The organism is Novosphingobium sp. (assembly GCF_049240505.1).
Classification (GTDB): domain Bacteria; phylum Pseudomonadota; class Alphaproteobacteria; order Sphingomonadales; family Sphingomonadaceae; genus Novosphingobium.
Genome location: NZ_JBMLSM010000005.1, coordinates 73329 through 130999, shown reverse-complemented (window position 1 = coordinate 130999; position 57671 = coordinate 73329). Strand labels below are relative to the sequence as shown.

Annotated in this window: 47 protein-coding genes (1 of these 47 only partly in view); 34 read left to right on the top strand and 13 right to left on the bottom strand. The window is 63.3% G+C overall.

What is annotated here, in order from left to right:
• Window positions 1–551, top strand: the 3' portion of a protein-coding gene (locus ACOVQ0_RS00785) for a twin-arginine translocation pathway signal protein (RefSeq protein ID WP_421878817.1). 58 nt of this gene lie to the left of the window's left edge; 551 of the gene's 609 nt are visible here — the last part of the coding sequence; its start codon lies beyond the left edge, outside the window; its stop codon occupies window positions 549–551.
• Window positions 552–719: 168 nt separating this feature from the next.
• On the opposite strand, the gene ACOVQ0_RS00780 is transcribed toward ACOVQ0_RS00785, so the two are convergent.
• A complete protein-coding gene (locus ACOVQ0_RS00780; protein ID WP_421878813.1) occupies window positions 720–1490 on the bottom strand; it encodes a M48 family metalloprotease in 771 nt (256 codons plus the stop codon).
• Between the two features lie 158 nt (window positions 1491–1648).
• Between ACOVQ0_RS00780 and ACOVQ0_RS00775 the strand changes: the two genes are divergently transcribed.
• The 3 genes from ACOVQ0_RS00775 to ybaL all read left to right on the top strand — a co-directional run bounded on the left by ACOVQ0_RS00775 (window position 1649) and on the right by ybaL (window position 4152).
• Window positions 1649–2062 carry a hypothetical protein gene (locus tag ACOVQ0_RS00775; protein WP_421878810.1) on the top strand — a complete coding sequence of 138 codons (414 nt, stop codon included), beginning with the start codon at window positions 1649–1651 and terminating at the stop codon, window positions 2060–2062.
• A 58-nt stretch (window positions 2063–2120) separates the two neighbouring features.
• The gene (locus ACOVQ0_RS00770; protein WP_421878808.1) at window positions 2121–2423 is read left to right on the top strand and encodes a hypothetical protein; all 303 of its coding nucleotides are present in this window, start codon (window positions 2121–2123) and stop codon (window positions 2421–2423) included.
• Between the two features lie 76 nt (window positions 2424–2499).
• Complete coding sequence (ybaL, locus tag ACOVQ0_RS00765) at window positions 2500–4152, top strand: YbaL family putative K(+) efflux transporter (protein WP_421878805.1); 1653 nt, start codon at window positions 2500–2502, stop codon at window positions 4150–4152.
• A 40-nt stretch (window positions 4153–4192) separates the two neighbouring features.
• Here the strand turns inward: ybaL and ACOVQ0_RS00760 are convergent, their stop codons facing one another.
• Both ACOVQ0_RS00760 and ACOVQ0_RS00755 read right to left on the bottom strand, forming a co-directional pair.
• Window positions 4193–6277: a TonB-dependent receptor plug domain-containing protein gene (locus tag ACOVQ0_RS00760; RefSeq protein ID WP_421878802.1), complete on the bottom strand. Its 2085-nt coding sequence runs from the start codon at window positions 6275–6277 to the stop codon at window positions 4193–4195.
• A 105-nt stretch (window positions 6278–6382) separates the two neighbouring features.
• Window positions 6383–7555: an aminotransferase gene (locus ACOVQ0_RS00755; protein ID WP_421878800.1), complete on the bottom strand. Its 1173-nt coding sequence runs from the start codon at window positions 7553–7555 to the stop codon at window positions 6383–6385.
• A gap of 79 nt (window positions 7556–7634) precedes the next feature.
• Between ACOVQ0_RS00755 and ACOVQ0_RS00750 the strand changes: the two genes are divergently transcribed.
• The 8 genes from ACOVQ0_RS00750 to ACOVQ0_RS00715 all read left to right on the top strand — a co-directional run bounded on the left by ACOVQ0_RS00750 (window position 7635) and on the right by ACOVQ0_RS00715 (window position 14209).
• The gene (locus ACOVQ0_RS00750; protein ID WP_421878796.1) at window positions 7635–8579 is read left to right on the top strand and encodes a rhodanese-related sulfurtransferase; all 945 of its coding nucleotides are present in this window, start codon (window positions 7635–7637) and stop codon (window positions 8577–8579) included.
• Window positions 8580–8779: 200 nt separating this feature from the next.
• A complete protein-coding gene (locus tag ACOVQ0_RS00745; protein ID WP_421878793.1) occupies window positions 8780–9298 on the top strand; it encodes a flavin reductase family protein in 519 nt (172 codons plus the stop codon).
• Between the two features lie 13 nt (window positions 9299–9311).
• The gene (locus ACOVQ0_RS00740; RefSeq protein WP_421878790.1) at window positions 9312–9941 is read left to right on the top strand and encodes a nuclear transport factor 2 family protein; all 630 of its coding nucleotides are present in this window, start codon (window positions 9312–9314) and stop codon (window positions 9939–9941) included.
• A 1-nt stretch (window position 9942) separates the two neighbouring features.
• Complete coding sequence (locus ACOVQ0_RS00735; protein WP_421878787.1) at window positions 9943–11019, top strand: alkene reductase; 1077 nt, start codon at window positions 9943–9945, stop codon at window positions 11017–11019.
• Window positions 11020–11158: 139 nt separating this feature from the next.
• Window positions 11159–11956 (top strand): SDR family NAD(P)-dependent oxidoreductase, encoded by a 798-nt coding sequence (locus ACOVQ0_RS00730; protein ID WP_421878784.1) that lies wholly within the window; start codon window positions 11159–11161, stop codon window positions 11954–11956.
• A gap of 7 nt (window positions 11957–11963) precedes the next feature.
• Complete coding sequence (locus ACOVQ0_RS00725) at window positions 11964–13136, top strand: acyl-CoA dehydrogenase family protein (RefSeq protein ID WP_421878781.1); 1173 nt, start codon at window positions 11964–11966, stop codon at window positions 13134–13136.
• A gap of 66 nt (window positions 13137–13202) precedes the next feature.
• Window positions 13203–13694, top strand: coding sequence for an Lrp/AsnC family transcriptional regulator (locus ACOVQ0_RS00720; protein ID WP_421878778.1), 492 nt, complete (start codon window positions 13203–13205; stop codon window positions 13692–13694).
• A gap of 14 nt (window positions 13695–13708) precedes the next feature.
• Window positions 13709–14209 carry an Lrp/AsnC family transcriptional regulator gene (locus ACOVQ0_RS00715; protein ID WP_421878774.1) on the top strand — a complete coding sequence of 167 codons (501 nt, stop codon included), beginning with the start codon at window positions 13709–13711 and terminating at the stop codon, window positions 14207–14209.
• Here the strand turns inward: ACOVQ0_RS00715 and ACOVQ0_RS00710 are convergent.
• Window positions 14206–14874: a GntR family transcriptional regulator gene (locus tag ACOVQ0_RS00710; RefSeq protein ID WP_421878771.1), complete on the bottom strand. Its 669-nt coding sequence runs from the start codon at window positions 14872–14874 to the stop codon at window positions 14206–14208. The two genes, ACOVQ0_RS00715 and ACOVQ0_RS00710, sit on opposite strands and share 4 nt — an antisense overlap.
• 177 nt (window positions 14875–15051) lie before the next feature.
• Between ACOVQ0_RS00710 and ACOVQ0_RS00705 the strand changes: the two genes are divergently transcribed.
• From ACOVQ0_RS00705 to ACOVQ0_RS00640, 14 genes are all read left to right on the top strand, one after another.
• On the top strand, window positions 15052–16752 hold the full coding sequence (locus ACOVQ0_RS00705; RefSeq protein WP_421878768.1) for a CocE/NonD family hydrolase: 1701 nt from the start codon (window positions 15052–15054) through the stop codon (window positions 16750–16752).
• Window positions 16753–16814: 62 nt separating this feature from the next.
• Window positions 16815–19517 (top strand): TonB-dependent receptor plug domain-containing protein, encoded by a 2703-nt coding sequence (locus ACOVQ0_RS00700; RefSeq protein WP_421878765.1) that lies wholly within the window; start codon window positions 16815–16817, stop codon window positions 19515–19517.
• Complete coding sequence (locus ACOVQ0_RS00695; protein WP_421878762.1) at window positions 19517–20623, top strand: CapA family protein; 1107 nt, start codon at window positions 19517–19519, stop codon at window positions 20621–20623. Before ACOVQ0_RS00700 ends, ACOVQ0_RS00695 begins: the two co-directional genes overlap by 1 nt.
• Window positions 20620–21069, top strand: a complete 450-nt coding sequence (locus ACOVQ0_RS00690; protein WP_421878760.1) for a TRAP transporter small permease subunit — start codon at window positions 20620–20622, stop codon at window positions 21067–21069. The genes ACOVQ0_RS00695 and ACOVQ0_RS00690 overlap by 4 nt, the downstream gene beginning before the upstream one ends.
• The gene (locus tag ACOVQ0_RS00685) at window positions 21066–22376 is read left to right on the top strand and encodes a TRAP transporter large permease (RefSeq protein WP_421878756.1); all 1311 of its coding nucleotides are present in this window, start codon (window positions 21066–21068) and stop codon (window positions 22374–22376) included. The genes ACOVQ0_RS00690 and ACOVQ0_RS00685 overlap by 4 nt, the downstream gene beginning before the upstream one ends.
• Before the next feature lie 2 nt (window positions 22377–22378).
• Window positions 22379–23260, top strand: coding sequence for a hypothetical protein (locus ACOVQ0_RS00680; RefSeq protein WP_421878754.1), 882 nt, complete (start codon window positions 22379–22381; stop codon window positions 23258–23260).
• The gene (locus ACOVQ0_RS00675; RefSeq protein ID WP_421878752.1) at window positions 23257–25356 is read left to right on the top strand and encodes a CoA transferase; all 2100 of its coding nucleotides are present in this window, start codon (window positions 23257–23259) and stop codon (window positions 25354–25356) included. The genes ACOVQ0_RS00680 and ACOVQ0_RS00675 overlap by 4 nt, the downstream gene beginning before the upstream one ends.
• On the top strand, window positions 25353–26651 hold the full coding sequence (locus ACOVQ0_RS00670) for a 2-hydroxyacyl-CoA dehydratase subunit D (RefSeq protein ID WP_421878749.1): 1299 nt from the start codon (window positions 25353–25355) through the stop codon (window positions 26649–26651). Before ACOVQ0_RS00675 ends, ACOVQ0_RS00670 begins: the two co-directional genes overlap by 4 nt.
• The gene (dctP, locus tag ACOVQ0_RS00665; RefSeq protein ID WP_421878746.1) at window positions 26648–27712 is read left to right on the top strand and encodes a TRAP transporter substrate-binding protein DctP; all 1065 of its coding nucleotides are present in this window, start codon (window positions 26648–26650) and stop codon (window positions 27710–27712) included. The genes ACOVQ0_RS00670 and dctP overlap by 4 nt, the downstream gene beginning before the upstream one ends.
• The gene (locus ACOVQ0_RS00660) at window positions 27709–28632 is read left to right on the top strand and encodes a hypothetical protein (protein ID WP_421878743.1); all 924 of its coding nucleotides are present in this window, start codon (window positions 27709–27711) and stop codon (window positions 28630–28632) included. The genes dctP and ACOVQ0_RS00660 overlap by 4 nt, the downstream gene beginning before the upstream one ends.
• Entirely contained in the window at window positions 28629–29828 is a 1200-nt protein-coding gene (locus ACOVQ0_RS00655; protein ID WP_421878740.1) for a CaiB/BaiF CoA transferase family protein, read from the top strand. The genes ACOVQ0_RS00660 and ACOVQ0_RS00655 overlap by 4 nt, the downstream gene beginning before the upstream one ends.
• A gap of 132 nt (window positions 29829–29960) precedes the next feature.
• Window positions 29961–31082 carry a CapA family protein gene (locus ACOVQ0_RS00650; RefSeq protein ID WP_421878737.1) on the top strand — a complete coding sequence of 374 codons (1122 nt, stop codon included), beginning with the start codon at window positions 29961–29963 and terminating at the stop codon, window positions 31080–31082.
• A complete protein-coding gene (locus tag ACOVQ0_RS00645; RefSeq protein ID WP_421878733.1) occupies window positions 31079–32107 on the top strand; it encodes a hypothetical protein in 1029 nt (342 codons plus the stop codon). The genes ACOVQ0_RS00650 and ACOVQ0_RS00645 overlap by 4 nt, the downstream gene beginning before the upstream one ends.
• The gene (locus ACOVQ0_RS00640; protein WP_421878731.1) at window positions 32104–33474 is read left to right on the top strand and encodes an MmgE/PrpD family protein; all 1371 of its coding nucleotides are present in this window, start codon (window positions 32104–32106) and stop codon (window positions 33472–33474) included. The genes ACOVQ0_RS00645 and ACOVQ0_RS00640 overlap by 4 nt, the downstream gene beginning before the upstream one ends.
• Here ACOVQ0_RS00640 and ACOVQ0_RS00635 read toward each other — a convergent pair.
• From ACOVQ0_RS00635 to ACOVQ0_RS00615, 5 genes are all read right to left on the bottom strand, one after another.
• Window positions 33471–34244 (bottom strand): hypothetical protein, encoded by a 774-nt coding sequence (locus ACOVQ0_RS00635; RefSeq protein WP_421878728.1) that lies wholly within the window; start codon window positions 34242–34244, stop codon window positions 33471–33473. The genes ACOVQ0_RS00640 and ACOVQ0_RS00635 overlap by 4 nt on opposite strands.
• Window positions 34241–35743, bottom strand: coding sequence for a hypothetical protein (locus ACOVQ0_RS00630; protein WP_421878725.1), 1503 nt, complete (start codon window positions 35741–35743; stop codon window positions 34241–34243). Before ACOVQ0_RS00630 ends, ACOVQ0_RS00635 begins: the two co-directional genes overlap by 4 nt.
• A gap of 26 nt (window positions 35744–35769) precedes the next feature.
• On the bottom strand, window positions 35770–37989 hold the full coding sequence (locus ACOVQ0_RS00625) for a TonB-dependent receptor (RefSeq protein WP_421878722.1): 2220 nt from the start codon (window positions 37987–37989) through the stop codon (window positions 35770–35772).
• A gap of 73 nt (window positions 37990–38062) precedes the next feature.
• Complete coding sequence (locus ACOVQ0_RS00620; RefSeq protein WP_421878719.1) at window positions 38063–39253, bottom strand: multidrug effflux MFS transporter; 1191 nt, start codon at window positions 39251–39253, stop codon at window positions 38063–38065.
• Entirely contained in the window at window positions 39250–40554 is a 1305-nt protein-coding gene (locus tag ACOVQ0_RS00615; RefSeq protein WP_421878716.1) for an MFS transporter, read from the bottom strand. The genes ACOVQ0_RS00620 and ACOVQ0_RS00615 overlap by 4 nt, the downstream gene beginning before the upstream one ends.
• A 72-nt stretch (window positions 40555–40626) precedes the next feature.
• Here ACOVQ0_RS00615 and ACOVQ0_RS00610 point away from each other — a divergent pair, with 72 nt between their 5' ends.
• Complete coding sequence (locus tag ACOVQ0_RS00610) at window positions 40627–41805, top strand: cytochrome P450 (protein WP_421878713.1); 1179 nt, start codon at window positions 40627–40629, stop codon at window positions 41803–41805.
• Between the two features lie 52 nt (window positions 41806–41857).
• Window positions 41858–42886, top strand: a complete 1029-nt coding sequence (locus tag ACOVQ0_RS00605; RefSeq protein ID WP_421878710.1) for a LacI family DNA-binding transcriptional regulator — start codon at window positions 41858–41860, stop codon at window positions 42884–42886.
• Window positions 42887–42889: 3 nt separating this feature from the next.
• On the opposite strand, the gene ACOVQ0_RS00600 is transcribed toward ACOVQ0_RS00605, so the two are convergent.
• The 4 genes from ACOVQ0_RS00600 to ACOVQ0_RS00585 are packed head-to-tail and all read right to left on the bottom strand — an operon-like array spanning window position 42890 to window position 47357.
• Entirely contained in the window at window positions 42890–43663 is a 774-nt protein-coding gene (locus ACOVQ0_RS00600; RefSeq protein ID WP_421878707.1) for a DeoR/GlpR family DNA-binding transcription regulator, read from the bottom strand.
• Window positions 43664–43691: 28 nt separating this feature from the next.
• Window positions 43692–44765: an L-rhamnose/proton symporter RhaT gene (gene rhaT / locus ACOVQ0_RS00595; RefSeq protein ID WP_421878703.1), complete on the bottom strand. Its 1074-nt coding sequence runs from the start codon at window positions 44763–44765 to the stop codon at window positions 43692–43694.
• A gap of 19 nt (window positions 44766–44784) precedes the next feature.
• Window positions 44785–45930 (bottom strand): FMN-dependent L-lactate dehydrogenase LldD, encoded by a 1146-nt coding sequence (gene lldD, locus ACOVQ0_RS00590; RefSeq protein WP_421878700.1) that lies wholly within the window; start codon window positions 45928–45930, stop codon window positions 44785–44787.
• Window positions 45927–47357, bottom strand: coding sequence for an FGGY-family carbohydrate kinase (locus tag ACOVQ0_RS00585; protein WP_421878698.1), 1431 nt, complete (start codon window positions 47355–47357; stop codon window positions 45927–45929). Before ACOVQ0_RS00585 ends, lldD begins: the two co-directional genes overlap by 4 nt.
• 125 nt (window positions 47358–47482) lie before the next feature.
• Between ACOVQ0_RS00585 and ACOVQ0_RS00580 the strand changes: the two genes are divergently transcribed.
• The 6 genes from ACOVQ0_RS00580 to ACOVQ0_RS00555 all read left to right on the top strand — a co-directional run bounded on the left by ACOVQ0_RS00580 (window position 47483) and on the right by ACOVQ0_RS00555 (window position 57653).
• Entirely contained in the window at window positions 47483–49594 is a 2112-nt protein-coding gene (locus ACOVQ0_RS00580; protein WP_421878695.1) for a bifunctional rhamnulose-1-phosphate aldolase/short-chain dehydrogenase, read from the top strand.
• Window positions 49595–49616: 22 nt separating this feature from the next.
• On the top strand, window positions 49617–50540 hold the full coding sequence (locus ACOVQ0_RS00575) for an alpha/beta hydrolase (protein ID WP_421878692.1): 924 nt from the start codon (window positions 49617–49619) through the stop codon (window positions 50538–50540).
• Window positions 50537–51826: an L-rhamnose catabolism isomerase gene (gene rhaI, locus ACOVQ0_RS00570; protein ID WP_421878689.1), complete on the top strand. Its 1290-nt coding sequence runs from the start codon at window positions 50537–50539 to the stop codon at window positions 51824–51826. Before ACOVQ0_RS00575 ends, rhaI begins: the two co-directional genes overlap by 4 nt.
• Before the next feature lie 69 nt (window positions 51827–51895).
• The gene (locus tag ACOVQ0_RS00565) at window positions 51896–55291 is read left to right on the top strand and encodes a glycosyl hydrolase (protein WP_421878686.1); all 3396 of its coding nucleotides are present in this window, start codon (window positions 51896–51898) and stop codon (window positions 55289–55291) included.
• Window positions 55292–55323: 32 nt separating this feature from the next.
• Window positions 55324–56232 carry a LysR family transcriptional regulator gene (locus tag ACOVQ0_RS00560; protein WP_421878683.1) on the top strand — a complete coding sequence of 303 codons (909 nt, stop codon included), beginning with the start codon at window positions 55324–55326 and terminating at the stop codon, window positions 56230–56232.
• Window positions 56233–56324: 92 nt separating this feature from the next.
• Window positions 56325–57653, top strand: coding sequence for a family 1 glycosylhydrolase (locus tag ACOVQ0_RS00555; protein WP_421878680.1), 1329 nt, complete (start codon window positions 56325–56327; stop codon window positions 57651–57653).
• Window positions 57654–57671: the final 18 nt, after the last annotated feature.

The window sequence follows — 57671 nt, the reverse complement described above, 5'->3', positions numbered from 1 at the left end:
GGCCCGCTGGCGCCCAAACGGGCCAGCCCAAGTCGGCTCCGGCGCAGGTGTCATCGTTGGTGCCCGCCGAATTTGCCGTACCGACGCACGTGGAAGGAGTCGGGTTCAGGCTGGTGCCGCTCGGTCCCGCGCTCGTGAAGATTGATTTCGATGCCTATATGTCATCCATCGAGCATTTGCAGAAGACCTTTACCCGCAGCACCGCATGGCCGCACGCCGCGCTGTCTGCCGCCGATGCGATGCAGGACATGGAGAGCGAGCAAGCGCGGTTTCAGGCGCGCAAATCCTTTGCCTATGCTGTGCTGACGCCCGATGGCACGCGTGAGCGTGGCAGCGTCTATGTTTCACCCGGTCCGGTTGCAGGTTATGATGCGATGGTGCGTTTGTGGGTGACCAAGGCGGAATATGACGCCGGCTTCGATGCGGAACTTTATGCCTGGGTGCGGGCTTGGGTGGCGAAGGAATGGCCTTTTGCCAAAGTGACCTATCCGGGCCGCGCGATTGCGTGGGATGAATGGGATGCGATGGTGAAGGCGGCGAAGAGTGGATGACGGTGTGCGTGCCCATCCCGTTCGCATACTGCATCCTTATCATCGTCACCCCGGCGAAGGCCGGGGTCCATTTCTCCGCAAAAGCTGCAGCCTGATTGGCGAAATGGATCCTGAACCAAGTTCAGGATGACGGAAGGAGGATATGCGAGGGGACCGTAGGTTACCCCGTTACTTGATCTTTGCGCGCATCCGCTTTGCCCGCTGAGCTGGGTCGGGGTGCGTTTTCAGCAGGCCGATACCGCCACCACCACCGAGCGCTGCCAGTTTGTCCATCGCGGAAGGGCAGGCTGCTTGAGGATAGGCCTTGGCTGCCATGAAGGACAGTGCGTAATCGTCAGACGCGGTTTCTGCAGCCTGTGAATGCTGTGCGCTGATCACGTTCTGGATCAGCCCGCCAAGTTCGGAATTGGCAATCCTGCGCACGCCGCTGCTGGCGGTGCCCGCCACGCTGAGCGCGGCATCCTGTTGCAGCGCCAGCTTCAACCGTTTTTGCCCGTGGCCGAGCTTCACGTGCCCGATTTCATGGCCGATCACGCAACGCACTTCATCATCGGTGAGCTTGTCCATCAGCCCGGAATAGACCCGCACCGTGCCATCACCCATCGCAAAGGCGTTCACATCGCTGGCGATGTATGCCTTGATATCGAGATTCAGCCCGTCATAGCTGGTCAGCCCGGTGGTCAGCTTGGCCAAGCGCACGGCATAAGGGTTCTTGGCCGTGGCCAGCGTGTTCTGCCGGTCCATTTCATCGGACATTTGCGAGAAATAGGCGACGATCTGCTGATCAGAAACCGTGGCAGCCTGCGCCACTTTCTTTGCCGAACCCAGAATATCGCCAAAGCTTTGCGAATGGGCCGGTGCAAACAGCGCCAAGCTGGCCAATCCTGCTGCGGTGAGAAGCGAACAAAGGCTGGTCTTTGGTTTGATGTTCTTGCGCATGACGTGCCCTTTTGTCTTGCTGGCCCCATTGGCTTGCCGGATATCCACCGTTCAGCCTTCGGACAAGGCGTGCCAGGGCTTGTTCGCAAAGATCAAATCGGAAATGGCGTGAATTTGTTGCTGGCGGGAACCAAATCCGGCTTCGTGCGTGTAGATCAGTGATCCACACCGGGTTCCCCGCCAGTCTGGCCCGCAAACAGGGAGTGCAAGTGCCGCCCAGCCGCCCGCGCCTTTATCTGCCTCGCCTTGTTGTGCTTCGTCTGCTGACGCTGTTGCTGCTGGCAACGATTGGTGTGCAGGCAAGCGAACCGGTGCGGCCTTTGCAGCACAAGGCGGGTTCGGCATTCAGTGCAGCGACGGCTGACGTGGCCATCGTTGGTTCGCGGCGGGCGGTGGTGGATAAATTCGTCCCGGTGCCCATGCCGTTCGTGATGCACAGCGCGCCTGTTGTTGCGACCTTGGCGCTGCTGGTTGTCCTTCTGGTCCTGAACCGGCCATATTCGACCGGTCCACCGTGCCTTGCGCGGCGAAAACTTCGCCCTGCGCCAGCAAGAGCACCTCCTCTTCCCTGAATCGCCGCGCCGGTGCGCGCCATCGCGCGCCCGTTTTCCCCGATTCAGGAGCAATGTGATGACCACTATTGCCAAGGGCGATTCCGCCGCCGCAGTCCGCCGTGCCCATATCGAGGCGGCGCTTTCACGCTATCCGCATATCGAACCCGATACACTGGCCGATCTGCTCCACTGGTTCCGCAAGGAGGCCAGTGCCATCGATCTGCGCGTCGTGGCCGCCGACCCAAGGCTGGAGGCGCGCTATCAGGCGTTCAAGGCCGATCATCTCGACAGATTGCATGGCGCAAACCTGTTCTGGATCGCCGCAGCCGCGCTTTCGGCAGGAATGCTGGCGCTGTGGACATTCTGGGATGTGCTTTGATGTTTCAGCGGCCCGCTACGAATACCGCCCACGGCCCTGATGCCGTCGCGGCCACCATTATCGTTCAAGGAATACCATGCCCCACCACACTCCGCTGATCGGCACTATCGTTGCCGGTCTTGTCGTCGCTTTCATCATGGGCGCGCTGGCGCACCGGTTGCGGATATCGCCACTGGTCGGCTATCTCTTTGCCGGTGTGCTGATCGGCCCGTTCACGCCCGGCTTCGTGGCCGATTCCGGCCTTGCCAACGAACTGGCCGAACTGGGCGTGATCCTGCTGATGTTCGGCGTGGGTCTGCACTTTTCGCTGCGCGATCTGCTGGCGGTAAAGAACATCGCGGTGCCGGGCGCGGTGGTGCAGATCGCCGTGGCGACCGCATTGGGCGTGGGGCTTTCGTGGGCTATGGGCTGGTCGTTGGTGACCGGGCTGGTGTTCGGCCTGTCGCTTTCGGTGGCGAGCACGGTGGTGTTGCTCCGCGCTTTGCAGGGGCACAAGCTGGTCGAAACGGAGCAGGGCCGCATCGCGGTGGGCTGGCTGATCGTCGAAGATCTGGTGATGGTGATCGCCATCGTGCTGCTGCCGGTGCTGGCCGAGATCGGGCGAAGCGGCGAGGTGACCGGTAGTGCCATCGCCTATACGCTGGGCGAGGCGGGGCTGAAGGTCGTGGGCTTTGTGCTGGTGATGCTGGTGGCGGGCAAGCGGATCATTCCGGGTGTGCTGCACTGGGCCGCGCATTCGGGATCGCGCGAACTGTTCCGGCTTGCCGTGCTGGCCATCGCGCTGGGAGTGGCCTTTGGCGCGGCCTTCATGTTCGACGTCTCATTCGCGCTGGGGGCGTTCTTTGCGGGCATGATCCTGGGCGAAACACCATTGAGCCGCCGCGCCGCCGAAGAAACGCTACCGCTGCGTGATGCCTTTGCGGTGCTGTTCTTCGTATCGGTGGGGATGCTGTTCGATCCTGCCGTGGTGGTTGAACAGCCGCTGCCCTTGCTGGGCACGGTGCTGATCATCCTGTTCGGAAAATCGCTGGCAGCCTATCTTATCGTCAAGGCATTCGGCCATCCGCACCGCACGGCGATGGTCGTATCGGCCAGCCTTGCGCAGATCGGCGAGTTCTCGTTCATTCTGGCGGGCCTTGGCACAGGGCTTGGCCTGATCCCGCCCGAAGCGCGCGATCTGGTGCTGGGTGGCGCGATCATCTCCATCCTTGCCAACCCTATCATCTTCTCGTTCGCAGCCGGATCGATGGCAAAGGCGGGGCAGGTTGCCGCGCAGCGCGCCGCAGCAATGGAGGAACAGCGCGAGGCAGAGCGGCGCGAGCATCTGATCCTTGTCGGCTATGGCCGGGTGGGCAAGCTGGTTGCTGCGGGCACGCGCGAAGCCGGGCGCGCCATCGTGATCGTCGAGGATCAGGAGGACATCGCCCGCATCGCCCGCGCCGATGGCTTCCCCGTGGTTTCAGGCAATGCGGCCAGCATGGACACGCTGCGCGAGGCGGGCATTCTGGAAGCCAGCAAACTCGTTATCGCCATCCCCGAAGGGTTCGAGGCGGGCGGCGTGGTGGAAAACGCGCGCAGGCTGAATGCTGCGGTTTCCGTCATCGCCCGCGCGCATTCCGATGCCGAGGTGAAGCACCTGAAGGACCACGGCGCGCACAACGTGGTGATGGGCGAGCGCGAGATCGCTGGCCGGATGCTGTCGTTGCTGGCGGATATGCGGCGAGGCTGAAAATGGCGCGGAAGGGCAATTTAGCCCCTTCCGCGTCGGATCAGAACCTTGCCCTGCCGCTGATGAAGAAGCTGCGGCCCGGTTCGGGGAAGCCATCGGTCAGCACGTAGTTGGCGTCGAACAGGTTGCGCACGCCCGCGCCCAGTTCGATGCCATCGGTCAGGGTATAATCGAAGCGCAGGTTGGCCAGCACATAGCTGCCGGTTTCGTAGTAGACTGGTGTCGCCGCTGTGGTGGAGGTCATGCGGTCTGAAGCGATGTCGACGCTGGGCAGGATCGACAGGCCGCTGACCGGCTTCCAATTGGCATAGACGAAGGCTTTGTGTTCGGGCACGCCGGTCAGCGCGAAAACCGGGACGAGGGTGCCGGGGGCTGCGCCGGTGATATCGAACGTGCGATGCGTCCAGGTGTAGTTCGCGCCCAGTTCCAGCGCAGTGCCCACTTGCGCGGTGAAGGACGCCTCTGCGCCGTAGTATTTCGCATTGCCGAGGTTCTGGCGCTGGGTGGAATTTGCGGGGAATCCGGCGGGACGGACCGAGACGATGGCGTCCTGAATATCGCTGTAGAACAGCGCGCCTTCCAACTGGATCGCACCGAAGCGGCGGCTTGCGCCGAGTTCGTAGTTGGTTGCCCGCTCTGCCTTGAGGCCGGGGTTGGATGCGGCGGTGCCGAACTGCGTGCTGAACCGTTCGAAGATCGTGGGAAAGCGTGCGCGCGAGGAAATGCTGGCGTTTACCCGCGTGTCGGCATCCGGCGTCCACAGCAACTGGCCGTGCGCGTTGAATGCACCGGCATTGGCAATCGGGTAGCTGAAAATGCGCGCCGCGCCGCCGGTGGGAGGCGTGCCGTATTCCTCGGCGCGGCTGAGATCGCGCCAGTCGTAGCTTGCGCCCAGCGTCAGGCTCAACGCTGGGGTGAATGCAAAGCGGTTCTCGGCGGCGATGCTGTAGGTGTCCTCGACATTGGTCTGCGGCGGTTCGGTGGTGCCAGAGGGGAAGCCCTGCTGAAATTCGACATGGCTGTCGCGGCGATAGTGGGCGGCGACCGTCAAGCGATCGGCGCTGCTGACATCGACGCCGAGTTCGGCGGACCCGCCCCAGGCTTCGTCCTCGTAATAGGAATTGAAGGCGCGGCCCAGTGTCTGCGTGGTTTGCGTGCGGTCGTTGAAGGAACGCAGCAGGTTGTCGAACGTGTTGTAGTAGGCGCGCGTCTTCAGCGTGGCCCGATCACCTAGCGCGGTGGTGGACAGGAAATAGACGCTGGCGATATTCCAGTAGGGCCATGACCAGAAGCGTTGCGCCGAAAGCGCATCGGTGACGTGGAGCGGCGCGTTCTTTGCGCCTTCCTGCCGGGTGTAGCTGATCGTGTATTCATCGGTGGCGTTGGGGGTGAAGCCCGCCTTGACGTTCAGCCGCCAGTCCGCCGTCCGGGTGAACTCGCGCTCGCCCCCATCCTCAGCCGAGCCGGTGACAGGCGCGTAATCGCTGGAAAGATCCCAGCGGTCCTGAAAATTGCGGGTGAACGAGGCCTGCGCATACCACTTTTCATGCGCGGTGCCGATGCGGCCATAGACCGAATAGCCGGCATAGTTCGCGCCGCGATCGAGATTCAGCGTGCCACGCGCTTCGCCTTCCAGTGCGCGGGTGGGGCGCGACGTAACGAGATTGATCGCGCCGCCCATCGCGCCCGGCCCGTCGAGCACCGAAGCATAGCCCTTGGCGACCTGTACTTCGGCCACATCGGAGGTGAGGAAGCGCCCGAAATCGAGGCGGTTGTCGGCAGGCAGGTAGACGCGGATGCCGTCGATCGAGAGCGGAACCTGAAACCGGTCAAACCCGCGCACGAAGATCAGCCGTTCGTTGCGTGATCCACCGCTGTTCGATGCGGCCACGCCGGGCATCACGTTTACCGCTTCGTCGAGCGTTTGCCGGTTGAAGCGATAGATGGCCTCGGCGGTCAGCGTTTCGCCGCTGATCGCGATGCCTTCTGCCGGGACGGCGGTGACGATGATCTGCCCGAGCGTGAAGGCGCTGACGGTGTCTTTTGCTGTGTCAGCTTCTTCGGCATGGACCGCTTCGGGCATGGCAAGGGCGCTCGCCAGAGCGAGGATGGAAGTGGCGCGCATGAAACCCCCTGTCGTTCGAAGTCGCTGGTTGCGACTCTCTATATCTTGTCAAATATAGCTAGGGGCATGATTGGCAAGGGCCTTGATCGGCAACGGCTTGTGGTTTCAGGTGGTGATGCGATCCCGCCACCTTGCCAGCCGTTCCACGGCCTCGATCAGCATGGCTTCGGGTTTGCAGTGGCACAGGCGGGCGATGTGGGTGGGTGCGTTTGCCCCTTCCCACAGGGCCGAGAGGGGGATGGAAGCGACGCCAGCTTTGTTCACGGCGCGCATTGCAAACGTGCGGTCGTCCAGCGGGATGCCTGAGGCGGGGAGATCGACGCAGGTGAACCATGTGGCCGAGCTTGGCAGCAGGACAAAGCCTTCGCGCGTCAGGCCTTCAAGCAGGCAGGCGCGGGTTTCGGCCCAGCCGGCGGTGCAGCTTTGGGCGATGTCCGGTCGGTCCAAGGCTTCGGCCACGGCCCATTGCAGCATCGGCGGGGTGGTGAAGGTGAGGAACTGGTGCGCGCGGCCGACCACGGCGGCAACCTGCGGCGCGGCAACGATCCAGCCGACTTTCCAGCCGGTTGCGCCGAAAATCTTGCCCGCCGAGCCAATTTTCAACGCGCGGGTTTCCATTCCGGGCTGGGCCAGGAGCGAGGCGTGGCGCTGTCCATCGAAGCGGACATTTTCCCAAACCTCGTCGCAGATCGCGAAAAGATCGTGCTGCACGCAAAGCTCTGCCAGCATCGCAAGGTCTGCGGCGCTGGCGACGGTGCCGGTGGGATTCAGCGGATCGTTGAGCACCAGCGCGCGGGTCCGGGGGGTGATCGCGGCCTCTATTGTGGCGCGGTCATAGCACCACAGCGGCGGGGATAGCGCGATGAACACCGGCACACCACCCGCGCGGCGGACCAGCGGGGCGTAGGCGTCATAAGCAGGTGAGAAGAGCAACACTTCGTCGCCGGGCTGAACCACGGCGAGGATGGCTGAGGCCACCGCCTCGGTCGCGCCGGAGGTGACGATGACGCTGGTCGGCGACAGGTCCAGCCCTTGCGTGCGGGCATAGAACGCGACCACCGCGCGGCGCAGTTCGGGCAAGCCTGCCATTGGCGGATACTGGTGCGACTGTTCGGCGCTGGCGCGGGCAAGTGCATCAAGCAGCGCGAGCGGCGGCGGGCCATCGGGGAAACCCTGCCCCAGATTGATCGCGCCGGTTTCTCGTGCGAGGCCAGACATTTCTTCGAAGATCGTTACCGGCATTTCGGCATAGATCGGGTGGAGGCGTGGCGTGGTCATCGGCGAATGCCTAGCCGTTGGGCTGCGCCCGATGCAATGCGTCTGGCGATTTTCGGTGCAGACGCTAAAGGGCCGAGCCATGCAGACCAACCAGCCCATTACCGTCGCCGCGCTCTATCGCTTTGCGGTGATTGCCGATCCGGCGGCACTGCGCGATGCGCTGGATGCGCTGTGCAAGGCCCAAGGCATCAAGGGCACGCTGCTGGTGGCGCGCGAGGGGATCAACGGCACGATTGCTGGAAGCGCGCAAGGCATTGCCAGTGTTGTGGATTTCATCCGCGCACAACCTGATTGCGCCGAGGTTGACGTCAAGTATTCGGGCGCGGCAGAAATGCCGTTCTACCGCATGAAAGTGCGGATCAAGCGCGAGATCGTGACGATGGGGGAACCGGACATCTATCCGCGCGCCAGCGTTGGCACCTATGTTTCGCCGCAGGACTGGAACGCGCTTATCGCCGATCCCGAAACCATCGTGATCGACACGCGCAACGACTATGAGGTCGATGTCGGCACGTTCGAACGCGCGATCGATCCGCGCACGCGCACCTTCCGCGATTTTCCCGCATGGTTCCGGGCAGAGCGGGAGCGCCTGCTGGGCGAAGGCAAGGCTCCGAAAGTGGCGATGTTCTGCACCGGCGGCATCCGGTGCGAGAAATCGACGGCGTTCCTGAAAGCCGAAGGGGTGGATGAAGTCTACCACCTGAAAGGCGGCATTCTGAAGTATCTTGAGGAAGTGCCGCCATCCGAAAGCCTGTGGCATGGCGAATGCTTTGTTTTCGACGAGCGTGTGGCCGTGGGGCATGGGCTGGCGCAGGGCAGCCATGTGCTGTGCCGGGCTTGCCGCCGCCCGGTGAGCGAGGAGGGGCGGGCTTCGGACCTTTATGAGGACGGTGTTTCCTGCGCGGCCTGTTATCATGAACGTACCGATGAACAGCGTGCATCGGCGCGTGAACGTGACCGGCAGGAGAAGCTGGCGCGAGCGCGGGGCGTAGCGCACATCGGTGCGGTGCAGGGCGTGGCCTGACAGGGCGCCGCCGCCGCATTTTTCTTCATTGTCAAAAAATACGGCTGCGGCGAAATCTGTTGGCCTTGATGCGCTATGTACGCTGAATTTTCGCTTCTATCTTTTCATTTGCGTAGAAATATGATTATTCAATAGCGCAAATATCGAAGATTGCCGAGATTCGCCCTGCACTCGCGGATCGATGGCCGAGGGGAGCGAGATTGACCCAGACAACATCCGCGCTCGACGCACAGCTCAAGCGCGTGCTGCGCTTCATGCCCGCGCCGGTTGGCATCGTTACCAGCTTCGATCCCGATAGCGGGGAGCCGGTTGGCCTTGCCATGTCGGCGCTGATGCCCGTTACGCTCGATCCGCCGGCGATGGCCATCTGCGTCAACCGGTCTGGCTCTGCGCACGATGCCATGATCCGTGCGGGCCGGTTCTGCATCAATCTGCTGTGTTCGGAACAGGACGGCCATGTCACGCCCTTTGCCGATCCCGCCGCACGTAACGCGCGCTTTTCGCAGGACGATTGGCGGCAGCATATCCACCATGCGCACAACGGAGTCTGGTTCATCGAAGGCGCACCGGCGGCAATATTCTGCACCATCCGTGAACGCATTGCCTTTGGCACCCACGATCTGCTGGTGGGCGAAGTGGATGATCTGATCGCGTCGGGCAGCGACGATATCCTAGGCTGGGCCAATGGCGCGCTGTGCCGCCCCGCTCCTCTATCCTGAAAGCGCTACGCATATGACCGAGGCTTCCCTGCTGGCCCGTATCGACCGTCTGGAATCGCTGGATGCGATCCGCCAACTGCCCGCCAAATATTCGCTGGCGCTCGACATGCGTGATGGCGATGCCTGGGTGAACCTGTTCCCCGAAGACGTGCGCGTTGGCGGCGGCAAGAGCGGGCGCAAGGCGCTGCGAGACTGGTTTGACGAAACGCATTCGATGCAGTTCGACGGCACCAGCCACCATATCGGTGGCCATGTGATCGATTTCGACGATGCCGATCACGCACAAGGCGTGGTCTATTCCAAGAACGAGCATGAATGCGGCGCGGATTGGGTGATCATGCAGATGATGTACTTCGATCAGTACGAGCGCATCGATGGCCGCTGGTATTTTCGCCGCCGCCTGCCGCTCTATTGGTATGCCAGCGATCTGAACAAGCCGCCGGTGGGCGACCGCAAGATGCGCTGGCCCGGCGTTCCGCCCTATCACGGCAGCTTCCACGATCTGTTTCCCAGCTGGAAAAGCTATTGGGCCAGACAGGGCCAACCGCATGATGGGCCGGTGGAACCGCCCGCGCCGCTGGAAAAGTTTATCGAGACGATGCGCCGTGGCGCGCCGCTTCCCAAGCCCCGCGTGCGGAGTTGAGATGATGGCAGATCTGTTCTCCCCCGTCCGTCTTGGCGCACTGGAACTGGCCAACCGTGTGGTCATGGCACCGATGACGCGCGACCGCGCGGGGCCAGATGACGTGCCGACCGACCTGATGGTGGAATACTACCGCCAGCGCGCCTCTGCCGGGCTGATCGTGACGGAAGGCACGCAACCTTCGTCCACGGGCAAGGGGTACTGGCGCACGCCGGGCATCCATTCGCCCGAACAGACGGCGGGCTGGCGCAAGGTGGCCGATGCCGTCCACGGCGAAGGCGGGCGCATCGTGATGCAACTGATGCACGTTGGCCGCGCTTCCGTGCGGGCCAACAAGGCTGCGGATGCGGAAACGGTTGCGCCCAGCGCGATTGCCTGTCCCGATCCCATTCCGGGGCCGGATGGCGTTCCGGTTCCCACCGAAATGCCGCGCGCGCTTGCCGCCTATGAAATTCCGGGGGTGATTGCGGAATATGTGGCCGCAGCGCGCAATGCCCGTTCTGCCGGGATGGATGGCGTGGAACTGCACTGCGCCAGCGGATATCTGCCGATGCAGTTCCTTTCGTCGAACTCGAACCAGCGCAGCGATGCCTATGGCGGATCGGCAGAGAACCGCGTGCGCTTTGTGGTTGAAGCGCTGGCTGCGCTTGGTGCCGCCATCGGCCTGGACCGCGTGGGCTTTCGCATCTGTCCCGGCGTGACGTTCAACGGCATGGCCGATGCTGATCCGGCGGAGACTTATGCCACGCTGCTGCGCGCGGTGGATGGCATGGGCCTGGCCTATTGCCACCTGATCCACATTCCCAACGCGGGCTTCGATGCGCTCGATCTGGTCCGGGCAAACTGGTCTGGCCCGGTGATCGAGAACTGCGGCCTTACCGCCGAAAGCGCCGCAAAGGTGATCGCCGAAGGAAAGGCCGATGCCGTCTCGTTCGGCTATGCCTTCATCGGCAATCCCGATCTTGTGGAGCGCCTGCGCACAGGCGCGCCGCTGGCCAAGGCCGACCGCAGCACATTCTACACCGGCCAGGGCGACGATGCGCGCGGCTATACCGATTACCCGACGGTTTCGGGCTGAATGCGAATCTGTGCCAATGAGAGCCACTGAAATCCACTAATGCGCATAATATAATTACTATATTTACGCATTAACTTGACATGACAGGGCATTCAGGCGCATTCGCGTTGAAAGCACAGGAATCGGGAGAAGCGTTGCGATGTCTCAGACTGGCCATCAGGACATGACCGGAAAGGTCGCCATCGTTACCGGCGGAAGTGACGGGATCGGACTTGCCACCGCCCTGCTGCTCGCCCGGCGTGGTGCCACGGTAATCATCTGCGCCCGGCGTGAAGACAAGCTGGAAGCCGCGCGCGCCCGGATTGCGCAGATCGGCACTGTTGAGGCGCACAAGCTTGACGTGTCAGATGAAGCGGCCTTCACCGCGCTGGTGGAAGACGTGGCCGCGCGTTACGGGCGGCTCGACATGCTGGTGAACAATGCCATGTCGGTCCACTACGCGCCCATCGCCCATCTGCGGCTCGATCACTGGCGCAAGGACTTTGCCGTCAATGCCGATGCGGTGTTCGTGGGCACGAAGGCAGCGATGAAAGTCATGGCCGCGCAGGAGCAGCAGGGCCGCCAGCGCGGCGCGATCGTCAACATCGCGTCCACCTGCGGTATCCGCGCTGCGCCCAACATGGCCAGCTATTCGGCATCCAAGGCGGCGATGGTCCACTTCACCGCTGCCGCTGCTATGGAAGGTGCGCCGCTGGGCATTCGCGTGAACGCCATCGTGCCGGGGCAGGTGATGACCGCCGCAACGCAGGACTATACCGAACGCGCGCCCGATGCCGCCGCGCGCACCACCGACGTGATCCCGATGCAGCGCGGGGGGCAGCCTGAGGAACTGGCCGAAGCCATCGTCTTCATGCTGTCGGACGCCGCCAGCTACATCACCGGCACGGCGCTTCCGGTGGATGGCGGCAAGGCCGCGCAACTCTATCTGCCGGGCTGATCGCGCGATGAAACTGGGATTTTCCGCCGCTGACGAGGCTTTCCGCGCCGAATGCGCCGACTGGTTGCAGGGCCAGATGGCGGGCGAATTCCGTGATATTCGCGGCGTTACACAGCTTACCACCATGCCCGAACGGCGCAAGGAATGGGAGCAGCAGCTTGGCGAGCATCGCTGGGGCTGCATCGGTTGGCCAGAGGTCTGGGGCGGGCGCGGGGCGAGCCTGGCGCAGCAGGTGATCTTTGCCGAGGAATATGCCCGCGCAGGCGTGCCGGGGCGGATCAACCACATCGGCGTAGAGCTTGCCGGGCCGACGATCCTGACGTTCGGCACCGAAGAGCAGAAGCGCCGCTTCTTGCCTGATATCGCGGCGGGGAAGACGATATTCTGCCAGGGCTTTTCCGAACCCAATGCCGGGTCCGACCTTGCCAGCGTGCGTACCAAGGGGCGGGTCGAAGATGGCCACTGGGTTGTCAACGGACAGAAGATCTGGACGAGCCTTGCCCATATTTCCGACTGGATCTTTGTGGTCACCCGCACGCAGGAAGGTTCCACAGGGCCAAAGGGCCTGTCGTTTCTGATGATGCCGATGGACCAGCCGGGCATAGATGTGCGGCCCATTCGCCAGATCAACGGCGATGCCGAGTTCAACGAGACGTTCTTCACCGATGCGCGCTGCCCGGAAGACAGCCTGATCGGTGCGCCCGGCGATGGCTGGAAAATCGCGATGGGCCTGCTGGCGTTCGAACGCGGCGTTTCCACGCTGGGCCAGCAGATGGGCTTTCGCAACGAACTGGACGAAATCGTCGCCGCTGCCAAAGCCAATGGCCGCGCTGCCGATCCTGTGATCCGCCAGCGCATCGCCACCGCGCAAATCGGTTTGCAGCTTATGCGCTATGGCGCGCTGCGGATGCTGTCCAACACAGATCATTCGCGCATCGATGGCGCGGCGCTGACCTACAAGATCCAGTGGGCCACATGGCGGCGCAGCCTTGGCGAACTGGCGATGGACGTGTTGGGGCAGGCGGGTGAGATCGCGCCGGGCCAAAGCTATGAATGGGACGTGCTGCCCAACCTGTTCCTCTACAGCCGCGCTGATACCATCTATGGCGGAACCAACCAGATCCAGCGTAACCTGATTGCCGAACGCGGCCTTGGGCTGCCCCGCGAACCGCGCGGATAACGCCTCTCATGCTCTTGCGGCGCCCGCTTGCGTAATCTACTCCCCGTTTTGAGAAGGGGACCGGATTTGAGCGAAGACAGACCGCAACGCCGCCCGCGCGGCTCCGGCTTCGACGATATCGATCGCCGCATCATCGAAGTGCTTGCGCGCGATGGCCGTGCGCAAAGCACCGCGATCGGAGAGGAGCTGGGCCTTTCGGGCAATCTGGTGGCCAACCGCATCCGCGCGATGGATGCGGGCGGCCTGATGCGCGTTGTCGCCGTTTCGGACTTCCGCATCCACGGCTATCGCATGGTTGCGCGCATCCGGCTGATGATCAGCGGTCGCCCGCCGATGGATGTGGCACGCGAACTTGCTGCGCGCGAAGACGTGTTGTCTGTCCACATCACATCGGGCCGCTATCCGGTGTCGTGCCTCTATGCCTTCCGCAACGCGCGCGAGATGATCGAGGCGGTGCGACAGGCGACGGCGGACCTTGCCGGGGTTGAGGATGTGGACGTGGAACTGATCAACAACGTCTATCGCTATGTCCCCGCCGTCGGGCCGCTGGGCGTTTGAGGGAACACATAACGATGGCATTCGAACCGCCCGAATTTCCCGCCACCGATCAGCTGGACCGCGATATCGCGCAGATGCTGGCCGATGATGCGCGCCTGTCGTTTCGCAAGATCGCGGCGGACCTTGGCGTGACCGAAGGCACCGTGCGCGGAAGGGTAAAGCGGCTGCAGAACGCGGGTCTGCTGAAGCTGGTGCCGATCCTTGATATCGATCGCGCGAACGAGAACACGACCGACGATCATGGCCAGCACATGCTGTTCATCACCGTGAAGTGCGCGAGCGGAAAGCTCGATCAGGTGCGGGCCAGTCTGCTGGCCCTGCCGCAGGTCAGCGCGCTTTACGATGCCAATGCAGCCCCGCGCCTTGTGGCGGTGTGCATCCTCGGATCCTTGCGCGAAGCTGCCGACCTGACCGACAAGGTAATTGCGCTGGATGGCATCCGCGAGGTTGAAACCGAACTCGTTCTGCAAACAGTGAAGTATAACGCGGCGATAGCGCCCATAGCCACGGTTTAGCTGTAGAACTCGTCCTCGATCCGGGCGAGGGTTTCGAAGCCGTCGCCAATGTGTTTGCGCATTGCGCGTTCTGCGCCATCGGCATCGCCTGCAACGATCAGTGCCAGCATGGCGCGGTGATCGGCGTTGGCGGTGTTCAGGCGTTCGTCGTCGTAGAAGCTTTCGAACAGCAGGCGGTGGATCGGCACGTTAAGCCGCTGGAGGTGATCGGCGATCACCTTGTTGCCGGAACCTTCCACGATCAGGCGGTGCCATTCGGTGTTCAGCCGTCCAAAACGGTCGGGCGCGCGTTCGCGCACGCAGGCATCGAGCTGCTCCTGCAAATCCTGCAGTCGCGCAATAGCGGCGGGATCGGCGTTGGCCGTGAAATCGTGCATCGCCATACCTTCCAGCGCCATGCGCGCGCGGTAGATCTGGCGGACTTCATCCAGCGTGGATGATCGGACTGAGGCTCCGCGAAACTCCTCGATCTCTACCAGCCCTTCGCCTTCGAGGCGTTTCAGCGCCTCACGAACTTTGGAACGGCTCGCCCCCATCTGGCGGATGATGTCCACCTCGACCAGTCGTTGCCCCGGCACGAAGCGGCCCGTGCGGATGCGCTGGCGCACCCAATCTGCAATTTCGGAGCCAGTTGGTGCGCGTGGTGGCTGGTCTGGAATCGGCATCGGTTATCCTCTCGCCACATCTTATCGAATGATATTGACGAAATTGTCAACAATCTCGTCATCCATTTTTCGGTTGTAAGCGCTTGCCGCATCAACGATCACGATCCCCACAAGATCGCGGAACCGAATCCGCACGGGAGAGAAAACGTGAGAGCAAGTCCCCTCGTTGCAAGCATTATGGCCGTTGCTGGCGTGGCAGCGTCGGCGGTGGTCGGTGCGGCGCAGGAATATCCCGATGTCGTGCGCACATCGGCCTATGTGCCGGTTCGCGATGGCACGCGGCTTGCCGTCAACGTCTATCGCCCGGCGCGGGATGGCGCAGCAGTGGCTTCGCGCCTGCCGGTGATCTTCGCCTTCACCCCCTATCGTGCGCGCTTTACCGAAAAGGACGGCAAGGTCGTCGAACTCGCGCTGGGTGATCGGCTTGCACTGCGCAGCCTGATCCGCGCAGGCTATGTCGTGGCCACAGCGGACATTCGCGGCAAGGGCGCTTCATTTGGTCATCGGCGTGGATTTCAGGACCGGACCGAGGCGCAGGACGGATACGATCTGGTAGAGTGGTTGGCAAAGCAGCCTTTTGCCACCGGCAAGGTTGGCATGATCGGCTGCTCCTACCTTGGCGGAACGACATTCCAGACCGCCACCACCGCGCCCCCATCGCTGAAGGCGGTGTTCGTCGGCGCGTCAGACCTCGACAAGTATGCCTTCGTGCGGCGTGGCGGCATTCCTGCGCAGTTCAACACGCGGCCTGATGAACCGCCGGAAGTCGATCTGGCAAGTGTTCCGGTGGATGCTGACGCGGATGGCAGTCTGCTGAAGGCCGCCGTGGCACAGCATGACGCGAACACCCCGATGGCGGCACTGTGGTATGGAATGCCTTATCGTGACAGCGTTTCGACCTTCACAGGCACGCCGTTCTGGGAAGAAGTTGGCGTCTACAACTATCTCGATGCCATCCGCCGCGCCGGGATCGCCACCTATTTCTGGAGCAACTGGCAGGATGAACCCACCGCGCAATCGATCCTCAGTGCAGCGAACCTGCCGGGCGCACGGTTTCTGGCAGGGCCGGGCAGCCATTGCGTGCCGCCGCCGGGCTTTGATTTCACCGGTGAGATAACGCGCTACTTCGACCAGCATCTCAAAGGCGCGGTTCCGGGCGCAACGCCGCGCGCAACCTATTGGGTCGAAGGGCTGAACGGCAAGGGCGGTTATGTAACGTCCGAAAAGCTGCCCGGCGAAGGAAGCCGTGCGCAAGGCTGGTATCTGGGCGCTGGCAAAACCGGCACGGCGCGCTCCGTCAACGATGGCGGGCTGACACCGCGTGCCGGGCGTGCGGGGGCGGACCGCTTTACCGTGAACTACGATCTGCCAGATCCAGAATACTTTGCCTTCTGGGCCAAACCGATGGACGATAAGGGGTTAAGCTATACCTCCGCCCCGCTGGCCGCGCCGGCAAAGATCGTGGGCTTTCCGGTGGCGCATCTGGCGGTTTCGGCAGACAAGCCTGATGCGCAGGTCTTCGTCTATCTCGATCAGGTTGATGCCGCTGGCAAGGCGGAAGTCGTGGCTTTCGGGCGGCTTGCGCTGTCGCATCGTATCGAAGGCAAGGCGCCCTATGCGGCGATGGGATTGCCGTTCCATCCGGGGCGCAAGGGCGATGTCATGCCGGTGCAGCCGGGGCAGGTGGTGCGCCTGAACATCGATATGACGCCGGTGGCGCGGGTGGTGCCGCAGGGCGCACGGCTGCGGCTGACCATTGCCGGGGCAGACCCGCGCCAGCGCAATCTGAAGGACATCCGGCAGAACCCGGCACCGGTCATCACGGTGCATCGCGGCGGGGCCGATGCCTCGCGGCTCGATCTGCCGATGGCGAAGTAACGTTTGAATTTACGGGGAAATAGAAGCCGCGATTGACGGCTCATAGGGAAGGAGCAAGCAACATGACGGGTAATCTTCACCGGTCCGCGCGGACCATTCTGAGCATTGGGTGCAGTGTGCTGGCATTGGCCATGCCGGTCATGGCGCAGGCGCAGGACGTGCCGCAGGAAGCTGCCGAAGAGGCCGCACCCACCAATTCCGAAATCATCGTCACCGGTAGCCGCGTGCGTGGCGAAGCGCCTGTGGGCGCAACCGTGACGGCGTTGGGCCGCAAGGAAATCGAAACCTCCACCGCAGTCACCGTGGACCGCATGATCCGCGAAGTGCCGCAGGTCTTCGACCTTGGCGTTTCGGAAAACTCGCGCGGGCAATCGGGCGGCAGTGGCAACATCACCTATGGCAACTCGGTCAACCTGCGCGGCATCGGGCCTTACGCCACGCTGATCCTTGTCGATGGCCACCGCGTGACCAACAACAGCCGTTCCATCGATCCGTCGACCATCCCGTCGCTGGGTGTCGAACGGATTGAAATCATCGCGGATGGCGCTTCGGCGATTTATGGCTCCGATGCTGTGGCGGGTGTGGTCAACATCATCCCGCGCCGTTCGCTTGATGGCGGGGAAGTGTTTGGCCGTGCTGGCGTGAGCAGCCGGGGCGATTTCCACGAATATACGCTGGGCGCTGCGCTGGGCAAAGTGTTCGATCGCGGACAGATCATGGTCGCCTACGAACATGTGGAGCGTTCGAGCCTTTCGGGCGACGACCGCGATTTCTTCACCAGCGATCAGCGCGCATCTGGTGGCGGCGATTACCGTATCGTTCGCTGCGCACCGGGCAATATCAATGCCAACGGCACCACATATGCGATCCCCGATCGCGGCGTGACGCAGGCCACCGCCGGGCAATTGAACGCAGGGTCGCTCAACAAGTGCGATGAACTGGACAATCAGGATCTTATCCCGCGTCAGACCTATGATTCCGTCAACAGCACGGGCCGTCTGGAACTGACCGACTGGCTCGACGTGTTCTATGACGGGTTCTATTCCAAGCGTTCCTTCTATCGCACATCCGCGTTCTCCAACGCGCGGTTGACCGTGCCGCAGACCAATGCCTTCTTCGTGCGTCCTGCGGGCTTCACTGGCACCAGCTATACGCTGGACTACAATTTCAGGAACGACCTGCCGACCAACGATTCCGAAGGCTATGCCCGTTCGTGGCAGGTCACGCCGGGGATCAAGGTAAAGCTGCCTGCAAACTGGGAAGCCGAAGCGCTGTTCGGCTATGGCAAGACCAACGACTTTTCGGGTTCGTATTTCGGCGTAAACAACGCCGCGCTCAATGCCGCGCTGGCCAGCAGCAACCCGGCCACGGCGTTCGATCCCTATAACCTTGGCCGCACCAGCCAGGCCGTGCTTGATGGCATTGCCAACCAGATATTCCTCGCGCCCACCAATGGCCGTCTGCGCACCTATGAAGGTCGTCTCAACGGTGCGCTGTTTGCGCTGCCGGGCGGCGATGTAAAGCTGGCGGCGGGTTATGAACGGCAGGATTTCAAGGTGGCGCTGGGCAATGCGCGCGGCGGGCCGACCACGCCGATCACATTCCGCAATTTCGGGCGCAAGGTGGATTCGTTCTACGCCGAAGTCTTCGTGCCCGTATTCGGGCCTGACAACGCGATGGGCGGCTTCCAGCGGCTCGAATTCAACGCTGCGGTCCGACACGACAAGTACAGCGACGTTGGCGGCACCACCAATCCCAAGTTCGGCGTGAACTGGGTGCCGTTCGATGGCGTGAAACTGCGCGGCAGCTATGGTACGTCGTTCCGCGCGCCGACGATCCCTGAAATCTACGGCAATTCGAACAACCTGTTCGGCCAGTCCTATCAGAACCCGGCCGGCGGTGCCCCGCTTCAGGGCTATGCGCTGTCGGGTCCGAACCTTGGCCTGAAGCCCGAAACGGCAACGTCATGGTCCGTGGGCATCGATATCGACCCTGCACCGGGCCTTCATTTCGGCCTGACCTACTGGGACGTGAACTACAAGAATCAGGTTCTGGCCAACCTCTCGAACCTCGCCATCCTTGGCACCGAAGCGCAATACGCCGGGACGGGTATCATCCTGCGCGGCGCCGATGCGGCCACGCGCGTGCAGCAGTTGCTGGCGCAGGGCGTGACGCTGGCGGGCGGCTCGTTCCCCGGTGGCAGCGCGGCCAATGTCACGCTGTTTGTCGATGGGCGCAGCCAGAACCTTGGCGTGTCGATAACGCGCGGCATTGACTTCGTGGGAAGCTGGCGGACCGATCTGGGAGCGGAAGATACCCTTTCGTTCAATCTTTCGGGCACCTACCTCACGAAATACAACGTGGCGCTCACGCCCAATGCTCCGCTGATCGACCGGCGCAACTACATCTTCAACCCGCTGAAGTTCCGTGCACGCGGCAGTGTGACGTGGGACCACGGGCCGATGAGCGCGCGGGTGATGGCAACGCATGTTGGCGGCTATTTCAACAACCTGACCACGGGCGGGCAGAACGTCGGCAGCTACACTCCCGTCGAACTTGGCGTCACCTGGCGCATCGGCGACAGCCAGGGCGCGGGCTTCTTCGACAAGGGCATGACGCTCGGCATCGAAGTGCGCAACCTGTTCGATGTCGATCCGCCTTATGTGAACCTTGCGCCCAGCGGCAACGGCAGTGGCGGCTATGACGCCAGCGCCAGCGATCCCATCGGGCGGCTGTTCGCCGTCAGCGTGCGCAAGTCGTTCTGATGGAAAAGGGCGCGATCTCTATCCTGCTGGCGGGTGATCTGGTGCTTGATGAGCCGGACGCCCCCCACTGGCTGGCCGGGATCGCGCCTGCCCTGAAAGGCGCAGACCTTGCGGTTGGCCATCTGGAAGTGCCGCACACCGCGCGCGGGGATGAGTTGAAAGGCGATGTCCCCGCGCCCGGCGCGCCACCCGAAAACGTCGCGGCCATTGCGGGCGCCGGGTTCCACCTGCTCAGCCTTGCCGGGAACCATATCGCCGATTGCGGCGCAGATGGCATCGCCGATACGCTCGCGCTGCTGGCTAAAGCAGGTCTGAACGGCACCGGCGCCGGACTGACACTGGCCGAAGCGCGCGCACCTGTTGTAATGGATCGCGGCGCTTGGCGCATCGGCCTGCTCAGCTACAACTGCGTTGGCCCGGAGCTTTCGTGGGCTGGCGAAACCCGCGCGGGGTGTGCCTATCTGCGCATCGAGACGGCGGATGGATCACCCATCGCCCCCGCCGCCGATCTGGTCCGCCTGACCGACGAAGCCGTCTCGACACTGCAAACAGACATTTCCGCCCTGCGCGAACAGGCCGATTTCGTGATGGTCGCGCTGCACAAGGGCTTAGTTCACACGCCCGCGCGGCTCGCTCCTTATGAGCGCGCGCTCAGCCACGCCGCCATCGATGCCGGGGCTGACGTGGTGATCGGCCACCACGCCCACATCGTGCGCGGGATAGAATTTCATCGCGGCAAACCGATTTTCCACGGCCTCGGCAACGGCTGCGTCGTCACCAGCGCGCTCAGCCCTGCGCAGGATCATCCCGCCCGCCGCGAATGGGCCGAACGGCGCAAGACGCTGTTCGGGTTCGAACCGGACCCGGCCTACACGCTGGCACCGTTCCATCCCGAAGCGGTCAATGCCATGCTGGGCCGCCTGACATTGCACCCGGACGGGCGCGTCGAAACGGCTGTGGTGCCGGTAGACGTTCTGCCGCCGGGAAGGCCGGTTCTGGCCACGGGGGAGAGAAGCGAAGCCGTGGCGCGATACATCGAGAAAATCACCCTCGCCGCCGGGCTTCCGCCCATCGCCATCACTCAAGATGGTACGGTAACGGCATGAGCGCCTTGCGAAAATGTGTAACGCTCACAGGCGGCATCGCGCTTCTGGGGGCAACCGGGGTCGATGCCATATCCGTCATCGGGCGGCATGTAGGAATGCCAGTCCACGGCTCCATCGAACTGGTGCAGGTGGCCGTGCTGGTTGCCGGAACGCTGGCCCTGCTGGTCGCCACGGTAGACCGCTCGCACGCCAAGGTTCATCTGCTTGTGGACCGCATGAGCGAAAGTGCGCGCGGATATCTCGAACGGGTTTCGGCCCTGCTCGGCGCAGCGTTTTTCGCCGCGTTGCTGGCTGGTTCCGTGTGGCTGATGTCCGATCTGTGGGCCGGGCACGAACAGAGCGAAGTCATCGGCGTATCGTGGCGCGCGATGCGGGTTTTTGCCAATGTGGTGCTGGCGCTGATCGTTCTCGCCCTGCTTGGTCAGGCATTCAGGAGGCGTCCATGATGCTGGCGACGCCGCAAACCGGCCTGATCGGTGTGCTGATCCTCTTCGCCCTGTTGATGTCTGGCCTGCCCATCGGGGTGGCGCTGGGGCTGGTGGGCCTTGGCGGGCTGTTCCTCGTGCTGGGGATAGAGCCGGGGTTGATCAAGGGCGGCGTGGTGCTGGTCGATACGCTCACCCGCTATGAACTCGGTACGCTCCCGCTGTTCATGTTCATGGCGCATCTGTTCTTTTCATCCAACGCCAGCCGCGACCTGTTCGATGCGGCCGCCAAGATGGTGGGCCATCGGCGCGGCGGTCTTGCCTATGCCTCGGTCGGCGGCTGCGCTGGCTTTGGATCGATCAACGGGTCCAGCCTTGCCACGGCGGCCACGATCGGCCTTGTCGCCCTGCCGGAAATGCGCAAGCGCGGCTATTCCGACGCACTCGCCACCGGAACTGTCGCTGCAGGTGGCACGCTGGGTCAGATGATCCCGCCATCGGGCGCGCTGATCGTGTTCGGTATCATTGCCGAACAGTCCATCGGCAAACTCTTCACCGCGGCCATCGTGCCGGGAATCACGCAGGCGTTGCTTTATTGCGCGGTGATCTGGCTGGTCGTGCGCCTGCGCCCCCATGCCGCGCCGGCCAGCGAACGCGCCACCTGGGCTGAACGCCGCGCGGCCTTGGGCAAGATTGCCGATATGGTGGTGCTGATCGCACTGGTGATCGGCGGCATCGCGCTGGGCTGGTTCAGCCCTTCGGAGGCGGCTTCCATCGGCGCAGCAGGCGCCCTAGGCATCGCTGCATGGCGCCGCCGCCTGAACAGCGAAATGCTGATGAAGGCGTTCGAGGAAACGCTGCGCACCAGTGGGTTGATCCTGATGGTCATCATCGGCGCACTGGTGTTTTCGGTCTTCATATCGGTGACCGGCCTGACCGACGCGGTGGGCGCATGGGTAACGGGCTTGGGCCTTGGCACCGTGCCCACGCTGCTGCTGGTCGCGCTGATCCTGCTGCTGCTCGGCTCTGTGCTCGATGGGCTGGCACTGATGCTGCTGACCACGCCGATCCTGCTGCCGGTGGTGGAAAGCGTGGGCATGTCGGCCATCTGGTTCGGCATCTTCCTGTGCCGCGCGATGGAAATCGGCTTCGTCCACCCGCCGCTCGGCATGAACCTCTATGTCATTCAGGGCGTGGCCAAGGATGTCAGCATCAATCGCATCTTCAAGGGCGTGATGCCGTTCCTTGCCAGCGACCTGCTGCACCTCCTGATCATCATCCTGTTCCCCGCGCTCGCGCTTGGGCTGCCCGAATTGCTTGGAAATTGAATATGTTGTCATACGCCGGACCCAATCTGCCGCACGATCTGTTCGATGCCACCGGGCGCAATGCCGGGCCGCTCACATGGAACGTGGATCGCGCCATGCCCGCCGCCGACCGCTGGCTGGAAAGCAAGTTCGCGCCGTGGACACGCTCTGTTGTGCAGGACTGGGCCGATGGCGCGCTTGATCATCTGGATGCGGTTGTGTTGAGCCGCGCCGACGACAGCGCGCAGCGGCTATACTATTACCTTTGCGAACTGCGCCGCGCAGGCTCGATCAAGGGGCCGGAGCCACTGATGCTCGACATCGCCAAGATCGCGCGCAATAGCAGCGTGGCCCGCACCGAGGCGGCCTTGCGCAAGCTGGCCGATAGGCTGTGCGTGAGCGCGGAAGCGCTGACCCAAGCCATCGCGGAGGGCAACGCGGTGCGGCGGCAGGCTGCTGTGCCAGATGACGCTGCCCAACCGATCTGCCTGATCGCAGGCAGTCCCCTGCCTGATAATCGCCTGCATCGCGTGGCCGCACAAAGCGGATGGCACGCAACTGGCCGCACGCTGGCCGATCAATGGACTGATCGCGGGCCGCTCGTGGATGAAGATGGCGATCCCTTCGCCGCGCTCGCCCGCCAGATCAACGCGCGCCAGATCGATACGCGCGGCTTTTTTGATCGTGCCGGTTCGCTGGTGCAGCAGGCCCGCGTTGTGGACGCAAAAGCCGCCGTGCTTTGGTTGATCGAGGAAGACGATACCACCGTCTGGCACTTGCCTGCGATGCGCGATGCGCTGGAAGGCGCAGGGGTGCCAGTGCTGGTCGCCACCCGGCGTGACTGGTCCTGCCGTGATGGGATCGACGCCGAAATTGCCGCATTCCTGCAGGGAGTTCCAGCATGAAGCTGCTGTCCGGCCATCGCGTTGCCATGCTGGGCAACATGGAAGGGCGCGCGCTGGCACGCTTTCTTGCCTCGCTCGGCGCGGAACTGGGCGGGCCAGTGGAAGGCGCGTCGTTCGTGATCGATGATCTTGGCTTGGAAGCGCTGGAAGGCGTAACCATTCCCGAAAGCGCGGTCCACGTTTCGGTCACAACGTTCGGTTCGGGCGGGCCGCGCATCGGTTGGCAGGGGGGTGAACTTGTCGCTTCGGCAATGGGCGGGGCCTTGCGGGTGACGGGCGAACCGGGCCTGCCGCCGGTCAAGGAAGCGGGCGATGCCTGCACATTCCACGCAGATATGGTGGCCGCGTCGGGCGCACTGGCAGCGCACTATTCACGTGGCACGCCCGGTCCGAACTTGGTCAAAGGCCAGCACGTTGACGTTTCGATCCAGCAGGTCGCTTTCAGCCGCAATTTCAATGGCGTGCTTGTCTGGCAGTTCGATCAGCGCAAGCTGGTGCGCGTCGGCGGTGCGCTCGCCTATGGCAAGGCCACCGTGCGCGCGATCTGGCGGCTTGCCGATGGCTGGTGCTTCCATTCGCTGATGACCGGGCGGCTCGGCGCGCCCGCCAATCAGGCGCTGTCGGACTGGATGGACGAGGCTGGCGTGCCCAACCCGCTGGCTGGCACGGACTGGCTTTCCTACAACCGCTCCACCCTTCCGGCGGAAACGCGCGCTGTGTGGGAAGGGGCAATCGCGGCGTTCTTCCTGTCGCGCACCAAGCACGAAATCGCCACCGAAGGGCTGCGCCGTGGCATCAATGCCTGCGTGGCGAACGAACCGGCAGACGTTCTGGCCGACCCGCATCTGGCAGCGCGCGGCTTCTTTGACACGCCCGATGGCCTGCCCGAACGCTTCGCCACGTTCCGCGAAGGCACTGCCCAAGTATCTGCGCCTGCGATCCACACGGGCACTCGTCCCGGCCCGCTGTCAGGCGTGAAAGTGCTGGATTTCGCCTGGGCGCTGGTAGGCTCGATCACCACCAAGACGCTGGGCGATCTGGGCGCAGAGATCGTCAAGATCGAAACCCGCACCCGGCCAGACCTTGCGCGGCTTGATGTGCAGGTTTCCGCCTCAAAGCCCGGAAACTGGGACGACAAGCCGTGGTTCGCGCATCTGAACACCTCGAAGCGCAGCCTGTCGCTCAACATGAAGAAGCCAGAGGCGCGCGAGCTGATCGATCCGCTGATCGACTGGGCCGATGTGGTGGTGGAGAATTTCTCCCCCGGCACGATGGCCAAGCTGGGGCTGGATTACGATAGCCTTGCCGCGCGCAATCCCGGCATCGTCATGGTTTCTGGCAGCGTGTTTGGCCAGACCGGGCCGATGGCGCAGGAATGGGGTGTGGATGGCACCGGCGGCGCGCTTTCGGGCCGCACGTTCCTCACTGGATGGGCGACCCGTGATCCGGTGATCCCCGGTGCGGTGCCGTTTGGCGATGTAATCGTGCCCTATGTCATGGCGGCAGGCGTTGCGGGCGCGTTGCAGCACCGGCGCGAAACCGGGCGCGGGTGCCATATCGATGCTTCGATGTATGAAATCTGCGTGCAGCAGATGCGCGACTATCTGGCTCAGGCCCAGCACGGTGAACGCCCGCAGCGCATGGGCAATGCCGATGCGCGCGTGTTTTGGCAGGACGTTCTACCCGCCGCTGGCGATGACCGCTGGGTGGCGATTTCCTGCCCGACCGAGGCGCACCATGCGAAGGTGCTGGCGCTGACCGGGCCGGATGTGGCGGCTTGGACTTCTGTTCGCGAAGATCACGCCATTGCCGCCGAACTGCAATCGCTCGGCATCGCCTGCGGGGCGGTGCAGGATTGCGAGGATATGATCGAGCGCGACGATCAGCTTATCGGGCGCGGCGCGCTGGCCATGCTGGACCATCCGCTGCTTGGCCCGTTCGGCCACATCGCCACGCCGATCCGCTTCTCGCGCGATCAGTTCACGCCGTTCCGCGCCCCCGGCATGGGTGAACATGTTTCTGAAATCGCACGCGATCTGTGTGGCCTGACCGAAGCCCGGATTGCCGAACTAGACCAAGCAGGAGTTTTCCAGTGAGCGCCGCTCCCACCACAACCTCTGGCCAGCGCAGCCGCAAGGATCTTGCCTGCACCGCCGCCGCCAGCGCCTATCAGAAGCAGTTCGGCGCGGATCTTCGCCGCCGCGTGGTGGATGAAGGCGAACCCTTTGCCATCGTCCAGGCCGACACCCCGCACGAGATTTTCCATGTCATGGACATTCCGATCATCACGAACCAGTGGTGGTCGGCCTATATTTCGGCCAAGCAGCTTTCGAACCATTATTTCGAAGTGATGGTGCAGGCCGGATATCCCAAGAACAGCTGCAAATACTGTTCGCTGGGCCTTGCCTGCACGCTGGCGAACGATCCCAAAACCGCGCCGTGGGGCGGGTTGCCCAAACCCACCGTGCTGGTGGCCCGCATGACCTGCGATTGTATCCAGCATGTGTTCGGCCAGTGGGCCGATGCGCTGGGCAGCGAATTCTTCCCGATGGAAGCGCCTGCATGGGAACATAAAGACCCGCGCTGGTTCGCCCATTCAAAGGACCAGTGGGAACAGGTCTACGACGCAGACCGCATCGCGCTGGCGGTGGCCGAAATGCGCGATCTGATCACGTTGCTGGAAAACCGGACGGGCCGCAAGTTCGATGAGGCCAAGCTGCATTACCTGATGGAGCGGATCAACGAGCAGGAAGGCTATATCTGGGAAGCGGCGCAAGCCATTGGAAACGCACGGCCTTGCCCGGTATCCATCGCCGAACAGATGCCCAACACGATGATCCCGCAATGGCATCGCGGATCGGACTGGGCCGTGAACCACGCCAGACGTTTCCGGGACGAAGTGATGGAGCGCATCGCTGCGGGTGCTGGCAGCGCGACGGACGAGAAGATCCGCCTGATGTGGATCGGTGCGGGCGTGTGGCACGATCCCGGTTTTTATCAGGCACTTGAAGAGCGCATGGGCGCAGTGTTCGTCTGGTCGATGTACATGCCCTTTGCCGGGCCGCAGTATATTCGCGAAGTGCAGGGGCGCCCGATGGAAGCGCTTGCCAGCCGCGTCTGTTCAATGAACGAGGTGCTGCACCTGCCGCCGTGGATGAACGGTTGGATGACGAGCGAGGCGGAGCGGTGCGGGATCGATGCCTGCGTGGTGCTGCTGCCGCCAGAGAACCGCCTTTCGCAATCGGGCACCAAAATCACGGCAGAGGCGTTGGAAAAGGCGGGCGTTCCCGTGCTGATGATCGATGCCGACATGGTGGATGCGGGCAACTGGGACCATGACAAGATGGTTGGCATGGTTGCGGACTTTCTGGTGCAGCGGGGGCTGGCTTGAGACGCCCAGGTGTCATCTATGTGCTTCTAGGTGCACTTCAGACTTTGCTGCTTGCAGGACTGCTTTCAGCCTGCGCGCGTCCGGTGGAAAAGGGTGTGACGGAGCTGGTCTACGCCTCGCCCTACAGCCCCAATCACCCCTTTTCGAAGGCCGATCAGGAATGGATGGCCTTTGTCGAAAAGCAGTCCCAAGGGCGGCTGAAGGTAAGGCCGGTGTGGTCGGGCGCGCTGCTTTCGTCCGACATGTCGATGGAAGAACTGCGTCACGGCGTGGCCGATATCGGGCTTGTCACGCCGATCTACGTGCGCGGCGGCACGCACCTCATTCGCATCCAGTCGGGCTTCTATCAGGGCGCTGACAGCGTGGAATCGCAGGTCGCGCTCTATCGCTGCATCGCGGCGGAGAACCCGCAGGTCGGGCGCGAACTGGCGGGGTTGAAAGTGCTGGCGGTTCAGGGCGGCACGCTGCCGGGCCTTGTCACCGCCACGCGCCCGGTCAAAAATCTGTCCGATATCAAGGGCCTGCGCATTCGCGCGCCCACCGAACTGCTGAGCGTGCTGGATTCATTGGGCGCAGACCCGGTGAACATGCCGATGGGCGAGGTTTATTCTGCGATGGCCAAGGGCGTGATCGACGGTGTGATTGCGCCGGAGGACACGTTCAAGTCCCTGCATTTTGCCGAGATTTCAAAGCACTTCTACCAGATCGCCGTGCCCCGCGGTGCCTATCCCGCCCGCGCGATGAGCGAAAAGCGCTGGAACGCGCTGTCGGCAGAGGATCGCGCCGTGCTGGAACAGGGCATTGGCATGTGGGAAGCGGCGCTGGCGCGGCAGGTGCGCGCGGCGGTGGACAAGGGCAAGGAAGAAGCGGCGGCTTACAAGGTCAGCTTCCACCCGGCCTCGGCGGCGGACCAGCAGCGGTTCGATGCCATATATCTGCGCGATTCCGAAGCCAACGCCCGCCACCTCAAGGCTTTTGGCATCGATGGCGATGCAGCGTTCCGTTCTGCCCGCAAGGCGGTGCAGGGGCGTGACCGGATTTCCTGTGGGAGTGAGATATGAAACGTCTGACGGCTTTTGCTCTTGCGCTGGCAACATGCGCGGCACCGCTTGCGGCCAAGGGACCGGCGCCGCGCGTGATTGGCGCGCCTGCCGGGAACGGCGGCACACCCGCCATTGCAGAAGCGCGCGCCGATGCGCCGGGATACACGTTCTATCGCCCCGCCAAATGGCCGAAAAAACGCCTGCCGCTGGTGCTGTGGGGCAATGGCGGGTGCCGGAACAATGGCCTTTCCGCCAGCCACTTCCTGCGCGAAATCGCCAGCCACGGCTATGTGGTGATCGCCAATGGCGCGCCGGGTGAGGAGCGACCTGTCCTTGCCGCACTGCCCCCCGCCAACGGTCCGCGCCCGACCGGAGCCGCGCCGCCGCGCGCCACGCCGGACGAAACGCAGGTCAGTCAATTGCTCGGCGCGATAGACTGGGCGGAGAAGAGCGATATTGCCCGGCGTGTGGACTTTTCGCGCATCGCGGTGATGGGTCATTCCTGCGGGGGGCTTCAGGCGCTGGCTGCCGGGGCGGACCCGCGTATCGATGCGGTGGTGGCCTTCAACAGCGGCGTCTATGTGCGCGCCGGATCGGGGCTGAGCGGTGTGGGTATCGTCAAGGATGACCTGACGAAGCTGCACACGCCGGTTGCCTATATCATCGGCGGGCCGGATGACATTGCCTATCCCAACGCCGCAGACGATGTGGCGCGCATAGCGCATGTGCCGGTGTTCCATGCCAATTCGCCCGTAGGGCACGGCGGCACGTTCCAGATGGCCAATGGCGGAGACTATGGCCGGATCGGTGCGGCATGGCTTGACTGGCAGTTGAAGGGCAGCAAGGCCGCAGGCGCGATGTTTGCCGGGACCGATTGCGGGCTGTGCAAGGACAAGACATGGACCGTGGTCCGCAAGCAGTTCCCGGAGAACCCATGAAGCAGCCTCTTTCCGGTAGCGGGCCATTGGCCGGCATCCGTATTGCCGATTTCAGCCACGTGATGGCGGGGCCATACGCTTCGCACCTGTTGCGGCTGATGGGGGCGGATGTGATCAAGATCGAACCCAAGGGCGGCGACGGGTTCCGCAATTATGGCGCTGACCGGCGCTATGATGGCATGTCGCCCGCGTTCATCGCGGCCAATGCGGGCAAGCAGTCGATTGCGCTGGATCTGAAGGATCAGGCCGACCTTGCCGTGGCGAAAGACATCATCGCCCGGTCCGATGTGGTGCTGGAAAACTTCCGCCCCGGCGTGATGGACCGGCTTGGGCTGGGGTATGAAGCGGTATGCGCATTGCGCGCCGATATGATCTACTGTTCGGTATCCGGCTATGGTCAGGATGGGCCGCATCGAGATTGGCCGGCCATCGACAATATCGTGCAGGCCACCAGCGGCATGATGATGTTGAGCGGCGAGGAAGGCGATCCGCCGGTGCGGGTGGGCTTTCCCATCGTGGATACGCTGACCGGGCAGACCGCCGCGATGGCGATCCTGGGCGCGCTGATGCAGCGGGAGCGCAATGGCACGGGCAGCAAGCTGGACGTATCGATGTTCGACGCCAGCCTTGCCTTCATGACATCGGCGCTGACGCCATTTCTGGTAACGGGCAAGCCGATGAGCCGCATGGGCAACACGGGCTACAGCGGGTTGCCCACGGCATCGATGTTTACCGCCAGCGACGGGCGGCAGGTTTCGCTGGGCGTGGTGCAGCCGCCACAGTTTGCGGCGCTGGCCCGGATCATGGCGCGCGAGGATTGGTTGACCGATCCGCAATTTGCCACGCCCGATGCGCGGCGCGCCAACTTCGATGCGATGCACGCGCAGCTTTCGGCAGTGTTCGCCACCGACACCGCAGCCGCATGGGAAAAACGGCTGAGCGATGCGGGCATCCCCTGCGGCATGGTGCGCCGGGTGGACGAGGCTGCAGATCTTGCCGGAGATGCGGCGCTGATCGAACTGGCCATTCCGGGCCTGCCGGAGGAAAGCGTGCGCATTCCGGGCGCGGGGTATCGCGTGGCGGGGCAAGCGGCGGTCGAAGTGGGGGCGCCGCCCCGCCTTGATGCCGATCGGGCGGATATTCTGGCTTGGCTGGCGGAGGATAGCGAACCCGGACGATCAGCCACAGCGGGCTGATATACCTTGGGTTATGAAGCGCTTGGATGGCAGGGGTCATGCGCTGACAGAAGAATGCAAGCGCTTGCTAAGGCCTGTTTCACGCGCTAGTCTCCCAGCCATCATCACAACAATCGATCAGGGGAGGGCGTCTTGAGCCACACCGTGCTGGCAACTGGCGATCTCGCTATGGATCGTGATGATTATGATGCCTGCTTTGCCGGAACTGCCGATGTGCTGCACGGGGCTGACGTGGTGTTCGGGCAGCTTGAAACCAGCTTTGCCGAAAAGGGCGTGCGGTTGCCACAGGCGCGCCATGCGGTGCTGGCAAAGCCGGAAGGTGCAGGTGCGCTGGCGCGCGCCGGGTTCGATGTGATTTCTATGGCGGGCAATCACGTTATGGACTGGGGGCATGATGCCTTCTTCGAAACGCGCAGGCATATCGAAGCGGCGGGCATGAACGTGGTTGGGGCCGGTGCCAATATCGCCGAAGCGCGCCGTCCGGTTATCCGCACGTTGGACGATGGTACGCGGGTGGCGTTCCTTGCCTATTCCAGCATCCTTCCGCATTCGTACTGGGCTGATGAACGCCGCCCCGGTTGCGCGCCGATGCGGGCCTTCACGGTCTATGAACAGATCGAACATGACCAGCCCGGCACGCCCGCGCGGGTGCACACATACCCGCACCGCGAAGACCTTGCCGCGATGGAGGCCGATATCCGCGCGGCAAAGGCCGAGGCGAACGTGGTGCTTGTTTCGCACCATTGGGGCATCCATTTCGTGCGGGCCGTCATCGCGGATTACCAGCGCGATGTAGCGCGTGCGGCGATTGCCGCCGGTGCCGATGCCATCTTTGGCGGGCACGCGCATATCCTGAAAGGCTGCGAACTGATCGACGGCAAGCCGGTGTTCTATTCGCTGTGCAACTTCGCCACCGACCTTGCGATGGACGAGGCGCACGCCAATTCGAAGAGTTTCAACGAGATCCGGGTACTTGCCGAGGAGTGGGAGCCGGATTTCGGCAGCCTTTACAACTTTCCCAAGGCGGCGCGGCTATCGATGATTGCAAAGCTGGAGATTGCGCAGGGCAAGGTGTTGCGCGCGGGACTGCTGCCCTTGGTGATCGGGCGCGATGCCGTGCCGCGTCTGGCCGAGCCGGGCAGCGATGATCACGTCGCAGTGGTCGATTATCTGAGCGCTGTGACGCAAGAGGCCGGGCTGAATGCGCGCTATCGCAATGCAGACGGAATGGTCGTGCTGGAAGCGGCGGCATGAAGGGGCGCAGTGTCGGCTTCCCGCTGGAAGGGTTCGTTTTCCTTTATCTGCTGGCCTATTTGCCCAATGTGATCGTGACAAAGCTGGTCACGTCAATGCCCCACGCCGGGCTGGGCAGGCCGCTGACGGGGCTGGAAACGCTGCCTGCCTCGCTGATCATAAACATGGTGCTGACCTGGGGGTTCATCTGGGCGTCGGGCTGGCACCGGGATGCCAACAAGATTTCGGTGGGGCCGGTGCGGGTGCCGTTCCCCACGCGCTACACCTTCCTTTCGGGTATCGGCACAGCGCTGGTGCTGTTCACGGTGCCGCTCAGCTTCACGATCCCTGATGTGAGCATTCCGTTTATCCAGCTGATCATGCGCGGCGATATCCTGATCATCGCGCCGCTGGTGGATCTGATGTTCGGCCGCCGTGTGCGCTGGTGGAGCTGGACCGCGCTGGCAATGGTGCTGGTCGGGCTGATCATCGCGTTGTCCGACCGGGGCGGGCTGAAGCTGCCGCCCATCGCGATTTTGACCGTGGTGCTTTATACCGTAGGCTATTTCCTGCGGCTTTACGTGATGACCAAGATATCGAAAAGCGGCGATCCGGCATCGGTGCGGCGCTATTTCGTCGAAGAAAAGATGATCGCGCTGCCGTTGTCGGTGGTGATCCTGGGACTGATTTCGGCCAGCGGCATTGGCGGGCAATCTGGCGAACTGGCGTGGGGCTTTGTCGGGGTCTGGAGCGATCCGGTGCTGGCGGACCTGTTCTGGATCGGCGCGACGCTGACGGTGATTTCGGTGCTGGCGATCATCATCCTGCTGGACCCGCGTGAGAACGCCTATTGCGTGCCGCTGGAACGCGCCGCGAGCCTTGTGGCCGGGATCGGCGGATCGGTGCTGCTGGCATGGTTCTGGGGCCTGCGGATGCCGCGTGATGCGGAACTGCTGGGTGCGGGCGTGCTGGTGGGGGCAATCGTGCTGCTGTCGCTCGCCCCGCGCTTTGCCGCGAAGCGCGAAGCGTTGAGCGAAGTTCCATGATGCCTGATGTCAGCGATATTCTTGCCGCTCATATTGCCACGGCACGGTGGGGCACTTTGCCCGAAGCCGCGCGGGAAGGCGCGCGGCGCGTGTTGCTTGATGCTGTGGGCGTGACGTATGCCGCCAGTGGGCTTTCGCCAGAAGCTGCGCCGTTTCTGGCGCTGGCACGGGCAAACGGGGCGGGGCCTTGCGCAATACTGGGCACGGCGGAGCGGGTGCAGCCCTTGGGCGCGGCACTGGCCAATGGCGCGCTGGCCCATGCTGTGGATTATGAGGATGCGTTTGACCGTGCGCCTGCGCACCCCAATGCTTCGCTGGTGCCGGTGTTGCTGGCTTTGGCGCAGTCAGAAGGCGCGGTGGATGGCAGGCGGTTTCTGACGGCGCTGGCTGTTGGCGGCGATGTGGCGTGCCGCATCGCGCTGTCGCTGCGGCAACCGATGGAGCAGGGCGGGTGGTATCCGCCGCCGATCGTTGCTGCATTCGGTGCGGTGGCAGGCGCGGCAAACCTGCTGGGGCTGACGGCGGAGCAGGTTAAAGACGCGCTTTCGCTTACGCTGTGTCAGGTGACGATGCCCGGCGAGATCAAGCACAGCCGCAGGACGGTTCTGCGGGCGGTGCGCGAAGCTTTTCCGGCGCAGGCGGCGCTGACCGCTGCCTTGCTGGCGCGTGAGGGCGTGGCAGGGTTTGAAACGCCGCTGGAGGGCAAGGCCGGCTTCTATGCGCTATATGCGGGCGGGCAGTTCGCGGCAGAAGACCTGACCGACCGGTTGGGCGCGCATTATTGGGGCGCGGAATTGACGTTCAAGCCGTGGCCCAGTTGCCGGGGAACGCATCCGTTTATCGAGATGATGCTCGATCTGGCGGCGCGGCATGGCTTCGATGCGGATGATGTGGCCTCGGTGGACGTCATGGTCGACGATGTTCAGGCTATGCTGGTGGAGCCGCTGGAGCGCAAGCAGGCTCCAGCGGTGGCGATTGATGCCAAGTTCTCGATCCCGTTCACCACCGCGCTTGCACTGGTGTGCGGGGGCGTTCGGCTCGATTCCTTCGGGCCGGACAGTCTGAGCGATCCGCAGATTCTGGGGCTGGCGGCGAAAGTGCGGCCTGTTGCGGTTAACGCGCCCGGTTGGCAACGCGGCGTGGGTGGCGCGATGCGGGTGACGTTGCGTGACGGCAGGTGCCATGAGGCGTTCGTTGCCAATGCGCTGGGGTGCCCGGACCGTCCGCTTTTGGACATGGCGCAACGCGAGAAGTTTATCGATTGCCTGTCGCGCGCGGCCATTGCGGTGGGGCGCGAAGAGGCTGAGGTGCTGGCCGACCGCATCCTTTCGCTGGAAAGCTGCGAGGACGTGGGCGCGCTGTTTTAGAACAGCGCGCGTATCTCCGCCCGGCGCTGGCTTTGCCACGGCAGGCCATCGGCTTCGGGTTCGTTCGTAGGCTGTGCGGCGATTTCCCACTTCGTTTCAACCGTCAGACCGGGGACGAGGCGCCGCATGGTTTCGGCAATCGTCTCTGCCCGTTCCTGCGCTGCTTCGGAGCGTTCCGCGATGGTCACGCCACTGACGGTTTCCGGGTCGGTCGCGGCAAAGCCGGTCACGATCAGCTTCCTGGGCTTGGCCGCCTTGATCCACGTTACGGCATTGTCGATCAGCCAGTCGTCATACTGATAGACGAGGAAATCCTTGTCGAATTCGAAGTACACCGGGAACACGCGCTCGGCATAGGGGCCGGGGGGAACCGGGCGCGGGACTGAAAGCGGCGCGATGTTGCGCCTTGGCAGGATGTAGCGGCGGCCCGGAAAGCCTTCAGCCGGGATCATGTGCCGCGTGCAGGGGATATCGAGCCGCGATGTGCGCACCGGATCGAGCGCGGGCGCGCCGCAGGGTTGCGCGGTATTGGCAGCCGGGCGGCCTTCGACCAGCACGGCGAAGTTCCAGTCAGGCTTGTAGGGGCTTTCGGTTACGTCCCAGCGCCTGCCGGTTTCGCGGTCGTCAGCCAGCCAGCAGCCCGATTTGCGGCCAGCATCGGTATCGCGATAGACCGGACAGGCGACGAAGCGCACAAGCCCTGCGGTGTCCTGCGCGGCCTGTGCAGAGGTGGCGGCGCAGAGCGCGGCGAGGAGCGCGAACCGCTTCACAGTGCGCTCATCAGGTTGACGAGATCCTGCTTTTCCTGCTCGGTATAGCCGATAGAATAGCGCCGCTCGTAATAGTCCACCACGCCGCGCAGATCCTTTGCCAAGCCGTTGGAAAAATAGGGGGCGCGGGCCGAAAGTCCGCGCATGGATTGCAGGGTGATCTTGCCGACATCGGCGCACTTGCCCGAGGTCAGGGCGAAGCCGGGGTCATAGGTGTAGATGAGCTTGCCATAATGCGGATGCGGGCGCCCGGTGCAGGTCACCTTGAACAGGGGCAGATCGTCCCACGGATCGGCAAAGGGCAGGGTGGTGGTGCCCAAATCGACCTGGCCCGGCGCCACGTCGTTCCCCATCTGGCTCATATTATGGCAGAACACGCAGGAATTGCGCACCGGATTGCCGAAACCGATGCGGGAATTGATGCCCGCCGTGTCGGTGATCAGGAACATCTTTTCGCGGAACACCTTGGCCCCGCGCGCAATCGACTGGCGATGCGCGAGCTGTTCCGGCGTCAGCTTTGCCGCCTCGTCCTTGGGGATGTTCTCCCACGCCTTGAACTCGCTCCACACCGGTTCGCCGATCGAACCCAGCGCGCCGGGCTGGCTGTCCCGCAGACGCGCGGGGCCACCCTTGGCCCCCATGCTGTCGAGCGCGCCGCCCGCCTTGCTGGTCTGCATCGCGGTGTAGATGCGCAGTTCGAAGTCCTGCAGCGTCTTGCGCTGGGCGGTCGTCAGCGCTTTCAGCATCTGAAGGTGCGTGGTGGCCGCGTCCTCCATCTGGATACGCAGATTTCCGGCGCGGTTATCGGCCATCAGGTTGCCTGACTGCGGCTTTCCGTCATCGGGATCGAGCGGCAGCGCATAGCCCTGCTTGGGATCATAGGGAAAGCCCACGGCCAGCAGATACTTCATGTTCGCCACCGGGCGCGGGCGGCGATAGACCGATATCCTGCCCGCCGCCGGGCCATAGGCTGCACCGGAATTGCAACCATTGGGATCGCGCACGACTTCGATGGTGAAGTCCGGTTTCACCGGCTTGCCGTTGAAGCTTTTGGTCGGCCAAGGGCGTTCGACGCGGATCAGTCCGCGATCAAGCAGCAGCGAATGGCTTTCGCGCCGGTCCTGCGGCAGCGTGGGGCAGTTCGAACCGTCATAGGCGGCAAAGAGCGGGTCTTTGCCGTCGGTCCGCTCCCACTGGCGGCGTGCGCTTTCCACCGAAAGGCTCATCGCATCCGATGGCTGGTGGCAGGTCACGCAGGCGCGGCCATCCTTGCCCAGCGGTTCGAAGAACGGATGCCCTGCCGTCTTCAATGGCCCGCCCACGGTCAGCGTGCGCAGAGTGCCATGATCGTTATCGTAGTCCAGCGCCGCTGGCAGGACCCGGCCTTCACCGGGCGCCCACCAGCGGTCGGGCACGTCCCCGCCCCGCGCGCCGACCGAAAGGGCCAGAACGAGCGCAGCGAGGGGCAGGGCAAACGACTTTTGCGGGAGGAGGTGCATCAGCCGCTTGCCCTTTCTCTTGTCGCTCAGTTACCGATTTCCACGCGCAGACGCAGGCCATAGGTGCGCGGCGCGCCGTAGATGATGCCGCCATCCGCGCTCGAACTGTTCTGGATCTGCGATGCGATGTAGGTCTTGTCGGTCAGGTTGTTGACGAAGGCTTCCAGCTTCCACGCCTTGCCCATGTCGAAGGTGAGGCGCGCATCGAAGATGTTGCGACCGGGCACCAGCGTGTTCACGCTGGGGAACGGCGTGGCATACTGTTCAGACAGATACGACCACTGCACGCGCGGCGTCACGTCAACCGAACCGAAGCCGACGGTATATTGCACGCCTGCGTTGACAGTCCATTCCGGCGAGAACGGCAACACGCGATCCTTGGGCACGAACCGCAGGTTGGCAGCACAGCCGACATCGGTGCCGGGGGCGTTGGTATCGGAAATGCAGGCCGAATTGGCGAACTTGGAATCGAGATACCCAAGCCCGACATTGGCGGCGAGGCCGCCGAACTGCGCGGTCAGTTCCAGTTCGCCGCCCCACGATTTGCCTGCCAGCGCGTTCTGCGTGACCGGCAGCCCGCCGACGAGGCTGGAAAGCTGGATGTCCTTGTAATCCGAATAGAACACATCGCCATTCACGCGCAGGTGGCGGTCAAGCAGTTCGGTCTTGAAACCGGCTTCGTAGACGAAGTTGCGCTCAGGCTTGAAATCGGGCGTGTTGGGCGTGAGGTTTACGCCGCCTGCCTTGTAGCCCTTCGAAGCGGTCAGGTAGATCATGTTGTCACCACCGAAGTGGTAATTCACGCCGATCTTGCCGGTAAGCTGCTGCGAAGTGACCTGGCTGGTGAAAGGCAGGGTAAAGCCCGCGCCCGGAACAGCAAAGCGGGTGTAGACCTGCTTGTCCCACGAATAGCGCGCACCTGCGAGCACTTCGATCGCATCGGTGAAGTAGTAGTTCACCTGACCGAAAACCGACTGCGAGGTGTTCTTGGCCTCGGTGATGATCGAGCTGTTCGATTGCAGCACGTCGAGCGTGTTGCGATTATCGCGCAGCAGGGTAACGGGCACGGTTTCGTCCATCACGAAGCCGCCGAAGACCCACTGCAGCGGTCCCTTGTGGGTGGATAGCAGGTTGAATTCACCGATCAGCGTCTTGAACTGCGTATCACCGTTGCTGACGCGGCCGGGATAGGTGCGTGTGTTGGCGCTGCTGGCCGGAAGGTTTGCCGGAACGGCCAGCGCCGTGGCGGTGCGATCGCCATCGGTCTGATCGTGGGTATAGCCATCCTGCCACGAAACCAGCCCGCGCGCCTGCACGCTGTCGCTTACGTCATAACGCGCTTCGGCAGACAGGCGATAACCCTGCTGGTTCTGGAACGAGAGCGCATCTTCCTGAATGACGAAGGGATCTGTGCTTACGGTATCGCCACGGCGCTTGACGGCGTTGTTGTCAGACTTGACGTTGAAGTATTCACCGCGAACGTTGACGTTGAGCCTGCCGTCCGCACCGCGCAGGCGCAGGTTGGCGCGCACGGCTTCCATGTTCATGTTACCGGGCTGGCTCTGCGCGTTCGGCGCGATGTTGCGCGTAAAGCTGTCACGCTGTTCGTGAACGCCCGCGATCCGCAGGGCCACGTTTTCGCCACCCACGTTGACCGCTGCAACCGCGCGATAGCGGTCGTAGTTTGCCACTGTGAAATCGCCCACGGCAAAGCTGCTGTCGAATTCGGGTTCGGGCGTGCGGACATAGAGCGCGCCGCCGGTCGAATTCTGCCCAGTCAGCGTGCCTTGCGGGCCGCGCAGCACTTCGATGGTGCCGATATCGAAGAACGACTGGCCGATGAACTGTTCATGCGGGATCAGCTGGCCATCGATGTAATAGGCCACGCCGGGATTGGACGTTGGCGCGGACTGCGCGATGCCCACGCCGCGAATGTTGATGAAGGTTGACCGGTTGAACGTGTTGATCGCGACCGAAGGGGCAACCTGCTGAATATCGTTCAGGTTGACCACGCCCTTGCGCTGCAGTTCTTCGCCCGAAAAGACCGAGGCGGAAATCGGAACGTCCTGCAGGCTCTGTTCGCGGCGTTCGGCGGTGACGATGATAGCGGTCAACCCGCCATTGTCCTCGGCCTGCGCTTCGGCGGCCTGTGGCTCTGCGGTCTGTGCGAAAGCCGGAGCGATGGCGGCGGTGCTGCCCAGCAGCACGCCGAGCATGGCGGCCCTGCGGGTGTTGATGACAGACATGGAAATCCCCTCAATTAATTCTGCTCTAACGGATAACAATGCCCATACAGCTGATGTAAGGGCTTGCAAAGCCCTAATTCACAAGATGCTGTCTGCGTACGCCGATGGCGCAGAAAAATGCGATGGCGGTTGAAAGGGTCAGCGCAGCAGCCACGCGCAGTGGATCAAGCGGTGAAAGCAGACCTAGAAGGGTCATGGCCGAGCCGCTTCCCAGCATTTGCAAGGCTCCGGCAAGGCTTGTCGCGGTGGCGGCCAGCCCTTTTTCCGCAAAAGCCACGGCATTGAAGGCAACCGGCCCTGCCATGCCCGCGCCGAGGCCCAGCAGTGTAATCGGTGCGATCAGCGCGACAACGCCTTCGATGCCCGCCAGCGCCAGTGCAAGCGCTGTGATCGCGCCCATTGCCGCGCAGCCGGTGCCGACGATCAGCGCGCTGAAACGACGCTCTATGGGCACGACCAGCCTTGTGCCGCCGATGCTTGCCACAGCAATGGCGAGCAGCGCCATGCCCGCCTCGCTTGACGACAGCCCGTATCGATGAACCAGCAGAAACGGGGCTGCGCCCAGAAACATGTAAAGCCCGCTGCTGGCCGCTGAAAGCGCCGCCGTGGTCAGCACGAAGGCGCGGTTACGGGCGAGTTTGCCATAGGCGCCCAAGAGGTTCTGCCGTTTAGCATCTGGTTGCGACGCCTTGCCGGTTTCGGGCAGGCGGTGCCACGCAGTGATCAGCGCGACCAAGCCGGCCGCTATGAGCAGGCCGAACACCGCGCGCCAGCCTGCGATATCGGCAATGGTTCCGCCGATGACCGGGGCGATCGCAGGGGATATCAGCACGATCATCATCAGCGTTGCCTGTGCGCCCGCTGCCTTTACCGGGCCGAACATATCGCCCACCATCACCCGCGCCGTCACCACCCCGCAGGCCCCGCCGCCCGCCTGAATCAGCCGTGCCAGCAAGAGCCATTCCGGCTTTGGCGCAAACACTGCGGCGGTTGCGCCAAGGATATAGAGAGTCAGCCCCGCCAGCATCACCGGCCTGCGCCCAAGCCTGTCCACCAGCGGCCCGGCCACGAGTTGGCCCCCGGCAAGACCGGCCAGATAGACGCTGACCACTTGCTGCGCGCGCGCCTCGCCAATGCCGAAATCGAGCGCGATCAGGGGCAAGGCCGGAACCAGCATGTGAATCGCCATCGAACCCATCGCTGCGATGGCGCCGAGAGTCAGGATCGTGGTACGATAGCCGGGTTCCGGCTTTGCGTGGTTCATCGCAGGCCACGCGCCGCCATTTGGCGGGCGGTCATCGTAAGACCGGCGCAAACCACGGCGATCCCTACCAGCAGCAGCGTGGGAGGGGTGAACGAACCGGTCGTCTGCCGTAGCCAGCCCATAAGCGGGGGCACGGTGGCCCCGGCAAGACTGCCGGTCATGTTGATCACCACAATACCCATCGCCATGCTTCCCGGTTTGAGCAATCGCGTGGGAATGGCCCAGAACGCGGCAACCGTGCAACCGGTGCAAGCGCCGCCGATAACCAGCGCGATCAGGCCCGGCAAACCTGCGCCGAACAGATTCGCCGCAAGCAACCCGGCGCCACCCAGCAGGGCGGGTATGGCTACGTGTAGATAGCGTTCGCCGGTACGGTCTGAATGGCGAGCGTTGAGGATGAGGCCAAGGCCGCTGGCCGCCCACGGCAACGCCACGATCAGCCCGGTCTGTGCCGAGGTCAGGCCAGACAGGCTTTTTACCACTTGCGGCAACCAGAACATGATGCCGTAGTTGGACGCGAGGATGCAGAACCAGATCGCCGCGCAAAGCCAGCCCATTGGGCTGCGCAACACGGCCCAGCGTTCACCGTGATCGTCGCTGGCGGCGGCTTTGCTGGCCCCCCGAACGTGGCGATCGATCCATTGGCGCTCGTTTGCATCAAGCCAGCGCGCATCGGCGGGTTTATCAGGAAACCACACCCACGCGAACACGGCCAATGCCAGCGCTGGCAGGGCTTCCACCAGAAACATGAAGCGCCAGCTTTCCATGCCAAAGGGCTGGTCCAGATCGATCAGCAGGCCGGAAATAGGTGCGCCGATGACCTGGGCGACAGAGATCGACACGATGGGAATGGCCAGAATCGAAGCACGATAGCGTTCCGGCGCCCACTGGCTGAGATAGAGCATCAGCCCGGATGACAGCCCGCCTTCGGAAAAGCCGATGGCCACGCGCAGGGCGTATAATTGCCATTCGTTGCTGATCCCGGCCATGAGGCAAGAACACAGCCCCCATGCTGCGGTTACCGTCGCCAGCCAGCGGCGCAGGCCAACCGCCTCATAGAACAGCACGCTGGGGTATTTGGCGATCATGTAGCCCACGAACAAGACGCCAGCGCCAAAGCCGTATTGCGTGGCGGAAAGGCCCAGTGCGCGGTTCATTTCGATGGCCGCGAAGCCCACGTTGGTGCGATCTATCGCTCCGACGAGAATGTAGAGCGCCGCCGGGATCACCAGCCTGCGGATCACCTTGCCGCCAATAGTGCGCTCCAGCGCATCTTCCCGTGTCGCAAGTTCTGCTGTCACGGCCTCTCCCCTTGGGTCACATTGCAATGATAGCGCTTGCATGGCGCAGCGCGGCTGCTTATGCAACCGGTCATGACTGATCTCGCACAGGATTTCGACCCGGAAATTTCCGAGGATTTCGACAGCCCGCATATCGAATACGCGCGCCTGCGCCGCGAATGCCCGGTGGCGCACACCAATGGGCTGGGCGGTTTCTGGGCGCTGACTCGATATGAAGACGTGAAGCGGGCGGCTTCGGATTCGTCCACGTTCATCACTTCTGTGCAGAACGTGGTGCCCAAGGTCGCCTACACCGGGCGGCGGCCACCACTGCACCTCGATCCGCCGGAACACACGCCCTATCGCAAGGCGCTGAATCCGCTGCTTTCGGTCGAACGGTCGGAGATGTTTGCCGACCGCGCGCGCGAACTGACGCGCCGTCTGCTCGATCCGATGGTGGCCAATGGCGGGGGCGATATCTGCGTCGAACTGTCAAGCTATCTGCCGGTTCACGTCTTTGGCGAATGGATGCGCATTCCCGAAGACTGGCTCGATACCCTGCACGATGCCGGGCGGGCCTTCATCCTTGCGGTGCATTCGAACACGCCCGAAACGATGAAGGAAACGTCGCTCCGACTCTATGATATGGCCCGCGCCCTTATCGCGCTGCGCCATGAACAGCCGCAAGACCCGGCTATGGATCCCACCAGCGCTCTGTTGGAAGCGCGGCATGAAGGCCAGCCTTTGCCCGATGAACTGCTGGTCGGCACGGTGCGGCAGGTACTGGTCGTGGGCATGGTCGCGCCGATGGTGATGATCGGCAATATCTGCGTCCACCTTTCGCGCGATCAGGAACTGCAACAGCAGCTCCGCGCCGATCCGTCGCTTATCCCGGCGGCGATCGAAGAATTCCTGCGGCTCTATACGCCCTATCGCGGCTTTGCCCGCACGGCGGTCTGCCCGGTGGAGATGGGTGGCCGCATCATTCCCCCGGACGAGGCTATTGCGCTGATCTATGCCTCGGCAAACCGGGACGAGGAAGTGTTCCCCGAACCCGACAAGTTCATTCTGGATCGCCCGAACATTGCGCAGCATCTTGCCTTTGGCCGTGGACCGCACAATTGCCCGGGCGTGCATCTCGGCCGGATGCAGTTGCGCGTGGCGCTTGAGGAAATTCTTGCTGCAACGACCCGGTTCGAACTGAACGGCCCGGTTACCGTCAGCCGCTGGCCCGAAGTCGGTGCGCTTTCCGTGCCGCTGCGGTTCGGTTGAGGAGCAAGAGAGCGATTGCATGTGATGGCGTGGAGCGGCTAGCGTCTGCGCCATGACAGCATTTGTGGGGCAACCCGAACCCGACGACCTTACCGGTAAAGCGGCCACGCTGGATGACGTGGCCGTTCGCGCAGGCGTCTCGACCGCAACGGTCAGCCGGTTCATCAACAACCCGACCGTTGTCGCCAAAGCGACGGCGGAGCGCATCCGCGAAGCGATTGCCGAAACCGGCTATATCCCGAACCTGCTGGCGGGTGGTCTTGCCTCCAGCAAGTCGAAGATGGTCGCGGTGTTGATCCCGTATCTTACGGATTCGATCTTCAACGACACCATCCAGACAATGGTGGAGGAGCTGTCGTCTGCCGGAACCACGGTGATGCTGGGGCTGACGGGTGTTTCCGAAGCGCGCACCGAGGATCTGATCCGCGCAGCAATCAGTCGCCGCGTGGATGCGATCATATTCACCGGCCCGGTGACCCCGCATGTCGAACAGATGGTGCGCCGCAGCCCGGCCCTGTTCATTCAGGTGTGGGATCTGCCCGAAGACCCCATCGGTATCGCGGTCGGCTTTTCACATCATGCGGCGGGGCGTGACATTGCGCGCTTCCTGATGTCGCGCGGCTATCGTCGGCCCCATGTCGTTACCGCGCAGGGCGCGCGTGCGCAGATGCGGCGTGATGGTTTCGTCGATGAATGGACGGCCAGCGGCAGCAGCGCACCGACCGAGGCGCATGTCGAAGTGCCATCGCGCTTCGGCCATGCCCGCCGCATCTTTGCAGAGATACGGCGTCTGGATCATATGCCCGATGTGGTGGTCTGCGGATCGGACTATCTGGCGCAAGGCGTGATCGTGGAAGCGCTTGCCGCAGGATTGCGGGTGCCGGAAGACATTGCCGTGGTCGGCTTTGGCAACAGTTCGATTGCGGGCGAAATGCGCCCTACGATCACCTCGGTCGAAGTGGATGGCGCACGCATCGCGCGTGAGGCCATTGCCGCCATTCGCAATCGCAAGGGTACGGCCTTGCCGCCCGAACGCTGGATCGATGTGGGTTTCCGTCTCGTTGCCCGCGAAAGCGCCTGACGGCTAGCAGACCACCACTTTCAGCCCGGCAGCGCGCAGCGTTTCGGCCATGTGGTCGGATATGCCGCTGTCGGTGATGATGGTGTCGATCTCATCCAGCCCGCACACGATGGTGCCCGATTGGGAGCGGAACTTGCTGCTGTCCACCAGCAGGATCACCTCCTCCGCCCGGTCGATCAACCGACGTTCGGCGGCGACGAGCACCGGATCGGCCTGCATCGCACCTTGTGCGCCCACAGCGGCAGCCCCCATGAACAGGCGTGGCGCGTGGAAGCGTGGCATCGATTCCTCGCCCGCCGGGGCAAGAATGATGTTCTGTTCACGGAACACCGCGCCCGATGGCAGCACGATCCGGGTGCCCGTCTGTGGCAACAGTGCATTCACGATGTGCAGCGAATTGGTCAGCACCTGCAGCCCCAGCCCATCCAGATGCGGGCACATCTGCAGCGTGGTCGTGCCGCCGTCGATCATCACGCCTTCGCCGGGCGAACACAAGGCCGCTGCTGCCTTGCCGATAGCCTGCTTGGCGACAAGATGTTGCGTTATCGACTGGTCGAACGGTGTGCCCATCAGGCGCGGAGCGGCAGGCTCTTCATCTTCGGGCAGCTTCGCGCCGCCGTGGACGCGCACGATCTGCCTTGCATCCTCAAGCCGTGCCAGATCGCGCCGGATGGTTGCGGGCGACGCATCCAGCAGCACTTCCAGATCACGATAGCTGACAAAGCCCGTCGGGCGCAGCGCTTCGAATATCCGTCGTTCCCGTTCCGCTGCGTGCATTTGCGCCTACTATCTCCTTGCGCGGCGCTTATGCACCGGCATTGAGCATGTTGCCAGCGCCGATCACCACCGTAGCACCCACCAGCAGACCGATTCCGGTCCACACCAGGCGTCGCGTGCGTGCCGATGCGCCAGCCCATTCCTTCAGCGCAAAGCCCCAAAGCGTTGAAAACAGGATGATCGATGCCATGTGCAGCGTCCACGATGAAAAGCCGTATTCGCCCATCTGGCTTTCGCCCATCGTGTAGAAGAAAAACTGCCCATACCACAGCGTGCCGCCCAGCGCGGCGAGCAGCCAGTTGGCCAGCAGGTTGGGCTTTTCCCCCGGCGCGGCTTCGGGCGAATGCGCACCGAAGAACTGGCCGAAGCTGCGGTTCTTCCACAACAGGTATCCGCACCACAATGCATTGGTGGTGAGTCCACCTGCCAGCACCACGCACAGCACCGGCAGACCCTGGCTGAGCGGATCGGTTCCTGCGGCCAGCGTCAGATCGCGAATCGGCTGCCCGGCGGCAAGGCCCCAGGCAAAGCAGCCCGACATCACACCCGAAAAGGTTGCGATGAGCAGCCCTTTGCGCAAATTGAACTCGGCCACGCCTTCTGAAGCCGCCCCGCCAAGATCAGCCTCCTTGGCATTGCCCGCCCGTGCGACCACGACGATACCGACAAGCGTGATCAGAATACCCAGCAGGGTCAGCTTGCCGCTGGTCGTGGCGGCGATCTGGCTGATTGTTCCGTCAAAGATCGGCGGTCCCATCGTCCCGATCACGGTCGTCAGCCCCAGCGCCACTGCCATGCCCAGCGACAGGCCGAGATAGCGCATGGTCAGGCCGAAGGTCAGCCCGCCAAAGCCCCACATCGCCCCCCAGAACCAGCACCACATCAGTGTTTCGCGCGGGGTGGAAGACAGCACGCCGAGCAGATCGTTGGTCTGGACGCTGGCGAAGAACCACGGCGCGATCAACCACGAGAAAAGGCCACCGGCCAGCCAGAACACTTCCCACGACCACAGCTTTATGCGCTTGTACGGCACATAGAAGCTGGCTGAAGAAAAGCCTCCAATCCAATGAAATATAACGCCCAATGCCGGGTTCACGCCCATCGGTTCCTGTCCCTTTTCGTTATGGTTTCACGAGTATCGCGCGGTCGATCTCGCTGATGTTTTTCACGCCGGTCAGCGTCATGGCGACGCGCATTTCCGCTTCGATCAGGCGCAGCATGTGTTCGACGCCCGCCTGCCCCTGCGCGGCAAGGGCGAAGACCCACGCGCGGCCCAGCAGCACGCCCTTTGCGCCCAGCGCCAGCAGACGCACCACATCCAGGCCCGACCGCACTCCGCCATCGGCCAGCACGGTCATGCGGTCACCCACGGCGTCGGCAATGGCCGGGAGGGCGCGTGCTGTGGAAGGCACGCCATCAAGCTGACGGCCGCCGTGGTTCGAGACCACGATGCCGTCCGCGCCAAGATTGGCCGCTTCAACCGCATCTTCGGCATCGAGCAGACCCTTGATGATTAGCGGGCCTTTCCATTCCGACCGGATGAAATCGAGGTCTTTCCAAGATATCGAGCTGTCGAAATTCTCGCGCATCCACTTGAAGAAGTCTTCGATACCGGTCTTGCCGTCCAGCTTGCGGATGACGTTGCCAAGGCCGTGCGGACGGCCCATTACGCCCACGTCCCATGCCCATGCAGGCTTCATCGCACCTTGCAGCGTGCGGCGAAGCGCGCCCTTCATGCCCGATGCACCGGCAAGGCCCGAATGGTAATCGCGATACCGGCTGCCGGGCACCGGCATATCGACGGTGAACACCAGCGTTGAGCAGTTCAGTTCGACCGCTTCGCGCAACAGTTCGCGCATGAAGCCCCGGTCGCGAGTCATATAAAGCTGAAACCAGAAAGGCTTGCTGGCTGCTTTTGCCACTTCGCCTAAAGAGCAGGCCGAAACGGTGGAAAGCGTGAATGGCACGCCCGCCGCCTCTGCCGCACGCACCGCCTGACATTCGCCGCGCCGCGCGTTCATGCCTGCAAGGCCGATGGGGGCGAGGGCGACGGGCAGGGCATACTTCTGGCCGAACAGTTCGGTCGAAAGGTCCAGCCCGGAAACATCGCGCAGCACCCGCTGGCGCAGGGCAATATCGCGCAGGTCATCTACGTTCCGCCGCAGCGTGGTTTCGCTGTACGATCCACCGTCGATATATTCGAACAGGAAGTGCGGCAGGCGGCGGCGGGCCAGTTCGCGGAAATCGGGGATGGAAGCGGCGATCATGCAGCGGTTCCTAATGCAGCGGCTTCCACTTCCGCCTTCCAGCGGTTGCGGTAGGTATCAAGGTCCGCGTCGAGCGGTTCGACACGCACTAGTTCCCCCTGCGGACGCAAGCTCGGATCAATCAACCGCAGCGCGCCGAACGACACGTCGTTATGGGCATTGGCAGTGTAAACGGCGGTGTCGGGACGCAACGCGGCCAGCGCGCGGACAAACACTTCGGCTTCGGCAAAGCGGCCTTCCACCAGCAGGCGGTCCGACGATCCGATCAGGTCAAGCGACGTATCAGCCACGAGCGCGGTATAGAGGCAGGCCGCGGCACGGCGTTCGTACCAGTCGTCGGGCCGGTTGATCCAGTCAAACCGCCCTGTCGGAAACGGACCGAACCCGCGCATCAGGGTTGGCAGGATCAGGCGGTTATTGGCGAGCACTTCCGGTACGGCGGCCAGCAGCGCGGGTTGATCGGGTTTGATATCCACGCGGCGGGTGTCAATTTCGATCAGCGTCTCGATCTCGCGCCCGCCCATGAACCTGGCCGAAGGCACCGGGCGGCCATGAACGTCGACATTGACCAGACAGTCGCGCGCTTCGGGCAGGTCGGTGGTGTCGACCGGGGTGGCGGGCAAACGCATGGCGATGAACCATGTGCCGGTGGACAGCACGGTTGCTTCATTGTCGGCAATCTCGGCAAAGCCGCGCGCGGCCAGCAGGGCAGCATTGGAATCATGCAAGCCTGCCAGCACTTCCACGTCGGGCGACAGGCCTGTTGCGGCAGCGATTTCCGGCTTTAACGTGCCCACCACATCGCCCGCACGCACCACCGGGGCAAAGCGTTCCGCCCAACCAAGGCGCGTTGCCATTGGCGAAAAATCAGACGTTTGCGGGCACCACAGATCAGAATGGCAGCCGAGGCTGGTTACTTCGCTCACCGCCTTGCCGGTAAGGAACCACGCCCAATACTGGGCCCAGGGCAGCAGCGTGGCGTCCTTCATCGCTGCGCCATGAAGCTGTTGCATCCACCAGATCTGGCTACCGAAGTTCAGCCCATCGGGCAGGGCGGGCGATCCGGTTAGCGCGAAAGTATCGCGCTGCGCGCGATATGCGGCCATCACATCATCGGGAATGACCTGTTCGTAATCCAGCGGCGGAAAAGCCATGCGCCCATTGGCCAGCGCCACCACACCCGCACCATGCCCCACCGGAATGATCGTGCGCACCGGGTGCCCAGCGTAGGTAGCGATCGTTTCCAGCAGCCAGCGGCCCACATCTTCTGCATCGAGCCTGCGTGCATCTGCCACCTCTACGGGCACGTTGGGGCGCACCTGCCGATCGATCATCCGGCCATCAAGATCCCACAGGCTGACCTTGCTGAGAGTCTTGCCCAGATCGATGACGATAGTGGTGCCTATTGGATTGGTGCCTTTTGGCACGCGGCTCTCCCGTTGCTCAATTTTTACGAAATGCTCAATAACAATCATTCTTGATCATTTCCAGTAGAAATGTTAGCAAGCTCTCCGAACGGCGCAATGCCGACGTGTTGATCCAAAGGGATGCCATGAACGCGCAAGTCTTGATTTCCGCTGCTGCCCTGCCGTTTGCCGTGCCGACGAGCCGGTGGGACGAATCGGTGGCCGCAACGCTCAGTCCAGCCGAACTGCTGCTCTATCGTTCGAACCTGCTGGGCGGCGATCTGACGGTGACCAATTTCGGCGGCGGCAACACCTCTGCCAAGCTCGAAGAAGTCGATCCGCTTACCGGCGAAAAGGTCGAAGTTCTGTGGGTAAAGGGTTCGGGTGGCGATATCGGTTCGATGAAGCTGGACGGCTTTGCCACGCTCTATCAGGCAAAGCTGCTCGGCCTTGAAGCGCACTATGCCGGGCCGGATGATGACGACAAGATGGTCGGCTTCCTGCCGCACTGCACGTTCAATCTGAACGGCAGAGCCGCCAGCATCGACACCCCGCTGCATTCGCTGCTGCCGTTCGCCCATGTCGATCACGTTCACCCTGATGCGATCATCGCGCTGGCCGCATCGTCGGGCGGCGAAGCGGCGACGCAGGAAATCTGGGGCGGCAAGATTGGCTGGCTGCCGTGGAAGCGCCCCGGTTACACGCTGGGCGTGATGCTGCGCGATTATGTGAAGGCCAATCCCCACGTTCAGGGCGTGATGCTGGCCGGCCACGGGATCATCTGCTGGGCCGACAGCGCAAAGGCTTGCTATGAACACACGGTCGAACTGATTGCCGATGCCGCCAATTACCTGAACGCCAAGCTGGGCGAAAAGCCCGCATTTGGTGGGCAGGCGGTTGCGCCCAACCCTGACCGCGCTGCCATTGCAGCGGATTTGATGCCCCGCCTGCGCGGTTTCATGACCGGTGCGCGCAGCAAGCTGGGCCACTTTTCGGACGATGCCGAAGCGCTGGAATTTACCGGTTCGGTGGATTTTGAACGGCTGGCTTCGCTGGGCACGTCCTGCCCTGATCACTTTCTGCGCACCAAGATCGCGCCGCTGACGCTGGACCCTGCGCGGCTTCAGGATGACTCCTATCTGGCGCAGAAGATTGCTGATTACCGCGATCTTTATGCCGCCTATTACGAACGCTGCAAGCGCGCCAACAGCCCGAAGATGCGCGATTCGAACCCGGTCGTGGTGCTGGTGCCCGGCGTGGGCCGCATCACCTTTGCCACCGACAAGACCACCGCGCGTCTGGCCGGTGAGTTTTACGGCAATGCCATCAACGTGATGCGTGGGGCCGAGGCCATTGGCGATTACATTGCGCTGGACGAACAGGAAGCGTTCGACATCGAATACTGGCTTCTGGAAGAAGCCAAGTTGCAGCGTATGCCCGCGCCCAAGCCGCTGGTCGGCAAGATTGCGCTGGTAACCGGCGGCGCTGGCGGCATTGGCGCGGCATCAGCCGCCCGCCTGCTGCGCGAAGGGGCTTGCGTTGTGCTGGCGGATCGCGCTGCGGACGCAGTGGAGGAAGTGCGCGCGGGCTTTGCCAAGCAGTTCGGCAAGGACGTGGTGCGCGCCGCGGTATGCGACGTGACCGACGAAGCCCAGGTGCAGGCCGCGTTCGATGTGGCCGCGCGCGAATTTGGCGGGCTGGACATTCTGGTTGCCAATGCTGGCATCGCGTCGTCCGCCCCGATTGAAGAAACCACGGTTGAACTGTGGAGCCGCAATTATGACGTGCTGGCGCAGGGCTATTTCCTGACCGCGCGGGCGGCATGGCCGCTGATGAAGCGAATGAAGGATCAGGGTGGTTCTTCGGTTGTGTTCATCGGATCGAAGAACGGCGTGGCTGCGGCCACCAACGCCAGCGCCTATGCTTCGGCAAAGGCGGCGGCAAACCATCTGGCGCGTTGCCTTGCGCTGGAAGGCGCGCCGGTTGGCATTCGCGTCAACACGGTAAACCCCGACGCGGTGATCAAGGGCAGCAAGATCTGGGACGGCGACTGGCGCAAGGAACGCGCCGGTGCCCACGGCATCGACAGCGGCAAGGAGCTGGAAGAACACTATCGCCAGCGGTCCATGCTGAAGCGCGATGTACTGCCCGAAGATATTGCAGAGGCTGTCTATTTCCTCGGCTCGGACATGTCGGCAAAGTCCACCGGCAACATGATCAACGTCGATGCGGGGAATGCGCAGGCCTTTACCCGCTGATCCGAACCGGGAGAGGATAACAATGAAAAAGACAGCACTGTTTACCGCGATTGCCCTGATGGTGGCCGTTCCTGCGTTTGCGCAGGGCGGCCCGCCTGCTTCGGTGCCTGCGTCGGCACCGGCTGAACCGGGGGCGATTCCGCTTTATGGCGACAAGACGCCGGGCAGCGGGGCGAGCGAAAACTGGATCACATTCGGCGGCAGCAGCCTTGCCGTGCGCAATGTTACCCGGCCCACGATCACCCCGGTCCTGCCTGATCCGGCCAAGGCCACGGGTGCGGCGGTCGTCGTCGCACCGGGCGGGGCTTTCATGATGCTGGCGATGGACCACGAAGGCTGGGCCGTGGCCCGCGCGCTGGCCGACAGGGGCATTGCCGCTTTCGTCCTGAAATACCGCCTGAACCCCACGCCCAAGGATGAGGCTGAGGCGGGCAAGTTCATGGGGCAGGCGCTGATGAAGGAAGTCGGCCATCCGATGACCGGCGAACTGCTGGGCAAATCGATGGCTCCGGCAGATGGCAAGGCGGCAATCGCATGGGTTCGCGCCAATGCGGACAAGTATGGCATCGATCCGGCGCGCGTCGGCATGATGGGCTTTTCCGCAGGCGCGATGACCACGCGCCGGGTGGGGCTTGATGCCGATACGCCGTCACGCCCGGCGTTCCTTGGCTATATCTATGGCCCGCAGGATGCAGAACCTGTCAGCGCCGATGCGCCGCCGATGTTCAATGCCATCGCGCTGAACGACAGCCTGTTCCCCAACAAGGGTTTCCCGATCGCGCAGGCCTATCTTGAAGCCAAGCGCCCGGTGGAAATCCACGGATACCAGACCGGCGACCACGGCTTCGGCCTGGGCATTCCTGGCACCACCACCACCCTTCTGATCGATCAATTTACCGCGTGGCTCAAAATGCAGGGCTTCCTCACGCGAAAGGACAGCAAATGACCCTTCCGATTTCCGCCGACCTTATTGCAGAGCGTAACGCTGTCCATGCAGACGCGATGGAGGAAGATTACGCTGCGCTGGGCCGCAAGCTTTCGCGCACCGGGATCGATATTGACGCGATCAAGGACCGCGTGGCGGACTTTTCGGTCGCCGTGCCTTCGTGGGGTGCGGGGCGTGGCGGCACACGCTTTGCCAAGTTCCCCATTCCGGGTGAGCCGACCAACATCCATGAAAAGCTGGAAGACTGCGCCGTCATCCAGCAGCTTTCCCGCGTAACTCCGCGCGTCTCGCCCCACTTCCCTTGGGATAAGGTCAGCGATTTCAAGGCGCTGCGTGAAGAAGCCGCTGCACTTGGCCTTGGCTGGGATGCGGTGAACTCGAACACCTTTCAGGATCAGGTCGGGCAGGCGCACACTTACGCTAATGGCTCGCTGTCGGCGCAGGATGCCGCCACGCGGCAGCAGGCGGTTGACCACAATATCGAATGTATCGAAATCGGCCAGCAGCTTGGTTCGACCGACCTGACCGTGTGGGTGGGCGATGGCACCAACTTCCCCGGCCAGCAGGACTTGGGCCGCAGTCTTGACCGCTATCTGGAAGGCGCGGCCAAGATCTATGCCGCGCTGCCTGACGACTGGCGGATGCTGCTGGAACACAAGATGTTCGAACCGGCGTTCTATTCGACTGTCATCAGCGACTGGGGTTCGTCGATCCTTGCCGCGCAGGAACTCGGCCCCAAGGCCAAGTGCCTTGTCGACTTGGGTCACCACGCGCCCAACGTGAACATCGAACAGATCGTGGCGCGCCTGCATCGCTTCGGCAAGTTGGGCGGCTTCCACTTCAACGACAGCAAGTATGGCGATGACGATTTGGATTCAGGCTCGATCAACCCGCACCAGTTGTTCCTCGTGTTCAACGAACTTGTGGAAGCTGAACTAAATCCGCGTGATGGCTTCAACCCCAGCTACATGATCGACCAGTCGCACAACGTGACCGATCCGATTGAATCGATGCTGTCCAGCGCCGAAACCATCACCCAATGCTTCGCCAAGGCGCAACTGGTGGATCGTTCCGCGCTGCATGGCGCTCAAGATGCCAACGACACGATGATGGCGTTTCAGGCCCTGCGCCGCGCCTACAACGTCGATGTCGCGCCCATCCTTGCCAAGGCCCGCGCCGAAGCAGGCGGCGCGATCGACGTTCTCGAAGCCTATCGCCTCAGCCAATACCGCGACCGAAAGGCGCAGGAACGCAAGGCCGTGGGGCTGGGTGCCGGAATTGTCTGACGCTCGTCTGACACAGAAAATCAAATAAAAACAGACAACTGACATATCATTCATTGGGAGTTGAGCAGCATGAACCTTCGCCGGGGCCTTTCGGTCGTATCTATCCTTGCCAGCACCACGTTGCTCACGCCCGCCGCCTTTGCCGATGAAGCGGCACCGGCGACCTCCGCTGCTGACGCCACGCTGGAACAGCAGTTCGACAATCCGCCGATGGAAGCGCGGCCGCGTGTGTGGTGGCACTGGATGAACGGCAATGTCACCAAGGACGGCATCACCAAGGATCTGGCGTGGATGAAGCGCGTCGGCATTGGCGGTTTGCAGAACTTCGACGCCGGGCTGGACACGCCGCAGATCGTGGACAAGCGGCTGGTCTATATGACGCCCGAATGGAAGGACGCCTTCCGCTTTGCCGCGACCGAGGCGGACCGGCACGGCCTTGAACTGGCCATTGCGGCATCGCCGGGCTGGTCCGAAACCGGCGGCCCCTGGGTAAAGGGCGAAGACGGGCTGAAGAAGGTGGTGTGGAGCGAAACCCGCCTGAAGGGGGGCAAGCGCTTTACCGGCAAGCTGGCCACGCCGCCGGCCACCACTGGCCCGTTCCTTGATATGCCCGATGCCGATCCGCTGGCCGCCGTTGTGGGCGATCACGGTTTCCATGCGCCCGAACTCTATAGCGACGTTGCAGTCTTTGCCGTGCCTGATCTTGGCAGCATCGATCCGGTTCCGGCCTATAGCGTGGGCGGCAAGGCGATTGACGCCGCAGCGCTTTCAGATGCCAGCCTTACGTCGGGTGTAACCCTGCCACGCGGCAGCGCCGATGCGCCGACCACCGTGATCGCCACCTATGCCAAGGCGCAGACCGTGCGTTCGGCCACGGTATCCATCCCCGGCGCCAAGGGCACGTTCTCTGGCCCTACGGTCGACATGCGGCTTGAAGCGAGCGACGACGGGCAGGCATGGCGCGCGGTGGGCACGTTCCCGGTTACCGCAGCGCCATCAACCATCGCCTTTGCGCCGGTCACGGCAAAGCATTTCCGTCTGGTGCTTGCTCCCCTGCCGTTCAACGGGTCGAACATGGGTGATCCGATGCCCGGCCTTGCCCCGGCGGGCGGCTTTATTGAAATGATGGCGGCGGCGGCCAAGGCTCCGTTCGATGTAAAGCAGTTCCGCCTGTCGTCCGAAGCGATGGTGGACCAGTTCGAAAGCAAGGCCGGTTTCGCGGTCGTGCCCGATTACTATGCGCTGGGCGCGCCCGATGCGGCCACGGTGGGCGTCGATCCGGCCAAGGTCATCAATCTTACGGCCAAGATGAAAGCGGACGGCACGCTGGACTGGACCCCGCCCAAGGGCAACTGGCGCATCATCCGTCTTGGCTCCAGCCTGCTTGGCACCACCAACCACCCCGCTCCGCCCGAAGCGACCGGGCTTGAAGTGGACAAGTTCGATGGCGATGCCGTGCGTCGTTATCTGGAACACTACATCGGCATGTACAAGGACGCCGCCGGGGCGGACCTTGTGGGCAAGCGCGGCGTTCGCGCCATCCTGACCGATTCCATCGAAGTGGGCGCGGCCAACTGGACGCCGAAAATGGTGGAACAGTTCAAGCGCCTGCGCGGCTATGATCCCACGCCTTATATGCCCGCGCTGGCCGGTGTGCTGGTGGGCACGCGCGAACAGTCCGATCGCTTCCTGCGCGATTATCGCCAGACGCTGGCCGATCTGATGTCGTCCGAACATTATGGCGTGGTGGCCAAGGTTGCGCACGAACATGGCCTGAAAGTCTATGGCGAAGCGCTGGAAGACAATCGCCCGTCGCTGGGCGACGATATCGCCATGCGCAGCCATGCCGACGTGCCGATGGCCGCGCTGTGGACTTATGGCCGCAAGGCCGGGCCGAACCCCAGCTATATCGTCGACATGAAGGGCGCGGCATCCACCGCGCACATCTATGGCCAGAACCTTGTCGCGGCGGAATCGATGACTTCGGCGCTCGCGCCGTGGGCCTATGCGCCCAATGAGCTGCGCCGCATCATCGATCTGGAATTTTCCAGCGGGGTCAATCGCCCGGTGGTCCACACCTCGGTCCATCAGCCGGTGGACGACAAGGTGCCTGGCATGTCGCTGATGATCTTCGGCCAGTTCTTCAACCGGCATGAAGCATGGGCCGAACTGGCGCGGCCCTGGGTGGATTACATGGCGCGGTCTTCGCTGCTGTTGCAGGCAGGTCGCAACGTGGCCGACGTCGCCTATTTCTATGGCGAGGAAGGCCCGCTGACCGCGCTTTACGGGCGCAAGCGCATTGCCGATGCGCCCACCGTCCACGCCTATGACTTCATCAACCGTGACGCGCTGTTCGATGCGGTCAAGGTTGAAGGCGGGGAAGTGGTGGCCAAGGGCGGCGCGCGTTACAAGGCGATCCAGCTTGGCGGATCGACCCGGCGGATGACCCTGCCCACGCTGCGCCGTCTTGCCGCGCTGGTGGAGGCGGGCGCGACCGTGGTGGGCAAGGCGCCCGAAAGCTCGCCTTCGCTGAACGACGATGCTGCCGAATTTGCCGCGCTGGTGGCAAAGCTGTGGAGCGGTTCGGGCACGACCAAGCTGGGCGCAGGGCAGGTGATCGCCTCGTCCGATATCGATGCGGCGCTGGCTGGCGCGGGCGTTGCGCCCGATCTGGTGCTGGGCGGCAAATCGGCGGATGGCGAAGTGCTGTTCGTTCACCGCGCGCTGGCAGATGGCGATGCGTGGTTCGTGAACAACCGCAAAAACGCGCCGGAAATGCTGGAAGCCCGCTTCCGCGTGACCGGAAAGCAGCCTGAACTGTGGCATGCCGATACCGGTGAGGTTGAGGCGGTGTCCTATCGCATCGAAAACGGTCAGACCGTGGTGCCGCTTAACCTTGATGCTGAAGATTCGGTCTTCGTGGTGTTCCGCAAACCGGCCAAGGCCGATGCCATGGCGATCAAGAAGCTGGCTCCGGTTGCGGTCGCCACGCTGAACGGGGCATGGAAAGTGGCGTTCCAGCCCGGTCGCGGTGCGCCTGCATCCATCAGCCTGCCCAAGCTGGCCTCGCTCAGTGATCAGGCCGATGCCGGGGTGAAGTATTTCTCCGGCCTTGCGACTTACACCTCCAGCTTCACCCTGCCCAAGAGTGCCAAGGCTGGGCAGCCGCTGTGGATCGATCTGGGGCAGGTGGGTGAAATTGCCGAAGTATCGGTCAACGGCAAGCACGCCGGGTATGCGTGGCACAAGCCTTACCGCGTCAACATCGGCGGTGCGGTGAAGCCGGGTGCCAACACCATCGAGGTGAAGGTCGCAAACCTGTGGGTCAACCGCCTGATCGGCGATGCGCAGGACGGTGCGGCAAAGGTGACATGGACCGCAATTCCCACCTATTCCGCCACCGCCCCGCTGCGGCCCTCGGGCCTGATCGGGCCGGTAACCCTGCAGGCCGCCGCGAAGGATTGACCGTTCCTCCGGCGCGCGCCAGACAGCAAGGAATGACTGCCGCATCGCTCAACCGTCTCGATCCACGCGCCGTAGCCACCTTCTGGCGCGTGTGCGAGACGGGTTCGATCAGCGGCGCGGCGCGCGCGCTCAACCTCTCGCAGCCGTCCGTCTCGAACACGATTGCCCTGCTCGAACAGCGCCTTGGCGTCACGCTCTTCGCGCGTTCGCGCAGCGGCATCGTGCTCACCCGTGAAGGCGAAGTGCTGCGCGAACGGGCCGAGGCGATGGTCCGCCTCCTCGAAGCCGCCAGCATCGAACTGGACCACGCTGCGCGCGGCATATCAGGTCCCTTGCGCATCGGCGGCACGCCCGGCGCGCTGGTCAGCCTCGTTCCCGAAGCCCTGTCGCAACTGGAAGAGACGGTCGGCCCCTTTGCGCTCAGCGTGGTGGAAAGGCCGGATTCGCAACTATCCGACCTGCTCCGGTCGGGCGCAATAGACCTCGCGTTCGTGACGACAGAGATCGAGGCCTGCCCCCCCGATCTGGTAGAGATCACCGCCGCGCGCGATCCTTTCGCGCTGATCGTCGGTCGTCGCCACGATGATCTGGCAGATGCTGTTTCGCTGCGCGATGTGGCCAGCCTGCCGTGGGTTCTGCCCGAAGCGCAGGGCGCGTTCCGCCGTCAGGTCGATGCGCTGTTCCTCAATGCGGGCGTGCCGGTGCCCCAGGGCGTGATCCGCTGCGATTCCCTGCTCACGACCAAGGCGATGGTCCGCCTCAGCGACCGCGTTACCGTGCTGCCGCGCACGGTTGCGGGGGCAGAACTCACCATCGGCGTGTTGCGCGCCATCACAATTGCCGAAGCCACGTTTGAACGCTCCATCGGCGTGCGCCATCTTGCCGATCGCAGGCTACCGCCGCTGGGCCGCGCGCTGCTCCAGATTCTCGGCAAGCTATAGCCAGCGGCTATAGCCCTACAAGAATCGCATATTTTACGGCGCTTTCGCCAGTCGCTACTCCTCGTGCCAAACAGCACCACGGGGAGAGACCGATGATTGACCGCCGCAGCCTGCTTGCCGCAGGCGTTGCCCTTGCCGCTACATCTGCAGCCACACCGGCATTTGCCGCCAGCGCAGGCCGCAAGCCCGCCAGTCCCGCATTCCCCAAGGGCTTCCTCTGGGGCGCGGCCACCGCGCCGCACCAGATCGAAGGCAACAACACCGCGTCCGATCTCTGGCTACTGGAGAACCTGCAGCCCACGATCTTTGCAGAACCTTCGGGCGATGCGGCCAACAGCCTGCTGCTGTGGGAGCAAGACCTTGATCTGGCACGTGATATCGGGCTGAACTGCTATCGCTTCGGCGTGGAATGGGCGCGCATCGAACCGGAAAAGGGCCGCTTCAGCCAGGCCATGCTCAATCACTATCGCCGCGTGCTCGAAGGGTGCCGCGCGCGGGGTCTTGCCCCCATCGTCACGTTCAGCCACTTCACCGCGCCGCGCTGGTTCAGCGCGCAGGGCGGTTGGACGAACCCCGAAAGCGCCGATCTGTTCGCCCGCTATTGCACTCGCGTTACGCAGGCGCTGGGCGATCTGGCGCATTCGGCCATCACGCTCAACGAACCCAACATCCTGCTGATCCTCAAACCCATGCTGCCCCAGCCCGTGTGGGACATGCAGAAGCGCACCAATGAAGCGGCGGCAAAGCATCTTGGCGTTGAAAAGTTCGTCTGCGCCAACGTGGCCGGGATCGATGATCTGCCTGCGCTGCAAAAGGGACTGCTTGCCGCCCACACCGCAAGTCGCAACGCGATCAAGGCCGTGCGGCCGGACCTGCCCGTTGGCGTGTCGCTCGCCATGCTCGATGATCAGGCCGTTGGCCGCAATTCGATCCGCGACAAGATCCGGGCCGAACTCTACGGCGCATGGCTCGAACTTGCCAAGGCGGATGATTTCATCGGCGTGCAGAACTATGAACGCGCGATCTGGGGCGACAAGGGCCGCCTGCCTGCACCGGAAGGCAGCACGGTCAACTGGTCGGGCGCGGAAGTCTGGCCGGGATCGCTCGCAGGCGTCGTGCGCTATGCCCATGCCGCCACGGGCCGCCCAGTGCTGATCTCGGAGCATGGTGTCGGCACCACCGACGATGCCGTGCGCGCCGCCTTCATCCCGGCGTCGCTCGAACCTCTCAAGGTCGCGATGGACGAAGGCGTGCCGGTTCTCGGCTATTGCCACTGGTCGCTGGTCGACAACTTCGAATGGATTTTCGGCTACAAGCCCAAGTTCGGCCTCGCCACCGTCGATCCGGTGACCTTCGCCCGCAAACCAAAGCCAAGCGCCGCGATCTATGGTGCCATCGCCAAGGCCAATGCGCTGAAATGAAGCGTCGGCTTTCGCCTA

What these genes read in the sequence shown, in the direction of transcription:
- ACOVQ0_RS00780 (WP_421878813.1), bottom strand. Translation starts at nt 1,490, where the DNA reads ATGCGCAAGAACATCAAACCAAAGACCAGCCTTTGTTCGCTTCTCACC.
- ACOVQ0_RS00770 (WP_421878808.1), top strand. Translation starts at nt 2,121, where the DNA reads ATGACCACTATTGCCAAGGGCGATTCCGCCGCCGCAGTCCGCCGTGCC.
- ybaL (WP_421878805.1), top strand. Translation starts at nt 2,500, where the DNA reads ATGCCCCACCACACTCCGCTGATCGGCACTATCGTTGCCGGTCTTGTC.
- ACOVQ0_RS00760 (WP_421878802.1), bottom strand. Translation starts at nt 6,277, where the DNA reads ATGCGCGCCACTTCCATCCTCGCTCTGGCGAGCGCCCTTGCCATGCCC.
- ACOVQ0_RS00755 (WP_421878800.1), bottom strand. Translation starts at nt 7,555, where the DNA reads ATGACCACGCCACGCCTCCACCCGATCTATGCCGAAATGCCGGTAACG.
- ACOVQ0_RS00750 (WP_421878796.1), top strand. Translation starts at nt 7,635, where the DNA reads ATGCAGACCAACCAGCCCATTACCGTCGCCGCGCTCTATCGCTTTGCG.
- ACOVQ0_RS00740 (WP_421878790.1), top strand. Translation starts at nt 9,312, where the DNA reads ATGACCGAGGCTTCCCTGCTGGCCCGTATCGACCGTCTGGAATCGCTG.
- ACOVQ0_RS00735 (WP_421878787.1), top strand. Translation starts at nt 9,943, where the DNA reads ATGATGGCAGATCTGTTCTCCCCCGTCCGTCTTGGCGCACTGGAACTG.
- ACOVQ0_RS00730 (WP_421878784.1), top strand. Translation starts at nt 11,159, where the DNA reads ATGTCTCAGACTGGCCATCAGGACATGACCGGAAAGGTCGCCATCGTT.
- ACOVQ0_RS00725 (WP_421878781.1), top strand. Translation starts at nt 11,964, where the DNA reads ATGAAACTGGGATTTTCCGCCGCTGACGAGGCTTTCCGCGCCGAATGC.
- ACOVQ0_RS00715 (WP_421878774.1), top strand. Translation starts at nt 13,709, where the DNA reads ATGGCATTCGAACCGCCCGAATTTCCCGCCACCGATCAGCTGGACCGC.
- ACOVQ0_RS00710 (WP_421878771.1), bottom strand. Translation starts at nt 14,874, where the DNA reads ATGCCGATTCCAGACCAGCCACCACGCGCACCAACTGGCTCCGAAATT.
- ACOVQ0_RS00705 (WP_421878768.1), top strand. Translation starts at nt 15,052, where the DNA reads ATGGCCGTTGCTGGCGTGGCAGCGTCGGCGGTGGTCGGTGCGGCGCAG.
- ACOVQ0_RS00700 (WP_421878765.1), top strand. Translation starts at nt 16,815, where the DNA reads ATGACGGGTAATCTTCACCGGTCCGCGCGGACCATTCTGAGCATTGGG.
- ACOVQ0_RS00695 (WP_421878762.1), top strand. Translation starts at nt 19,517, where the DNA reads ATGGAAAAGGGCGCGATCTCTATCCTGCTGGCGGGTGATCTGGTGCTT.
- ACOVQ0_RS00690 (WP_421878760.1), top strand. Translation starts at nt 20,620, where the DNA reads ATGAGCGCCTTGCGAAAATGTGTAACGCTCACAGGCGGCATCGCGCTT.
- ACOVQ0_RS00685 (WP_421878756.1), top strand. Translation starts at nt 21,066, where the DNA reads ATGATGCTGGCGACGCCGCAAACCGGCCTGATCGGTGTGCTGATCCTC.
- ACOVQ0_RS00680 (WP_421878754.1), top strand. Translation starts at nt 22,379, where the DNA reads ATGTTGTCATACGCCGGACCCAATCTGCCGCACGATCTGTTCGATGCC.
- ACOVQ0_RS00675 (WP_421878752.1), top strand. Translation starts at nt 23,257, where the DNA reads ATGAAGCTGCTGTCCGGCCATCGCGTTGCCATGCTGGGCAACATGGAA.
- ACOVQ0_RS00660 (WP_421878743.1), top strand. Translation starts at nt 27,709, where the DNA reads ATGAAACGTCTGACGGCTTTTGCTCTTGCGCTGGCAACATGCGCGGCA.
- ACOVQ0_RS00655 (WP_421878740.1), top strand. Translation starts at nt 28,629, where the DNA reads ATGAAGCAGCCTCTTTCCGGTAGCGGGCCATTGGCCGGCATCCGTATT.
- ACOVQ0_RS00645 (WP_421878733.1), top strand. Translation starts at nt 31,079, where the DNA reads ATGAAGGGGCGCAGTGTCGGCTTCCCGCTGGAAGGGTTCGTTTTCCTT.
- ACOVQ0_RS00640 (WP_421878731.1), top strand. Translation starts at nt 32,104, where the DNA reads ATGATGCCTGATGTCAGCGATATTCTTGCCGCTCATATTGCCACGGCA.
- ACOVQ0_RS00630 (WP_421878725.1), bottom strand. Translation starts at nt 35,743, where the DNA reads ATGCACCTCCTCCCGCAAAAGTCGTTTGCCCTGCCCCTCGCTGCGCTC.
- ACOVQ0_RS00625 (WP_421878722.1), bottom strand. Translation starts at nt 37,989, where the DNA reads ATGTCTGTCATCAACACCCGCAGGGCCGCCATGCTCGGCGTGCTGCTG.
- ACOVQ0_RS00620 (WP_421878719.1), bottom strand. Translation starts at nt 39,253, where the DNA reads ATGAACCACGCAAAGCCGGAACCCGGCTATCGTACCACGATCCTGACT.
- ACOVQ0_RS00610 (WP_421878713.1), top strand. Translation starts at nt 40,627, where the DNA reads ATGACTGATCTCGCACAGGATTTCGACCCGGAAATTTCCGAGGATTTC.
- ACOVQ0_RS00605 (WP_421878710.1), top strand. Translation starts at nt 41,858, where the DNA reads ATGACAGCATTTGTGGGGCAACCCGAACCCGACGACCTTACCGGTAAA.
- ACOVQ0_RS00600 (WP_421878707.1), bottom strand. Translation starts at nt 43,663, where the DNA reads ATGCACGCAGCGGAACGGGAACGACGGATATTCGAAGCGCTGCGCCCG.
- rhaT (WP_421878703.1), bottom strand. Translation starts at nt 44,765, where the DNA reads ATGGGCGTGAACCCGGCATTGGGCGTTATATTTCATTGGATTGGAGGC.
- lldD (WP_421878700.1), bottom strand. Translation starts at nt 45,930, where the DNA reads ATGATCGCCGCTTCCATCCCCGATTTCCGCGAACTGGCCCGCCGCCGC.
- ACOVQ0_RS00580 (WP_421878695.1), top strand. Translation starts at nt 47,483, where the DNA reads ATGAACGCGCAAGTCTTGATTTCCGCTGCTGCCCTGCCGTTTGCCGTG.
- ACOVQ0_RS00575 (WP_421878692.1), top strand. Translation starts at nt 49,617, where the DNA reads ATGAAAAAGACAGCACTGTTTACCGCGATTGCCCTGATGGTGGCCGTT.
- rhaI (WP_421878689.1), top strand. Translation starts at nt 50,537, where the DNA reads ATGACCCTTCCGATTTCCGCCGACCTTATTGCAGAGCGTAACGCTGTC.
- ACOVQ0_RS00565 (WP_421878686.1), top strand. Translation starts at nt 51,896, where the DNA reads ATGAACCTTCGCCGGGGCCTTTCGGTCGTATCTATCCTTGCCAGCACC.
- ACOVQ0_RS00560 (WP_421878683.1), top strand. Translation starts at nt 55,324, where the DNA reads ATGACTGCCGCATCGCTCAACCGTCTCGATCCACGCGCCGTAGCCACC.
- ACOVQ0_RS00555 (WP_421878680.1), top strand. Translation starts at nt 56,325, where the DNA reads ATGATTGACCGCCGCAGCCTGCTTGCCGCAGGCGTTGCCCTTGCCGCT.